Here is a 56,897-nt window from a genome sequence, read left to right as displayed (position 1 = left end):
CTGCATGGTCTCCAGCGCGTCCTCCACCTCGACGCTCTCCCCGAGGTTCACGAAGGAGCGCACCTTGGCGAACGGGATGGGCATCTCGTAGAGCTCAGGAGGGAGCACGATGACGTCCTTGAGGTGGAGGTAGCCCGCCAGCTCGCCGTCGGGCTCGCGCATCACGAACCGCGAGAAGCCGGTTCGACCCACCGCGTGTTCGAACTCCTCCGGCGTGGCGTCGGCGTCGAGGCTCACGACCTGGGCGAGCGGGATCGCGATGTCCCCCACGGTCCGGTTGGTGAACTCGAAGGCGCTCGTCAGCAGGCCCGCGTCGTCCTCGACGAGGCCCTCACGCCTGGACTCCTCCACGATGGATTGCACCTCGTCGATCGTGTAGGTCGAGGCGACCTCGTCCTTGGGCTCGAAGCCGAAGGCGCGCACGGCGTGATTGGCGATCCAGTTCAGCGCCCCCACGATGGGGCGCAGACCCCGCGCGATCCACACCATGGGCGTGGCGAGCAGCAGCACCGCCTTGTCCGCCAGGGACACCGAGAAGTTCTTCGGCACCATCTCGCCGAGCGTCACGTGCAGGAAGGTCACGATCAGCAGGGCGAACACGAAGCCAGCGGTGTCCGCGACGCCGTGCGGCACGTGCAGCGCCTCGAGCGGCGCGGCGAAGAGGTGATGCACGGCCGGCTCGGCGACCTGCAGGATCAGCAGCGAGCAGACGGTGATGCCGAGCTGGCACACCGCGAGCATGACGCTCACGTGCTCCATGGCGGTCAACGCGGTCTTGGCCCGCTTGGAGCCGGCATCCGCCTTGGGCTCGATCTGCGAGCGCCGGGCGGACATGATGGCGAACTCCGCCGCCACAAAGAAGGCGTTGCCGGCCAGAAGGACGACAAGCCACACGATGCCCCACCAATCGCTCATCGGGACACCTCCTGCTCGTCGTCCTCGGCCGGGGTGGCGGGCACAAATTGCAGGCGGTCCACGCGTCGTCCATCCATCATGTTGACGCGGAGGACTCCCCCGCCCACGGGCACCTCGTCGCCGATGCGCGGCACACGGCCCAGCTGGGCCATGACGTAGCCACCCACGGTTTCGTACGCCGCCTCGTCGGCCACCTTGAGGCCAGGAATGCGCTCCGAGACCTCGTCCGGGCGCAACAGGCCCGAGAGGATCCAGGTGCCGTCGGCGGCCTGGACCGCACCGGCCGGTCGGCGGTCATGCTCATCCTGGACATCGCCGACGATCTCCTCGACGAGGTCCTCGAGGGTCACCATGCCCGCGGTTCCCCCGTACTCGTCCAGGACCACGGCCATCTGCAGATTCGCTGCGCGCAGCTCGCCGATCAGGTCGTCGAGGTGCACGGTCTCCGGCACCTCGGCCAGCTCGCTCATGACGGTCGCGGCCACCAGCTCCGCGCGGCGGTCACGCGGAACCGAGATGGCCTTCTTGACGTGCACCACGCCGCGGACATCGTCCGGATCGTCCCCGATCACGGGGAAGCGCGAGTAGCCGGTGCGGCGCGCCGTCTGGATGACGAGCTCGAGCGGATCGTCGGCGTGCACCGTCTCCATGCGGATGCGCGGGGTCATGACGTCGGCCGCCGTGCGCTCGGCAAAGTGCAGCGTGCGCGAGAGGAAGCGGGCCGTGTCTTGATCCACCGTGCCCAGCTGGGCCGAGCGGTTCAGGAGGCTCGTGAGTTCTTCGGGCGTGCGGGCACCGGAGATTTCCTCCTTGGCCTCGAGGCCGAAGCGGTGAAGCACCCAGTTGGCGAAGCCGTTGAGCACGATCACGGCGGGCTTGAAGATCGCGGTGAAGACGAGCTGCGGGCGGGCCAGGGCCCGGCCGATCCGGTAGGGCTCGGCAATCGCCAGGTTCTTGGGGATCAGCTCGCCGATCACCATGGAGAACAGGGTCGCGATGACCATGGCCACGACGAGCGCGACGGCGTCCGTCGCGGCGCCGAGGCCGATCGCCTCGAGCGGAGCGTGCAGGAGCTTGCCGACGCTCGGCTCCATGACGAAGCCCGTCAGGAGCGTGGTCAGGGTGATGCCGAGCTGCACCGCCGACAGCTGGGTCGAGAGCGAGCGCAGGCACCGCAGGAGCGGCACGGCCTTGGTGTCGCCCTCATCGATGCGGCGCTGCACGCTGGGCACGTCGAGGGCCACGAGCGAGAACTCCACGGCCACGAAGAACGCCGTGCCGAGCACGAGCAACAGCCCGAGGAGCAGGTAAAGCCATTCCATCAGGCGCTCCACCCGCCCGTCGGGGCGCTGGCCACGACCCGCGGGGGCCCCGGTGGAGTCAGGGGATCAAGCCCTCCCCCCGGACTGTCGGGCTCCGATGCGGCGGAGGAGGTGGAGGCGGTTCTGGGGCTGCCGGCGCGGCGCACAGGGGCGACGGGCCGGCACGGAGAATGGCTGTCCATAGTCCGTCCAGCGTACGGGATCGAGCGCCTGCGCGCCGCGACGGGGGCCACGCGAGCGCACCGATTTTCCTGTGTCTTGGGCGCGACGCGGGCGCGCACCACACGCGCGCGAGGCGAGTCCGCGCGCAAGCCGTACCAAACGCCAAGAATTTCTACAAGACGTCGAACTTGGAAGGTGGTGGGAAACACGCCTGGGATTGGCCGCTTGCCCCTGAAACTGCGTACAGTGAGACGCAACTGTGACCGGAATACACGTGTGTCCCGGGCACATCCATGACGCATAGCCACCATGTGAAACGAGGCGTATTCACCGTGCCAGAACTGTCGAACGACCGGCTGAAAGAGGAGTTCGGGGGGAACGAGTGGCTGGTCGAGGAGCTGTACCAGCAGTACCTCGCCGACAAGAACTCCGTCGATCCGAAGTGGTGGGACATCTTTGAGTCCCTGAGCTCCGGTTCCGGTGTGGCCGCGCCGGCCGCCCCCGCGGCGCCCGCAGCCCCTGTCGCCCAGGCCCCCGCCGCTCCCGCCGAGCCGGCGCAGCCGGCCCAGCCGGTCGCCGCCGCGACCCGCCCGGTGAGCACGCCCGCCGCCCCCGCGGCCCCGGCCGCCGCGCCCGCCCCGGCCGCGGCGGCACCCGCCGCCCCCGCCCAGGCCGCCCGCGCGGCGTCGAGCGCCTCGGTGCGCCCAAACGACAAGCAGGCCCCCGTTCCGGCCGACCCGCAGAAGCAGGCCGCCCCGGCCGCCTCCGAGCAGGAGGAGCTGCAGGTGCTGCGCGGCCCCGCCAAGGCCATCGCCAAGAACATGGAGATGAGCCTCGAGGTCCCCACGGCCACCACCGTGCGCGCCGTCCCGGCCAAGCTGCTGATCGACAACCGCATCGTCATCAACAACCACCTGCGCCGCGCCCGCGGCGGCAAGATCTCCTTCACGCACCTCATCGGCTTCGCCGTGATCCGCGCGCTGAAGCTCATGCCGTCCATGAACGTCTCCTACGACGTCCGCGACAACAAGCCGGTGGCCGTGCACAACCCGCACGTGAACTTCGGCATCGCCATCGACATCCCCAAGCCGGACGGCACCCGTTCGCTCGTGGTGCCGAACCTGAAGGCCGCCGAGGCCATGGACTTCGCGACCTACTGGCACACCTACGAGGACCTGATCGGCCGCGGCCGCCAGAACAAGCTGACGGCCGACGACTACGCCGGCACCACGGTCTCCCTCACCAACCCGGGCGGCATCGGCACGGTCCACTCCGTGCCCCGCCTCTCCAAGGGCCAGGCAGCCATCATCGGCGTGGGCGCGCTCGACGTGCCCGCCGAGTACCGCGGCTCCTCCGACAAGGTCATCGCCTCGCTGGGCGTCGGCAAGATCATCACGCTGACCTCCACCTACGATCACCGCGTGATCCAGGGCGCCGGCTCCGGCGAGTTCCTGAAGACCATCGAGTCCCTCCTGCTCGGCGACGAGTTCTGGGACGAGATCTTCGAGGCCCTGCGCATCCCCTACGAGCCGATCCGCTGGGCCAAGGACAACCAGGTTGACGTCGACCTGCAGGTCAACAAGGTCGCCCGCATCCAGCAGCTCATCCACGCCTACCGCGAGCGCGGCCACCTCATGGCCGACACCAACCCGCTCGTCTACATGCAGCGTCGCCACCCCGACCTGGACGTGCAGACCTACGGCCTGACCCTCTGGGATCTGGACCGCGAGTGGGTCACGGGCGGCTTCGGCGGCAAGGATCGCCTGCCCCTGCGCGACATCCTCGGTGTCCTGCGCAACGCGTACTGCCGCACCACCGGCATCGAGTACATGCACATCCAGGATCCCGAGCAGCGCAAGTGGTTCCAGGACCACCTGGAGCACGGCTACGAGAAGCCCAGCCGCGAGGAGCAGCTGCGCATCCTCGGCAAGCTGAACCAGGCCGAAGCCTTCGAAACCTTCCTGCAGACCAAGTTCATCGGTCAGAAGCGCTTCTCCCTCGAGGGCGGCGAGTCGCTCCTGCCGCTGCTTGACGCGATCATCTCCGAGGCGGCCGACGCCGGCCTCGAGGAGGCCGCGATCGGCATGAGCCACCGCGGTCGCCTCAACGTGCTGACGAACATCGCCGGCAAGACCTACGCCCAGGTCTTCCGCGAGTTCGAGGGCACCCAGGACCCGGCCGGCGTGCAGGGCTCCGGCGACGTGAAGTACCACCTCGGTACCGAGGGCTCCTTCACCTCCGAGGCCGGCAACACCACCAAGGTGTACCTGGCCGCGAACCCCTCGCACCTCGAGGCCGTCGACCCGGTGCTGGAGGGCATCGCCCGCGCCAAGCAGGACGTGCTCGATCGCGGCACCGACGGCTTCTCCGTGCTGCCGATCCTGGTGCACGGCGACGCCGCATTTGCCGGCCAGGGCGTGGTCCCCGAGACGCTGAACCTCTCGCAGCTGCGCGGCTACAAGACCGGCGGCACGATTCACGTGGTCGTGAACAACCAGGTCGGCTTCACGACCCCGCCGTCCTCCGGCCGCTCCTCCGTGTACTCCACGGACATCTCGAAGTTCATCCAGGCCCCGGTCTTCCACGTCAACGGGGACGACCCGGAGGCCGTGGTCCAGGCAGCGTGGCTCGCGTTCGAGTACCGCCAGTCCTTCCACGCCGACGTCGTCATCGACCTCATTTGCTACCGCCGCCGCGGTCACAACGAGGGCGACGATCCGTCGATGACGCAGCCGCTCATGTACAACCTCATCGAGGCCAAGCGCTCCACCCGCAAGCTGTACACCGAGGCCCTCGTGGGCCGCGGCGACATCACGCAGGAGGAGGCCGACCAGGTCGTCGCCGACTACCAGGCCCGCCTGGAGTCCGTGTTCGTGGAGACCCACGCCGCGCAGACCTCGCCGATCCCGGCCGTCCCGGCCGCCGGCTCGGTCAACGATCTGGACAAGCCGCGTGCCCAGGCGGACGAGGACTCGGTCTCCGATCCCCGCGCCACCGACACGGCGATCTCGGCGGAGCTGCTGGCCTCCGTGGGCCGCGCCCACGCCGAGGTTCCCGAGGGCTTCACGGTCCACCCGAAGCTGAAGTCCCTGCTGGAGAAGCGCGCCAAGATGTCCACCCAGGGTGGCATCGACTGGGGCTTTGCCGAGCTCGCTGCCTTCGCCTCGCTCGCCCACGAGGGCGTGCCGGTGCGCATCACGGGCCAGGACGCCCGCCGCGGCACCTTTGTGCAGCGCCACGCGGTCTTCCACGACCGCGTCAACGGTGACGAGTGGACCCCGATCCGCCAGATCAGCGAGGACCAGGCCAAGTTCCTGATCTACGATTCCCCGCTGTCCGAGTACGCGGTCATGGGCTTCGAGTACGGTTACTCCGTGGAGCGCACGGATGCCCTCGTCCTGTGGGAGGCCCAGTTCGGCGACTTCGCCGACGGCGCGCAGACCATCGTCGACGAGTTCATCTCCTCGGGCGAGCAGAAGTGGGGCCAGCGTTCCTCGCTCGTCCTGTTGCTGCCGCACGGCTACGAGGGCCAGGGCCCGGATCACTCCTCCGCCCGCATCGAGCGTTACCTGCAGATGTGTGCAGAGGACAACATGCGCGTGCTGAACCCGACCACGGGCGCGAACTACTTCCACGCCCTGCGTCGCCAGGCCTACAGCCGCCCGCGCAAGCCCATGATCGTCTTCACGCCCAAGCAGCTGCTGCGCCTCAAGGCCGCCGCCCAGCCGGTCGAGGCGTTCACGCAGGCGCAGTTCCAGCCGGTCATCCCGGACGCCGTGGTGCCCTCGGGCGACTCGGTGAAGCGCGTGCTGCTGGTCTCGGGTCGCCTGTACTACGACCTGCTGGCCGAGCAGGAGAAGTTCGCCGACGGCTCCACCGCCATCGTCCGCGTTGAGCAGCTCTACCCGCTGCCCGCGCAGGAGATCGCGGCCGAGCTCGCCAAGTACCCGAACGCCGAGGTGCGTTGGGTGCAGGACGAGCCGGAGAACCAGGGTCCGTGGCCGTTCATGGCGCTGAACCTGCTGCCGCAGCTTGATCGCCAGGTGGCAGTGGTGTCGCGCCCGGCGTCCGCCGCGACCTCGACTGGCTCGCACAAGCGTCACGACGAAGAGCTGAAGACCCTGCTGAAGCAGGCCTTCGCCTAAATCCCTCACCGCGGGTTTTCAAGGGCGGGACACGGTGTCGTGTCCCGCCCTTGCCGTTCCCGGCGGCCCCGCTGAATTACAGTGGGCAAGCGCACCTCCCATCGAAAGGATCGAAGCCAAGTGGAGACCAGAACCCTGCGCCTCGTGGCGATCGGCGACGAGCTGCTCGCCGGCCATGGAGACCAGCGCGCCCTGGGTTGGTTCGGGCGCGTCCTGGCCAAGACGCCGGGCGAGTCGTTGCGCCTCGATCCGTACGTGCTGGCGAGCCCGGCCGAGACCACGGAGGAGCTGGCCGAGCGCTGGCTCGTCGAGGCCCAGCGCCGCTTCGATCCGGACGGGGACAACCGCCTGGTGGTGGCGCTCTCCGGCGCCGACGAGGCGGCCGGGCTCTCGACCGCCCGCTCGCGCCTGAACCTGGCAAACATCCTCGACGCCGCCACGCAGCTGAGCCTGTCGGCGTTTGTCGTGGGCCCGCCGCCCACGCTCGACGCGAACCGCAACGCGCGCCTGGGTCAGCTTTCGGCGGCCTTCGGCGACGTGACGACGCGCCGCAATCACTTCTACGTGGACACCTTCTCGCCGCTGGAGCATCACGAGCAGTGGCGCGCGGACCTCGCGGCGCACGACGGCATCCCGGCCCAGCAGGGCCACGGGCTCATGGCTTGGCTCGTGTTGCACCGCGGTTGGTACCCGTGGCTCGGGGTGGCCGCCCCCACCGCCTAAGGGCGGGACAAGAACTCCCCGTTCTTCCTCACCGCGGCCCCGGCCGGCGCGCCGTCGCGTGCGATCGGGCGCTCACGCGCGTGAGAGGATGGGTCAGGAGAGTCGCCGCATCGCGTCGGCGAGAGGAACGCCGCACAAGTGAGGAGTCAACCATGAGCAAGCGCGCACGCAAGCGTCGCAGCCGTAAGCACGGCGGTGCCAACCACGGCAAGCGTCCCAACGCCTGAGACACGGCTGGTAGATGCACCACGGCCGGCGTCCCCCTCGAGGGGGACGCCGGCCGTTGTCGTTGGCTGGGCGCCTGCCAGGCAGTGCACGACGGCGCGTGGGCGCCTCGGGCACGCCGGCTCAGTGGGCGGAGCTCGAGTGGCTTCCCTCGATGCGGATCTGATCGATCCTCACCATGATGCGCGTCTTCAAATCCTGCGGGGCGGGCTCGGAGCAGCTGCGGCGCACCACGGAGCGGATGATGCACTCGAGGTCATACTCGGCGCTGCACTCCGGGCACGTGCTCAGGTGGTCCTGCACGTTGCACAGATCCTCCCTGGACAGCGCACCGTCCAGGTACTCGTAGATGCGTTCGAGGCGCGCGGAGGCGCAGTCCCCGAGTTCGAAACAGTCCTCGCTCATTTCTCCTGCTCCTGTCCGCGGCCCTTGGTCGACACGCCGCGATCGGCGGCGTAGTCGGCCAGCAGCTCGCGCAACTGTTTGCGGCCGCGATGCAGTCGCGACATGACGGTGCCGATGGGGATGTCCAAGATCTCCGCGGCTTCCTTGTAGGCAAAACCCTCGACGTCCACGAAGTAGACCGCCAGGCGGAACTCCTCCGGGATGGACTGCAGGGCGCGTTTCACGTCCGAGTCCGGGAGGTGGTCGAGGGCCTGGGCCTCGGCGGAGCGCAGCGCGGGATCCCCGTGCTCCACGGCGCCGCCGAGCTGCCAATCCTCCACCTGCTCGGTGCTCGAGCGCTTCGGCTCGCGCTGACGCTTGCGGTAGAGGTTGATGTACGTGTTGGTCAGGATGCGGTACAGCCAGGCCTTGAGATTGGTTCCCGGCTTGTACTGGTGGAACGACGCGTACGCCTTGGCGTAGGCCTCCTGCACCAGATCCTCGGCGTCGGCCGCGTCCCGCGCCATGCGCAGGGCGGCCGAGTAGAGCTGATCCACATACTGCATGGCGTCGCGCTCGAAACGGGCGCGACGCTGCTCTTCGGTCTCCGTCGCGACGTCGACCGTGGCGTCGTCGGTGCTGTTGCTGCTCATCGCGCGCCAGTCTACGTGTCCCTCGGCACGGGGCAGGGCGGCGGGCTCGGCCAGCAGCATCGGCATAGTCTGTGACGCGTCCTTTCGGTGGGCCTGCTCCGGCGGCTGCCGCAGCCGCCGCCCTGGGGTGGGCGGCCTTCACGTATCGCCTCTTGAAACGCCGCGGGCCGGGGGCCTATTCCCCGCCGTGGGACAATGGAGGGAAGGAAGACCCCGGTAAGGGGTCCCGTAGACCTGGAGGACGCATGACGCTCATCCGCACCATTGCCCGACCGCTGCTGGCGGCCCCCTTCGTGCTGGGCGGCCTGTCCCGCCTGCGTGCGCCGGAGTCGAGCGCCGCGGCGCTGCGACCGCTGCTGGCCAAGGCCTCCCGCTCCGTTCCCGCCCTGCAGGGCCTGAGCGATCGACCGGAACTCGTGGCCCGCGCCATCGGCGGGGTGCAGGTCGGCGCCGGCGCCCTCCTCGCGCTCGGCCGCCTCCCGCGCATCTCCTCCGCGCTCATCGTCGCCTCCCAGGCGCTCACGCTCGCCAGCGATCGACCCTCCGCCGAGTCCTCGCGCGGCGACCGCATCGCGTCCCTGGCCACGCAGGCCGGGCTGACCGGCGGCGCTCTGCTCGCCGCGGTGGACACGAACGGCAAGCCGTCGCTGGTGTGGCGCGCCAAGGACGCCGGGGCGCGCGGGCAGAAGTTCCTCGCCAAGGAAACCCGCAAGGCAAAGAAGGCGCTGGCCTGAACCTCATGACGCAGCACTGGAGCGCCCCCCTCTCCCCCGGACGCCTCGACGCCACCGTCGAGCTGCCCGGATCGAAGTCCCTCACCAACCGGCACCTCTTGCTCGCCGCGCTGGCCGGGGAGCCCACTCAGCTCACGGCCCCGCTCGATTCGCGCGACACGCGCCTCATGGCGGCCGCGTTGCGCACCCTCGGCGCCGAGGTCGACACGGAGGGGACCACGAACTCCGGCGCCCCGCTCTGGCGCGTCATGCCGCTCCAGCCGGGCGGCACCGCCTCGGCGGAGCCCCTGGACATCGACTGCGGCCTGGCCGGGACCGTCATGCGCTTCGTGCCCGCCGTCGCTGCCCTGCTGCGCACCCCCGTCCGCTTCAACGGTGACGCGGCCGCCCGCCGTCGTCCCATGGGCCCCGTCGTCGAGGCCCTGCGCCAGCTCGGCGCCACGATCGAGGGCGGCGAGGACGGCTTCCTGCCCTTCACCGTGACGGGCAACGAGTCCGTCACGGGCGGCGAGATTTCGATCGACGCCTCGGGCAGCAGCCAGTTTGTCTCGGCCCTCCTGCTCTCCGCCGCGCGCCTGCCGCTCGGCCTCACGGTGCGCCACACGGGTGCCAGCCTGCCGAGCCCCCAGCACATCGAGATGACCCTCGAGGTGCTGCGCGCCGCCGGCGTGCCCGCCTCCACCGGTGCCGACGGCCGCTCCTGGAGCGTCGGCGCCGCCGTGCCGGCCCCCGGCGACGTCGTCGTGGAGCCGGACCTCTCGAACGCCGGCCCCTTCCTGGCCGCCGCGCTCGTGTGCGGCGGCACCGTGCGCGTGCCGCGTTGGCCCGCCCGGACCACGCAGATCGGCGCCCTGTGGCGCGAGCTGCTCCCCGCCATGGGCGCCACCGTTGAGCTCGGCGCCGACGCCGTCCTGTCCGTCACGGGCTACGGCACCCCGCGCGGCATCGACGCGGCCGACACGGGCGAACTGGCCCCCACCCTCGCTGCGCTCTGCGCCGTCTCCGAGGGGCCGAGCCGCCTGACGGGCATCGCCCACCTGCGCGGCCACGAGACCGACCGCCTCGCGGCGCTCGTCGCCGAGTTCACGCGCATCGGCGTGCCGGCGAGCGAGCTGGCCGACGGCGTGCAGATCAGACCCGTGCCGGGCTCCGCCCACGGCGCGGTCTGGGAGAGCTACGAGGACCACCGCATGGCCACGGCCGGCGCCATCGTGGGCCTCGCCGTGCCCGGCATCGAGGTCGAGAACGTCGAGACCACCGCCAAGACGCTCCCCGAGTTCACGCGGATGTGGGAGGCGATGCTCGCCACGGCGACGCCGCCCGCCCCCGGCGGGCACGCGCCGTCGAACGCTGCACCGAACGAGGAGGCACACGCGTGAGCGGGCGCCAGTGGGATGAGTCGGATGTCCGCATCCGCCCCAACAAGAAGGGCTCGCGCCCGCGCACCAAGGACCGCCCCAAGCACGAAGACGCGACCATCGGCCGCGTGATCGGCGTGGACCGCGGCCGCTACACCACCGTGGTGGACGAGGGGACCAAGACCGAGCGGACGGTCCTGGCCATGCGCGCCCGCGAGCTGCGCCGCCAGGCCGTGGTGCCGGGCGATCGCGTCGCCCTCGTCGGCGACATCTCCGGCGGACAGGACGCCCTCGCGCGCCTCGTGCGCATCGAGGAGCGCTCCACCCTGCTGCGCCGCAGCGCCGACGACACCGACCCCGTGGAGCGCGCCGTCGTGGCCAACGCCGACCAGGTCGTGGTCGTCGTCGCGGCCGCCGATCCCGAGCCGCGCCCCGGTTTCATCGACCGCACGCTCGTGGCCGCGCACGACGCCGGCATCACGCCCGTCCTCGTCATCACGAAGGCCGATCTGCGCGAGCCGACCGACCTGCTGGAGACCTACGTCCCGCTGGGCCTCGACGTCGTCGTCTCCCGCGCCGGGACCGGCGAGATCGACGAGAACGGCTCGTTGCCCGTGGACGAGGAGGCCCTCTCCACGCTGCACGGGCTCCTGGACGGCCACGTCTCCGCCCTGCTCGGCCACTCCGGCGTGGGCAAGTCCACGCTCGTCAACGCGCTCACGGGCGCCGGGCGTGCCACGGGCGGCGTCAACAAGGTGACGGGCCGCGGCCGCCACACCTCCTCCTCCGCCATCGCGCTCAAGGTCCCCGAGTCCCCCACCGGAACCTGGGTCGTCGACACCCCCGGCGTGCGCTCCTTCGGCCTCGCCCACGTCGACGAGCAGGGCGTCGTCGACGCCTTCGAGGACCTCGTGCCCGCCACGGCCGAGTGCGCGCGCGGCTGCACCCACGCCGTTGACGCGCCGGGCTGCGCCTTGGATGCCTGGGTTGAGGAGGGCAAGGCCGGGCCGCACGGCGCCGACCGCCTCGCCTCCCTGCGCAAGCTGCTCGCCTCGCGCGTCGAGGCGAGCGAGGACGTCAAGGAACTGGGAGAACACGGGGCCTGAGCGCCGCCGCCGGTAGGGTTGTGACCATGACGCGCCACAGCGATGACCTGCACCTGGCCCACCTCATGGCCGAGGCGGTGGACGAGCTCACGCTCTCCCGCTTCCACGCCGCCGATCTCGCGGTGGAGACCAAGCCGGACCTCACCCCCGTCACCGACGCCGACAAGCGCGCCGAGGAGTCCATCCTCGGCCACCTGGAGCGCGCCCGCCCGCGCGACGCCGTCTTCGGCGAGGAGTTCGGCACGAGCGGCTCGGGCGATCGCATGTGGATCATCGACCCCATCGACGGCACCAAGAACTTCGTGCGCGGCGTGCCCGTGTGGGCCACGCTCATCGCCCTCGTGGAGGACGGCGAGGTGGTCATCGGCACGGTCTCGGCGCCCGCCCTGGGCCGGCGCTGGTGGGCCATGAAGGACGGCGGCTCCTACACTGGCCGCTCCCTGGCGCAGGCCCGCCGCCTGCAGGTCTCGCAGGTCTCGCGGCTCGAGGACGCCTCGCTGTCCATCTCCTCCCTCACGGGCTGGAAGGACCGGGGCTGGCGCGAGGGCATGCTGGAGCTCCAGGACACCGTGTGGCGCACGCGCGGCTACGGCGACTTCTTCTCCTACACGCTCGCGGCCGAGGGCGCGGTGGACATCGCGTGCGAGCCCGAGCTGAACCTCTACGACATGGCAGCTCTGGTCCCGATCGTCACCGAGGCGGGCGGCCGCTTCACCTCCCTGCAGGGCGAGGAGGGCCCGTGGGGCGGCAACGCCCTCGTGACCAACTCGCTCCTGCACGAGCAGGTGCTCGACGTGCTCGGCACGCGCGACGCCGAGAAGTCCCCCACCCCGCTGCCCGGCGCGCGGGGCTGATCACCACGGCCGGCACCACCAAGACCGCCGCCTCCGCCGCGCGCTACGGCGCCGTGGCGGCTGGCGGCTTTCTTGGTGCGCTCGCGCGCTACCTCTCGACGGCGGGGCTGTCGGCCTCGGGGGCGGAACTGGCCACCGCGGCCATCAACGTGGCCGGTGCGCTGGCGCTTGGGCTGCTCACGGGCCTGTGGTCCCGCGGGCGCGGGCCAGGCAGCCGCCGTGACTGGGTGCGCGCCGGCCTCGGGCCCGGCGTCCTGGGCGGCTTCACGACCTTCTCGGCGATCGCCGTGGCCTTCGCCGACCCCTTCCGCCCCTGGGTGGCGCTGGCCCAGGCCCTGCTCGGTGTCTGCGCAGCGCTGCTGGGCCTGTGGCTCGGCGGGCGCGTCCCCTCGCGTGAGCGGGGCGCCGCATGAGCGCGCTGGGCATGGCCCTCGCCGTGGGGGCGGCGGGTGCCGTGGGCGCCCTCGCCCGCGTGCTGCTCGACGACGCGTGGTTGGCCTATCGGGCCGGGCGCGCCAGCCGCGCCGGGGACCCCGCCGGCTCCGGCCGCGTCGCCGGGCTGGCCGGGTGGCCGTGGCCGCTGCTCATCGTGAACGTGGTGGGATCGTTCGTGCTGGGGTGGGTCCACGGGGCGTTGCCCGCCGGGTCCGCGTGGGCCACGGTGATCGGAGCCGGCTGGTGCGGCGGGCTCACGACCTTCTCCACGTGGGCCGTCGTGGCGGCCGGGGCCCTGAAGGAACGGCGCTGGGCTCGCGCCGCGACCGTGCTCCTGGGGCACCTCGTGCTGGGTCTGTGCGCCGCGGCGCTGGGCCTGACCCTCGCCGGCGCCTGAGAGCGCCGATGCCGGGCCGGGGCGGGGCCTGAGCGCATCCTCGGGGCTGCGACTCGGCCGCGGTGCCCCCTTCGCGGTGTCTGGGTCTCAGGCGGGGCCGAAGAGGCCGAGGGCGCGCCCCGCGCCGAGCGGGCCCTCGAGCAGATCGAAGGTGCCCATCCCCGTCTCCAGGTTGACCCACACCACGGGTCCGGGCGACGGCGTCGCTTCCCCGGCTCCCAGGGTGCGAGCCTCCACCCGGGGCAGCCCGGGCACGCGGCGGCTCATGAGGTTCACCGCCGCGCACGGACGGTCGAGGTCGGTGATCTCCACCACGTCCTCTCCGGCAAAGCGCAGTTGTTCCCCGTCCCCGACCGTGTGCAGCCGCCCCTCGACGCTCAGGCGCACGCGACCGCCCACGGGCGTGAAGGTGCGCTCAAGGCCGGGCAGCACCGAGAACTCGGCCGGAAACTCGAGGGAGGCGACGCTCAGGCGCCAGGGCGCCACGCCGGCCAGCAACGGCGCCGACTCCTCGAAGCCGATCACCTCGGTCGTGGAACCGGCGCGGTTGGCCCAGAGCTGGGCGGGCAGGAGGCGGAAGGTCTTGAGGACACGCCGCCCCTCGGCTGGGTGTTCCACGGCTCAGCGCCCGCGGCGCAGGAGCACCAGGTTGGCGATGAGCACGAGCGCGCCGAGGCCGCCCAGGATCGCGCCGAGCGCCACCTGGTAGCGGAAGAGGAAGAGGGAGGCGCCCAGGAGGCCGAAGCCGACGACGATGGGCAGGATCGTCATGAGGGTGCTGCGCGAGGGGTTCATGGCTTCATTCCACCACAGGCACGCCGAGACGGTGGCGTTCGTCACGGGCGATCAGCCGGCAAACACGCGACCGGATGGACTGTCAGGGCGCCGAAGAACAATCAAGTTGTCACTCGAGATGAAAGCGGAACCATGCAGGATCACAAAAATGTTCAGGAAGCTCCGGACCCGCGAGCACCGCGTCGCCCGGCGCGCCTCCGGCTGCTGAGCGTCGCCCTCGCCGTTCTCGCGGCCGTCCTCCAAACGACGGTGGCCCACAACGCCGTTTCATGGAGCGCCGCCGTCGTCATGGCCCTGGCCGCCGCGGTGCAGCTGGGATTCCTGATGGTGGACACCCGGCGCGGACGCTGAATGCCGCCCGCCGGGGCGGCGACGGGGAAAGCACGAAGGGCCCCGGATCCTCGCGGATCCGGGGCCCTTCGGCTACGGGAAGTGGAGATGGGGGGAATTGAACCCCCGTCCGATGTGGTGTTGCCAGGTCTTCTCCGGGCGCAGTCCAAAAGGAAGTTTCTCAGCCCCAAGAGCCATCACTTGGACAAGTGGCTCGTACTTCCGGGCTCAGTCGCAGAAAAAGTCCCGAGCACCCCTGCGACGCAGGTACTCAGCAGTGGCTATCTAGCTGACGCTAGCATCCCCCGCGATAGCAGCGGAGGGCTAACGGACCGTCTGGCTGCAATCAGGCAGCGAGAGCGAAGTCAGTGCGCTTGGATTCGGCACTTATTGGTTTGCAGAGAGCGTTCACAAGATGACTCTGCATCCTTGGCCCGCTTCTCCTGTCGCGACTCACATCGTCGAAACCGATCATCCCCGTATTGAATTTCCAAGACCCCTCGAGAGGGGAATCCGCCCGCCCGGCGAACCGGATGGGTACAAAGAGTATAACCCCGCTCCCCCACACTTCATTCCCCTCGCTGGGGAAGCCCACGCGGACGGGCCGGCGTCCTACTCGGCGTCTGAGCCGCGATTGCGGGCCCGCATGGCGCGCTGCGCCTCGCGGTTGTCCTGCTTCTCGCGCAGCGTCTGGCGCTTGTCGTACTCGCGCTTGCCTCGCGCCACCGCGATCTGCAGCTTGGCGCGCCCGTCCTTGAAGTACAGGGACAGCGGCACGATCGTCAGGCCCGATTCCTCGGACTTGCGCTGGATCTTGTTGAGCTCGTCGCGGTGCAGCAGCAGCTTGCGGCGGCGGCGCGCGGCGTGGTTGGTCCAGGAGCCGTTGAGGTACTCCGGGATGTAGACGCCCTCGACATAGAGCTCGTCACGGTAGAACGTGCAGAAGCCGTCGATGAGCGAGGCCTTGCCCTCGCGCAGCGACTTCACCTCGGTGCCCGTGAGCACCATGCCCGCCTCGTATTCATCCAGCAGGGCGTAGTCGTGACGCGCCTTGCGGTTGCTCGCGACGACCTTGTTGCGGGAGTCGTCGTCCTTCTTCTTTCCCATGGCTTTCCTCCTCTCCATGCCGTGGTTTCCGCGCTCGGCGCGGAAGCATCCATCCTACTCACCTTCGCCGCGCCGCCGGGGCAGTGCCGCGCGGGCGCGCCAGACGAGGGCCCCACAGCGCGACGGCGGCGGCGCACCTTTTGGTGCGCCGCCGCCGTCGCGCTCTGGCTGGTGCTGTTCCCTTTAGTGCAGCAGGCGAGCCGGGTTCACCGTGGAGCCGTCCACGACCGTCTCGAAGTGCAGGTGGCAGCCGGTCGAGTTGCCCGTGGTGCCCACGTAGCCGATCACCTGGCCCTGCTTGACCTTCTGGCCCACGCGCACCGCCACCCGCGACATGTGGTTGTAGTTGGTCGTGAGCGCGTGCCCCTTGGTGATCTTATGGTCGATCGACACGATCTGGCCGTGCGTTCCCTTCCACCCTGCCCACTCGACCGTGCCGGCGGCGGCGGCCTTGATGGGCAGGCCGCAGCGCCCGCCGAAGCCCCAGTCGAGGCCGGCGTGCACGTAGCCTCCGGCCCCTCCGTAGTCGATGGTGCCGGCCGGCGTGGGGCGCCAGCCGTAGCCCGAGGTGATGTAGCCAGCCGGGTCCGCGGGAACGATGAGGCCCCACGAGGACTCATTGTACGAGCCCGACGGCGTGGCATCGTCCTTGGCGGCGCTGGCGTTCGTCTCGGCGGCGTCTGCCTCCGCGGCGAGCTTGGCGGCGTTTGCAGCCTTCTTCTTCGCCGCCGCCTGAGCAGCCTTGCGCTTGGCAGCGGCCTCCGCCGCCGCCTTCTTGGCGCGCGCCTCCGCCTCGCGCTTGAGGCGCTCCTGGCGCTCCTTGATCTGCGCGTTGACGTCCGCTTGGTCCTTCTTCTGCTGCTCCAGCTTGCCCTGTACGTCGGCGATCTGGTCCTTGAGCGTGCCCTGCGCGCTCGCGGTGTCCGCCAGGATCTTGTCGACCTCGTCCTTCGCGGCCTGGGCCGTGTCGCGGGCGCTCTTCTGCTGGGCCAGTGCCTGCTCGGCCTGGGACTTCAGATCGGCGATCTGTTCCTCCACGGCCTTGAGGCGCGCGGCGTCGTTGGCGTCCTGGGCCTGTTGCTCGCGCAGCGTCCCGATGGTCTTGTTCTGCGCCTGCATGACGCGGCTCGCGATCTCAAGCGAGCCGGCCACGACCTGCGGATCCTCGCCGGAGAAGAGCACGTCGAGATTGCCGCTCACGGACGAGGCACCGCCCGTGCGGTAGGCGTTGGCCGCGATCTGGCCGACCATGGCCTGCGCGTCCGTTCCCCGCTGGGCGCGCTTGGCGCGGGCCTCGGAGAGTTCGGTGCGCGAGGCCTGCGCCTCGGACAGCCGCGCCTGCAGGGCCTCGACCTTGGAGCGCGCCGTGGTGACGGCGGCCTCCGCGGCGGCGAGGCGCTGCTGCGCGGCGGGGAGCTTGTCCTGGTATTCCTTGAGCTTCTTGGCCGCGGCGGCGAGCGTCGAGTTCAGGTCCTCGAGATCCTCCTCGGATCCCTGGATCTGCTGCTCGATCTGGTCCTTCTTGTCATCGAGTTTGTCGGCGTGCACAGGCGTGATGCCCAGGCCCAAGCCGAAGACGCTCACGAGGGCGCCGGTCAGGACGGCACGGGCCAACGGGTGGCGGGTGGTCTCACTCACGGGTGCTTCCTTTCCCCCGGTACCGCGCGAACGGCACCGGGATTGCTACCTGGACTGGCTGGACAGGGTCAGACCTTCAGGTAGCGCCTCAAGGTTAGCAGGGACGAGCCCCACGCCAAGAGAACTCCCACTATCAGCAGCCCGGGGGCCACCCAGAGCATCTCGCTCGGATCGATAAAGGCCATGTTGAGGTTCTGCTGGGCCAGCCGATCCTGGACCACAAATTGGAGCACTGCCCAGAGCACACCGGAAGCCAGAATCGCGCCAATCGCCGAGGCAATCACGCCCTCAAGCACAAACGGCGTCTGGATGACGGCCTTCGAGGCGCCAACGAGGCGCATGATGCCCGTCTCCCTGCGGCGCGTGAACGCCGAGAGCCGGATGGTCGTGGCCACCAGCAGCACGGCGCAGACCAGCATCACCGCGGCGATGATGACCGCCACGAGCGAGGCCGTGTTGATGATGCCGAAGACCGTGTTGAGGTACTGGCGCTGGTCAACGACCGTGTCCACGCCCGGGAGCGAGGAGAAGCGTTCGTTGATCACGTCGTACTTCTCGGGGTCCACGAGCTTGACGCGGAAGGAGGCGGGCAGCTGCTCGGGCTTGACCGAGTCGGCCATCGAGCGATTGCCGAACTGCTCCTGGAAGTTCTTGTACGCGTCCTCCTGCGACTCGTACTGGAAGGACTCGACGTAGGGCTTGAGCTCGGCGGAGTTGAGCACCTCCTCGATGCCCTTGGTCTGCTCGGCGGTGGCCGCCGCGTACTTGCCGTCGCCTCCCACGGCGCAATTGGCCGTCTCGGGGTTGGGCGAGCAGAGGTAGATGGCGACCTGCACCTTGTCGTACCAGTAGCCCTTCATCTTGCCCACCTGCGACTGCAGCAGCGCGGCGGAGCCGACGAAGGTCAGCGAGACGAAGGTGACCAGGATGACCGAGACCACCATGGAGAGATTGCGGCGCAGCCCCGAGGCGATCTCGGAGAGCATGAACGAGAGCTTCACAGCTCATCCTCCTCGGAGTCGAACGGGGCGATGGCCTGGCCGGCGGAGGGCAGCACGAGACGGTCCCCCACCGCGTGGTACTCGCCGCCGCGCTCGTCGCGGATGACCTTGCCGTGGTCCAGCTCGATGACGCGCTTGCGCATGCGGTTCACGATCTCGTCGTCGTGCGTGGCCATGACCACGGTCGTGCCGTTCTGGTTGATCGTCTCGAGGATCTCCATGATCCCGCGGCTCGTCTCGGGGTCGAGGTTGCCCGTGGGCTCGTCGGCCAGGAGGATCGCCGGGCGGTTCACGACGGCGCGGGCGATCGCCACGCGCTGCTGCTCGCCGCCGGAGAGCTCGTGCGGAAGGCGGCCGGCCTTCTCGCGCAGCCCCACGGTCTCCAGGACCTGCGGGACGGTCTCCTTGATCATGGCGCGGGACTTGCCGATCACCTGCATGGCGAAGGCGACGTTTGCGAACACGGTCTTCTGCGGCAGCAGGCGGAAGTCCTGGAACACCACGCCGATGTTGCGGCGCAGGCGCGGCACCTTCCACGAGGCCAGCGCGTCGACGTTCGTGCCGGCGACGTGCACGGAGCCGCGCGTGGCGCGCTCCTCGCGCAGGACCAGCCGGATGAAGGTTGACTTGCCGGAGCCGGAGGCGCCCACGAGGAAGGCAAAGTCGCCGCGGTCCACCTCGAGGTCGACGCCGTTGAGCGCCGGCTTGTCCGGGGCGTCGTAGACCTTGGTGACATGGTCGAATCTGATCATGGGAGCCACACTCCCGCACCGGCCGCCGGCGCGCGACATGATGGTGCGGCGGGTCGGGGAAGAGAGGCGCCGGCCCTCGTCACTCTAGTGGCCGGCCGTAATCCGCCCGTGACCATTGGGGTGCGTGTCGGCTCCGCCTCGCTGTGAATTGCCCGACGTCGAGTGGGGCCCGGGCGTCTCCCCGCGCCCTGGGCGCGGGGAGACGCCCCAGGCAAGCGGGCGGCGTCGGGCCCTTGCTCTTAGAAGAGGGCGATCTTGGCGGCGGGCGGGAAGAGCGCGTCCAGCTCGCCGAGGTCCTCGGCGCTCAGCCGGGCGGCACCCGCCGTCGCATTCTCGCGGATCTGCTCCGGGCGGGTCGCGCCGGCGATGACCGAGGCCACGGGGGCCTGGGCCAGGAGCCAGGCGAAGGCCACGGAGATCTCGCTCAGGCCGCGGTCCCGGGCGAAGGCCCCGAAGGCCCGCAGCTGCTCGAAGTCGGCGTTCGCGAGGTACTCCTTGCGGGAGTGGGTGAGGCGCGAGCCCTCGGGCGCCACGCCCTCCGAGTACTTACCAGTGAGCAGGCCGTTGGCCAGCGGGAAGTACGGAAGCACGCCCAGCCCGTAGGCGCGGGAGGCGGGCAGCACCTCGAGCTCGGCCCGGCGGTCCAGCAGGTTGTAGTGGTTCTGGGCGCTGATGAAGCGCTCGACGCCCAGCTCGCGGGCCACAAACTCGGCCTCGGCGATCTGCCATCCGGCGCGATTCGAGTGCCCGAGGTAGCGGACCTTGCCCTGCTGCACGAGGGTGTCGAGGGCGGCGAGCGTCTCCTCGATGGGCGTGCCCGGGTCCGGCGTGTGGAACTGGTACAGATCGATGTGGTCGGTCTGCAGGCGCGTGAGCGAGGCCTCGACGGCCTGCATGATGTAGCGGCGGGAACCGCGCGCCCCGAAGTCGAGGCCGTTCGCGGTCCCGGCGTCCATGCCGAACTTGGTGGCGACGACGACCTCGTCGCGGCGGCCCCGCAGGGCGGCGCCGAGCCGCGTCTCCGAGAGGCCGGGCTCCGCGCCGTACATGTCGGCCGTGTCGAACAGGGTCACGCCGGCGTCGATGGCCGCGTGGACCACCGCGTCGGTGCCCTCCTGCGTCAGGGTGGCGGTGCCGGGGCGACCCAGGTTGTTGCAGCCGAGGCCGATCTCGGAGACCACGAGGCCGCTCTTGCCCAGGTGCACATAGTTCATCTCGCTCATGCCCCTCAGCCTAGCCAGGAGGGCGACCGAGCGTCGGTCTCAGCCCGCCGGGTCCCACAACACCGGCTGCTTGCCGATGTAGCCAAGCTTGATCTTGAGGCCGGCGAGGCTTCCCTCAAGCAGGCGAGAGCGCACCGCCGGGAGGTCCGAGGCCTGAATCGCCTCGACGCTCAAGGTGTCGTCGATCAGCCTCAGGCTGTTCACCGGTTCGCCGGGCGGGCAGAGCCGTTCCCAGGCCGCCACAGCGGGGGACGGAAGGGCCGCCCCGGCCTTGGCCGAGAGCACCGGCGCGGTGCCGTAGGCAAACAGCGCCACGCCGAGGGGCCCGCTGCCGGTGGCCCGCGGAATCGACAGGGAGCGCACCCGCTCGAAGAGCGCCGGCTGCTGGCAGAGCAGCGTGTCCTGCGCCCGCACCTCGACCCGTTCGTCCCCGGCGCCGGTCCCGATGCTGATCTCGCCGACCTGGCCCTCCCCGCTCAGGGCCAGGAGCCCGTCGATCCGGGCCGCGGCCACCTCGGCGGAATCGCCGACCTCGACCGCGTCGTCGCCGTGCTCGATGACGACCGTCGTCATCCTTCGCGGCCCTGGACCCGAGGGCACATACCCCTGGGCGCGGGCAGCCAACTCCAGCATGAGTTCCCGCGGGGCGTCCGGAGCCACGACGAGCGTTCCCTCCGCGCGGCCACCGCCCGGAAGATCGCGGCTCCCTCCGCCCCTGGCCTCCGCGAGGGCGGGTCGGCGGCGCTGGGGCATGCCGCGCATCCTACGCACGAACGGGGTGTGCCTGAAGGCTCAGGCCTCCTCCGCCTCCGGCAGCTCGTCCACGGGGAAGTCGCCCTCGGCGGGCAGCGGGTGCTTGATCTTGGCGGCGGACGGCTCGGCACCGGGGGCCACCGCGATGACGGCCTTGGTCAGGTCCGACTTCGCGACCTCGCGCAGGCAGGAGATCGTGGCCTTGAGCGCGCCCTTGGGCTCGGGCGTCAGGACGGCGATCGTCAGGCGGCCGGGGCCGAAGACGGAGCCCTCCACCGTGCCGAGGCCGCGCCAGGCCAGGTGGCCCGTCAGGCCGCCGACCACTGCGTCGCGCAGGCTGTGCTCACGGGGTGAGCCGCCGGCCGTCTTGGACGGGAAGCGCACGTACAGCCAGAACTGCTCGTCCTGGCCCAGCTCGCGGTAGCCGTCCTCCTGGCAGGCCTCCTCGAAGGCCTCGAGGAGCGCCTCGCCGGCCTCCGGGGTGACGTCGTCCTCGACGACGGGCGTCTCGGAGAGGTGGCCGACGGGGCCGCGGTTGATGACAAACTGCGCGACCTCCTCGTCGTACCAGGCCTCGCGGAAGGAGAGCTGGCCGTCCTCGTCGGTGCGGTAGCTGCGCAGGATGGGCATCGAAGGTGCCTTTCGGTGGGGAAAAAGTGTCAGCGAGCCGAGGCGGCGTCGAGCAGGGCGCGGCCCTGATCGAAGCGACTCAGCGCGGCGCCGTCGAAGGGCGCCTGGCGGGCGGCCACGCGGGCCAAGAGGTCCTGGGCCTCGGCCGCGATGGCCGAGGTCAGCTCGTCCGGGTAACCGAAGGCCACCCGGTGTTCCTCGAACTCGTCCTCGTCGTCGAGATAGATGCCGCGCCCGGCGCGCTCCACGACGTCGAGGTCCATGTCGATCGAGTGCAGCTCGTGGCCGCGCGGGCCGAGCGGCGCCCAGCCGATGGCCGTCGAGAGGTCGATGTAGAGCAACAGGCCGTTGCGGTCCTCGCCGGAGTGGAAGGTGGCGAGCCACTCCCCCGACGCGGGCGAGAGCGTCACGGCGTCCGAACGGGCAAAAAACGCCATGCCGGGGCGGGCGATGAAACTGCCAGCCGGCTGGTAGATCCACTCGCCGTGCTCGTCCGAGCCGAGGGCGAGCCCCGGGACCACCCAATGAGCCTGGCCGTCGTGCTTCCAGGCGCGCGTCACCACGGTCTCGCCCGCGGTGAAGCTCACGGGGCGCCGGGGCAGGCCCTGGGGGGCGCTCACGCGTCGGCGTCCTTCTCCGCCGAAGCGGCCGGGCCAGCCGGCGGGAAGAGCGGGACCACTGGCAGGGCGCCGTTCGCCGCCCGCTGGCCCACGGGCCTGGCGCGCGGGACCTTGGTGCCGAGCACCTGGGCCACGACGTCCTGCGTGATCTGCTGGGCACTCACACCCACGCGGTTCAGCACCTGCTCGCGCGTGCCGTGGTCGAGGAACTCGTCCGGCAGGCCGACCTCGTTCAGGCCCGTGTCCACGCCGGCCGCGCGCATCTCCTGGCGCAGGCGAGCGCCCACGCCGCCGGCGCGCACGCCGTCCTCCAGCGTGACCACGAGGCGGTGGCGGTCCGCCATGTCGATGACGGAGCGGGGAACCGGAAGCACCCAGCGGGGGTCAACCACGGTGGAGCTGATGCCCTGGTCCTTCAGCCGGGCCGCGACGTCGAGCGCGAGCTCGGCGAAGGCACCCACGGCGACGAGCAGCACGTCCGGCTCCTCCTCGCCCGAGTCGGCGAGGACGTCCACGCCGTCCACGGTGCGGGCGATCGCCGGGATGTCGGCGCCGGCCGTGCCCTTGGGGAAGCGCAGGACGCTCGGGGCGTCGGCGATCGCCACTGCCTCGCGCAGCAGCTCGCGCAGCCGCCCGGGATCGCGCGGGGCGGCGAGGTGCAGGCCGGGGATCGTCTGCACGAGCGCCATGTCCCACATGCCATGGTGGCTCGCGCCGTCCGGGCCAGTGACGCCGGCGCGGTCGAGCACAAAGGTGACGCCGGCCCGGTGCAGCGCCACGTCCATGAGCAGCTGGTCGTAGGCGCGGTTCAGGAAGGTGGCGTAGACCGCCACGACGGGGTGGAAGCCGCCGAACGCGAGGCCGGCGGCCGAGGCCACGGCGTGCTGCTCGGCGATGCCCACGTCGATGACGCGCTCCGGGTGGCGCTCCTTCATGGCCGAGAGACCCACCGGGATGAGCATGGCCCCCGTGATGCCCACGATGTCGGGGCGCTCGTCCGCGATGTCGGCGAGCTCGTGGCCGAACACCGACGTCCAGGACGGGCCGGAGGAGGCCTTGAGCGGCTTGCCCGTGGCGGGATCGATGACGCCGACGGCGTGGAACTGATCGTCCTCGTCCTCGACGGCCGGCGCGTAGCCGTGCCCCTTCTGCGTGATGACGTGGACGATCACGGGGCCGCCGAAGGCCTTGGCGGCGGAGAGCGCCTCCTCCACCTCGGCCTGATTATGCCCATCCACTGGACCGATGTACTTGATGCCGAGGTCGGCGAAGAGCCCTTGCGGCGCCCACCAGTCCTTGATGCCCGCCTTGGCGGCGTGCAGGGACTTGTAGGTGAATTGCGAGAAGGCGTTGCCGTCCTTCAGGCGCTGCTTGAGGAAGCGCATCGTGTCCTCGTACGGACGCGAGACGCGGACCTTGTCGATCTTGCGCCCCACCGTGCCGGAGATGCCCTGCATGGTGCGGGCCAGACCACCCACCGTGGGGGCGTACGAGCGGCCGTTGTCGTTGACGACGATCACGGCGTGGCGCTCGGGATCGGCGGCGATGTTGTTGAGGGCCTCCCACGCCATGCCGCCCGTCAGGGCGCCGTCGCCGATGACGCCGACCGTCCAGCGGTCCGTCTCCCCCGCCAGCGCCCTGGCGCGGGAAATCCCGTCCACCCACGCGAGCGAGCTCGAAGCGTGAGAGGACTCCACGACGTCGTGCTCCGACTCGGAGCGCGAGGGATAGCCGGACATCCCGCCCTCGTGGCGCAGGGTGTCGAAGTTCTGCCGGCCCGTCACGAGCTTGTGCACGTAGGACTGGTGGCCCGTGTCGAAGACGAGGGTGTCGTTCGGCGAATCGAACACGCGGTGCAGGGCAAGCGTCAGCTCGACGACACCGAGATTGGGGCCGAGGTGGCCGCCCGTCCTGGCCACGTGAGAGATGAGGAAATCGCGGATCTCCTGAGCCAAGGTCGCGAGCTCCTCGCGCCCAAGGGAGCGCAGGTCCCGCGGGGAGTGAATCCCCTCAAGCAGCGTCACGCCGTCGTGTCCTTCCGTTGGCTGTTTCCAAGCATCCATCTTAGCGCCGCACGCTGGGCCCCGAACGTGACTCCCCCGGCCCGAGGGCGTGAGCCGCCTCATCGTGCGAAGGCCAAGGGCCCCTCCCGCACAGGTGCGGGAGGGGCCCAGAGGCTAGCGGCGGCGTGTGGCGAAGCGATCAGGCGTTGGCCGTGATGCTGCGCAGCACGTACTGCAGGATGCCGCCGTTGCGGTAGTAGTCGGCCTCGCCGGGGGTGTCGATGCGGACGACCGCGTCGAACTCCGTGACCTTGCCGTCTTCGGCCACCGCGGTGACCTTGACCGTCTTGGGCGTGACGCCCTCGTTGAGCGCCGTGACGCCGTGGACCGAGAAGGTCTCGGTGCCGCTCAGGCCCAGCGTGTCGGCGGACTCGCCCTCGGGGAACTGCAGCGGCAGGACGCCCATACCGATGAGGTTGGAGCGGTGGATGCGCTCGTAGCTCTGGGTGATGACGGCCTTGACGCCCAGCAGCGCGGTGCCCTTGGCGGCCCAGTCGCGCGAGGAACCGGTGCCGTACTCCTTGCCGGCCAGGACGACCAGCGGGGTGCCGGCGGCCTGGTAGTTCTGCGCCGCGTCGTACACGTACGACTGCGGGGCATCGGGCTGGGTGAAGTCGCGGGTGAAGCCACCCTCGACGCCGTCCAGCAGCTGGTTCTTGATGCGGATGTTCGCGAAGGTGCCGCGGATCATGACCTCGTGGTTGCCACGGCGGGAGCCGTAGGAGTTGAAGTCCTTGCGATCCACGCCGTTGGCGATCAGGTACTGACCGGCCGGAGTCTCCGACTTGAACGAGCCGGCCGGGGAGATGTGGTCGGTCGTGACCGAATCGCCCAGCTTCAGCAGCACGCGCGCGCCCTCGATGTCCTGCACCGGGGCCGGCTCGGCCTGCATGCCCTCGAAGTACGGGGGCTTACGCACGTAGGTGGAATCCGACGCCCAGTCGAAGGTGTTGCCCTCGGGGGTGTCGATGCCCTGCCAGCGCGAGTCGCCGTCGAAGACGGAGGCGTAGTCGGCGGTGAACATCTCGCGGTCGATGGACGCGTCCATGACCTGCTGAACCTCGATCGGGTTCGGCCAGATGTCCTTCAGGAAGACGTCGTTGCCGTCGGCGTCCTGGCCCAGCGCGTCCTTCTCGAAATCGAAGTCCATGGTGCCGGCCAGGGCGTAGGCGATGACCAGCGGCGGGGAGGCCAGATAGTTCATCTTGACGTCGGGGTTGATGCGACCCTCGAAGTTACGGTTACCCGAGAGCACCGCGGCGGCGGAGAGGTCGTTGGCCTGGACTGCCTCGGAGATCTCGGACTCGAGCGGGCCCGAGTTGCCGATGCAGGTGGCGCAGCCGTAGCCGACCACGAAGAAGCCGAGCTTCTCGAGGAACGGGATGAGGCCGGACTTCTCGTAGTAGTTCGTGACGACCTTGGAGCCCGGAGCCACGGAGGTCTTGACCCACGGCTTCGAGGAGAGGCCCTTCTGCACGGCGTTGCGCGCCAGGATGGCGGCGGCCAGCATCACGGACGGGTTCGAGGTGTTGGTGCACGAGGTGATCGAGGCGATGGACACGAAGCCGTGATCCAGCTCGAACTCGCGACCGTCCGCCATCTTGACGTCCACGGCCTTGGACGGGCGGCCCACGCCGCGCGTGTCCTCGTCCGTCGAGTAGTTGTGGATGTCCTTGCGGAACTGGGTCTTGGCGTCCGTCAGCTCGATGCGGTCCTGGGGACGCTTCGGGCCGGCGATGGAGGGAACCACGGTGGACAGGTCCAGCTCGAGGTACTCCGAGTACGCGGCCTCCTTGGACGGGTCGTGCCAGAGGCCCTGCTCCTTGGTGTACGCCTCGACGAGAGCGATGTTCTCGTCGGAGCGGCCCGTGAGGCGCAGGTAGCCGAGGGTGACGTCGTCGATCGGGAACATGGCGGCCGTGGAGCCGAACTCCGGGGACATGTTGCCGATGGTGGCGCGGTTGGCCAGCGGCACAGCGCCGACGCCCTCGCCGTAGAACTCGACGAACTTGCCCACGACACCCTGCTCGCGCAGCATCTCGGTGATCGTCAGCACCACGTCGGTGGCGGTGGCGCCGGCCGGGATGGAGCCGGAGAGCTTGAAGCCCACGACCTTGGGGATGAGCATGGAGACCGGCTGGCCCAGCATCGCGGCCTCGGCCTCGATGCCGCCTACGCCCCAGCCCAGCACGCCCATGCCGTTGACCATCGTGGTGTGGGAGTCGGTGCCGACGCAGGAGTCCGGGTAGGCGCGCAGCTTGCCATCGACCTCGCGGGTCATGACGGTGCGGGCCAGGTACTCAATGTTGACCTGGTGCACGATGCCGGTTCCCGGGGGGACCACCTTGAAGTCATCAAAGGCGGTCTGGCCCCAGCGCAGGAACTGGTAGCGCTCACCGTTGCGCTGGTACTCGATCTCCATGTTGCGCTCGAGGGCCGCCTCGTTGCCGAAGGCGTCGATCTGCACGGAGTGGTCGATGACCAGCTCGGCCGGAGCGAGCGGGTTCACGCGGGAGGCGTCGCCGCCCATGTCCTTGACGGCCTCGCGCATCGTCGCCAGGTCAACCACACACGGCACGCCGGTGAAGTCCTGCATGATGACGCGGGCCGGGGTGAACTGGATCTCGACCGAGGGCTCGGCCTTGGGATCCCAGTTGGCCAACGCGCAGATGTGATCCGCGGTGATGTTGGCGCCGTCTTCGGTGCGCAGCAGGTTCTCCAGCAGCACCTTCAGGCTGTACGGCAGCTTGTCGGCGCCCTCAACGGCGCTCAAACGGAAAATTTCGTATTCGGTGCCCTGGACGTCGAGTACGCCCTTGGATCCGAAGCTGTCCACGTTGCTCATGGAACTCCTCTCGCCAGACTCCATCATGATGTCCACGCCGCAGGCGCTGCCAGTGAGGGAAGCCTCACAGGGCAACGCAAAGCGGACGCGGCGGAGCTAACGACACAATACCGCCGCGCGGGGCCGGTTACGCCCTGCGCAACACCGCCACGGTCTCGAGATGGTGCGTATGGGGGTACAGATCGAAGCCGCGCAGGCCCTCGAGGGTGTAACCACGGCCCGCAAAAAGGTCAACGTCACGTGCGAAGGAGGCGGGGTCACACGAGACATAGACGACCTTCTGGGCGCCCGTAGCGGCGATCGCGGCCACGCTGGCCTTGCCGGCGCCGGCGCGCGGGGGATCAAGCACGACGCCGTGCGGCCGGGTGCCGGCGTGCTCGCGCAGGGCGCGTTCCACGCGGCCCTGGAGCACCTGGGCCTGCGGCAGGGCGTGCAGATTCTTGCGCGCGTCGCGGTGGGTGCCCGGCGCGCCCTCGATGGAGAGCAGCGAGCCCGTGGGGCCCACGGCCTGTGCGAGGGGCGCCGAGAAGAGACCGGCCCCGGCGTAGAGATCGAGCCAGTCCTCGCCCTCCTGGACGCCGGAGGCGGTCAGGACGGCGTGGGTGAGGGTCTGCGGCGCCGTGCGGTGCACCTGCCAGAACCCCTCCCCCGTCACGCGGAAGGCGTGCTCGCCGACCTGCTCCTGCAGCCAGGTGCGCCCGCTCACGCGGCGCAGCTCGCCCGCGCCGTCGGCGGCCGCGCCGGCGGCCTGGGTCAGCAGGCCGACCGAGGCGCGCTCGCCCACGTGGCGGGAGACGCGATTGGCGGCGGCGCCCGCGCGACGCACCCCCGCTGCGTCGTGCGTGGCCGGCACGACGAGCACGAGCGGGGCGCCGCCGGCTGCGGGCGCGGCGATCTCCACGCGGCCCAGGCCGCTCAGGTCCACCTCGGAGAGGTGCAGATCGTTGATGGCATCCACGGCGAGCGGGAGCGCGGGGGTCTTGATGAGGGTGTGGCTGCGGGCCGCCCGCATGGCCAGCGAGCCGGCGCGATCCACGCCGAAGGCGGCGCGCGTGCGCCAGCCCAGGCCGTCCGCACGCTCGTCCTCGGCGGCCTCGACGCCGGTGAAGCCCACCTCGCTCGCCTCGGTCTTGGCGAGCCGGCGCAGCTGCTCGTCCAGCACGCGGCCCTTCAGCTCGCGCTGGTAGGGCAGCCTCAGGTGGCCAAACTCGGCGCCGCCCGGCACGGCGTCAGGGGTGCGAGCAGCGAGCGCGTCGGCGGCCGCCCAGGGGTGCTTGACGCGATGCTCCGAGGCCTCCAGGACCTCGGTGACATCGGCGCGCCAGAAGCGGTCCTTCTCCCCCGGCTCCGTCACGGCGACGCGCACGCGCTCGCCCGGGGCGCCGTGGCGCACAAAGACGACGCGGCCCTCGTGGCGGGCGACGGTGAAGCCGCCGTGGGCGACGTCGCCGAGGGTGAGCTCGAGCTCGGTGGGGGCCTGGGACATGTGCTGCTGTGCTCCTTGGAGGAAGGGAAAAGACGCCGGGACCGCTCAGGCGGCCGGGTGGCCGGGGTCGGCGGGGGCCGGGGTGGAGGCTGGGTGCTGCAGGCCGTGCCCCGTGGAGGCGAGCTGCCACGGGACGGAGGCGACCACGACGCCCGGCTCGAAGTGGAGGCGGGTGCGCAGGCGCAGGCCCGTCTGGTTGTGCACCAATTGCTCCCACCAGCGTCCCACAACGTACTCGGGAATGTAGACCACCACGAGATCGCGGGGGCGGTCGGCGCGGCTCTGCCTGATGTGTTCGAGCAGCGGGCCGGCGAGGTCGCGATAGGGCGAGGCGAGCACGGTGAGCGGAACCGGGAGGCCGAGCCGCTCCCATTGCGTCACGGTGCGCGCCGTCTTCTCCGGGTCGGAGTCCACCATGACCGCCTCGAGGACTTGCGGCCGCGTGGCGCGGGCGAAGGCCACGGCGCGCAGGAGCGGCTTACGCAGGGTGGAGACGAGCACGATGGCTTGCACGCGCGAGGGAAGCGCGGAGACGGAGGTGCTCTCGTCGATGGCCAGCTCGCGGTCCACCTCGTCGTAGTGCTGGCGGATCCCGAGCATGCCGAGCGTGAGGACCACGATGCCGGCCACGGCGAACCAGGCGCCGTGCGCGAACTTCGTGGCGAAGACCACGATCAGCACGAGGGCGGAGAGCGTGAAGCCCGCGAAGGACAGCGCGCGCTTGCGGTGCAGGGCGGCGCGCAGGGAGCGCCCGGCCGTGCCGCGCAGGAGGCGACCCCAGTGGCGGACCATGCCGGCCTGGCTCAGGGTGAACGAGACGAAGACGCCGACGACGTAGAGCTGGATCAGGGCGGCGAGGCCGGCACCCGTCGCGAGGACGAGGACGAGGGCCGCCGCGCCGAGCAGCAGGATGCCGTTGGAATAGCCGAGGCGGTCGCCGCGCGTGCGCAGCTGGCGCGGCAGGTAGCCGTCGCTCGCGAGGTAGAAGGCGAGCTTGGGGAAGGTCAGGAAGCTCATCATGCCGGCGCTGAGCAGCACGAGGATTGTGACGAGGCTCAGCACGATGACGGGCACCCCCGGGCCGAACACCGCCTGCGCCAGCTGCGCCAACAGGGGTGTCTGCGAGGCGGCCGTGAGATCCGCGGCCTCCGCGGCGGCGGCCAGCTGGGACTCCGGTTCGGCGGCGAGCCGCACGCCGGTGGCCGAGGCGAGGAAGAGCACACCGAGCGTGAGGATCGTGGCGATGACGCCGATCCAGGCCAGGACCCACCCGGCGTTCTTGGCGCGCGGCGCGGCGAGCGTGGAGACGCCGGAGATGGGCGCCTCGATGCCCGTGAGGGCGGCCGAGCCGGTGGAGAAGGCGCGCAGCACCAGGACGAAGCCGGCCAGGCCCTCGATGCCGTCCGGGTAAGCGGGGGCCGGGGCGAGCGGCGCGGTGGCGCTCGGCGCGAGGCCCAGCTGACCCGTCAGCGCGAGAAGGCCGCCCACGATGAGCAGCACGCCGACGGCGACGACGAACAGCACGGTCGGCAGCGAGCGGGCGAGCGAACCGCGGCCGAGGCCGCGCAGGTTCAGCACCACGAGCAGGGCCACGCCGACGCCTGCCACCCAGCCCTCGTGCCCCGCGAGCACCGGCACCGCGGCGCTCAGGTAGTGGGCGGCCGCCGAGACCGACACGGCCACGGTGAGGGTGAGATCCACGAGCAGGGCGGAGCCCACCACGACGCCGGCCCGCGGGCCGAGGTTCTCCGAGGCGATCTGGTAGTCGCCGCGGCCGGAGGGGTAGGCGCGGATCGAGAGGCGATAGGACAGGATCAGCACGGCCATGACGGCCATGACCGCCACGCCGACCCACGGGGCGAGGTGGATCGCCGCGAGCCCGGCCAGGGCCAGGGTAAGCAGGATCTCATCCGGCGCATACGCCACCGAGGAGAGCGCATTGCTGGCCAGGGTCGGCAGGGCCACGCGGCGGCGCAGGGGCGCGAAGCGCACGCGGCCGGTGATCTCGGGCCGGCCCACAAGGATGCGCTTGAGAGCGTCCAGGAACGTCAACACCACGCCAGGGTAGTCGCTTTGGCCCCGCGGCCCACGCCGCCGCGGGAGGCAAGGCGTGCGAGACTTAGGCCGTTCATCCCCAGCTCTTGAACCCAAAGGAGCCCCAGCACGTGGCGCACTTCGTGATCATGGGTTGCGGCCGCGTCGGTGCGACGCTGGCCCACACACTCGAGGACGACGGCCACACCGTGGCCGTCATCGACCGCGAGCCGACCGCCTTTCGGCGCCTGCGCCCCGGTTTCAGCGGCAGCACCGTGACGGGTGTCGGCTTCGACCGCGACACCCTCAAGGAGGCGCGCATCGCCGACGCCTACGCCTTCGCCGCCGTCTCCTCCGGCGACAACTCGAACATCCTCGCCACCCGCGTGGCCCGCGAGCAGTTCCATGTTCCCCACGTCGTGGCGCGCATCTACGATCCGGGACGCGCCGAGGTCTACCAGCGCCTGGGCATCCCCACGGTGGCCTCCGTGCGCTGGAGCGCCGATCAGGTGCTGCGCCGCATCCTGCCCGAGCACGCGCTCTCCGGAGACTTCCGCGAGGCCTCCGGCCGACTCGTGCTGCGCGAGCTGCCCGCCGCTCCCCTGTGGTTCGGCCGCCAGCTGAGCGAGCTCGAGGCCGCCCTCGGCGTGCGCATCGCCTACCTCACGCGCTTCGGCGAGGGCATCCTGCCCGCCGCCGATACCCGCTATCAGGAGGGCGACGAGCTGCACGCCATGCTCGCCGTCGACCGCCTGACCCAGATCGACCGGCTGCTCGCCACGGCCCCGGCCAAGGCCGCGGCCCTGCGCGCCGAGCAGGAGGAGGAGAAGTGAAGGTCGTGATCGCCGGCGGCGGCTCCGTTGGGCTCTCCATCGCCCGCGAGCTGCTGCGCCACCACCACGAGGTGCTCATCGTGGACGAGAACGAGCCGCCCGCGGACCGGGAGGGCTTCGAGGCCGCCGCCTGGTTCGTGGGCGATGCCTGCGAGCTCGTGACCCTGCAGCGCGCCGGGACGGACGAGGCCGATGTGGTCGTGTCGGCGACGGGCGACGACAAGGCCAACCTCGTCGTCTCCCTCCTGGCCAAGACCGAGTTCGGCGTGGGCCGCACGGTGGGCCGCGTGAACAACCCCAAGAACGACTGGATGTTCGACGACGCCTGGGGCGTCGACGTTGCGGTGTCCACGCCGCGCCTCATGACCGCGCTCGTCGAGGAGGCGGTCGAGGTCGGCGACGTCGTGCGCCTGCTGACGCTGCGCACGGGCGAGACCACGATGGTGGCCTACACCGTGCCCTTCGATGGCCCGGCCGTCGGCCGCTTTGTTGGCTCCTACGCCTGGCCGGAGGGCGTGGTCCCCGTGGCGGTGCTGCGCGACGATCTGCCCTTCGCCCCCTCCCCCGACGACGTCTTCGAGGGCGACGACGAGGTCTTCTTCCTCAGCACGCTCGAGGCCGAGCCGGCCCTGCGCGAGCTCATGCGCGGCGCCTGAGCGCCGTTCAACGCACGAGGCGCCTCACACCCCGATCCGGGTGGGAGGCGCCTTGTGCGTTCAAGGGGAGGCCGAGCGGCGCTCAGCCCTGGCCGGCGGCCGGTGGGCCGCCGGCGGAAGCCGACCCCCCGCCGTCGGGCACCTCCCGGTCGTCCTGCCCCGCGGGGCGCGCCGGGCGCGTGATGACCCAGGCCAGGACCAAGGCGCCGATGTAGAGCGGCACGCCCATGACGAGGCGCGCGGTGCCGAGCAGCGTGACGTCGTTGGCGAAGTACAGCGGCAGCTGGACCGCGAGGCGCAGCAGGAAGAGCCCCACGAGGATCCAGGTTGCCGCCGTGTAGACCCGCAGTCGGCCGCGGTTCTCCCGCCACCCGATGCCCTCGCCATGCAGGAAGCCGAAGAGCAGGCCGCCGATGGGCCAGCGCACGGCGATGGAGACCAGCAGGCCCGCCGCGTAGGCGGCGTTGATGTAGAAGCCGGGCACGTAGTAGTCCCTGGCCTCGCCTCCCACGCGGGCGAAGACCGCACACACGAGGATGCCCACGAGCCCGGAGACCGCCGACATGACCTGCTGGCGGCGCACGAGGCGCACGGCGAGCAGCACCACGCCCACGGCGATCGCCGCGATGAGCGCGGGGTTCAGGGACTGCGTGCCGATGAACACGCCGAGGAACACGAGCCCTGGGGCCAGCGCCTCGACGAGGCCGCGCACGCCGCCCACGGAGGCGAGCACGTCAACGCGCCCGTCCTCGGAGACCTTGAGGCTCGAGCGGGCGGCCATGGAGGCCGCCACGTCGCGCATGCTCGGCGTGCCGGGCGCCGCGGTGTCCGCGGCCGGCTCCGGCCCGCCCGGGTTCGCGGGCTCGGCGGGCTCCTGGCTCATGCGTTGTCCTCTTCCGCCTCAAGAATCTCGTAGCTCGGGTCGTACATGACCCGCTTGCCGCCCTCCGTGAGCAGCATCCCGCGGCAGCGCAGCCAGCCGCCCGCGCCGATGCCCGGCACCCGGCGCTGGCCCAGCCACACGAGCTTGACGCGCTCCACTGGACGCTTGCGCCCGCCCGGCGGCGCGAGGTCGGGCGCCAGCACGGCGGAGAAGACCGGGGCCTGCCGCGAGGAGGGATAGGTGACCGCCGCGACGTAGCCGCGCAGCTGCACCCTCCCCCGCTCGGGCAGTTCGTCCCAGCCGGCCTCCTCGCCGGGCCCGGCGTCCTCAGCCAATCTGGGTGATCTCCGGGCCGCGCTCTGGGCGCTCCTCCGAGGAGGGGTCGGCCGGGGCAGCGTCGGGCTCGTCCGCCGCGATCACCGGCTCCGGATCGGCCTGCGGCATGCGCAGCGGCAGCAGCTCCGTGGGGGCCATGGGGGTCTGGCCGCGGTCGACGATCACGCCGCCGACGAGGTCCTCCAGGACCTGGGCCGCCTCCTCGTTGATCGCCGCCGGGCCGCCGAACACGGCGCGCAGGAACCAGCGCGGGCCGTCGACGCCCACGAAGCGGGCGATCATGGTGCCGGCCTCGCCGTCGGGGCCGGCCATCGGCACGCGGGCCAGGAGCTCGGGACCGAAGCGGCCCTCGCGGCGATCCGTGCGGCCGCCCTGGGCCGTCACCGACTGGTCGATCTGCGAGGAGATCCCGTCCCACAGGCCCTCGGACTTGGGGGCCGCGAAGGCCTGCAGCTGCACGCGCGAGCCCTCCAGCTCCACTGCCACCGAGACGACCTGCTGGGAGTTCTCCTCGACCTCGAGGTTGAGGTTCATGCCCTGCACGATCGGCAGGCGCAACGAGCCGAGGTCTATCATGCCCTCGAGGTCATCGTTGGCTTCCGAGGCGTCCAGCGGGCCGCGGCTGCGGTCGGTCTTGACCGCCTTGGCGTGGCTCGCGGACGGAGCGGCCGGCACCTCGTCCGTGGCCTCGGCCTCCGGGGCCTCGACGACCTCGAGCTCCTCGGCGGGTTCTGCGTTCTTCTTCTTGCGCCCGAACATCCTCATCCTTCCTTGACCGCGGTGGCGGTGTGCGTCGTGGCGGACGGCGCCGCGGCAAAGCCGCCGGTGGAGCCGAAACCGCGGTCGCCGCGCTCGCTTTCGCCGAGGTCGTCGACCTCGGTGAACCGGGCGCGCTCGACCTTCTGGATCAGCAGCTGAGCGATGCGGTCGCCGCGCTTGAGCTGCACCTCCGTGGTGCGATCCAGGTTGATCAGATTGATCAGCAACTCGCCGCGGTAGCCGGCGTCCACGGTGCCGGGGGCGTTGACGATGCTGATGCCGTGCTTGGCGGCGAGGCCGGAGCGCGGATGCACGAGCCCCACGTAGCCCTCGGGGATGGCCACGGCCAGGCCCGTGGGGACCAAACGACGCTCGCCGGGGGCCAGCGTCACGTCCTCGCGGGCGTAGAGATCGGCCCCCGCGTCGCCCGGCAGGGCGTAGGCGGGGACGGGCAGCTCCGGATCGAGGCGGCGCACGCGCACCTCGAGCGTGGATGGGCTGTTCATGCTTCCTCGTGTTCCTCGGTCTGCTGGCGGCGAGGCGGCGCCCCCCCGTGCAGACCCGCTGGATCGACAGAGCGCACCGCGCCACCCGAGCACGGGCGGCGGCCGCGCCCCACTCTATCGGCTCGCGGCTACCATGGAAGGCATGTCTTCTCCTTCCGGCGACCAGGGCGCGAGCCCGGCGACCCCCGCGCCGTACATCGAAAAACTGCGTGCCCCTTGGTGGCTGTGGCTCGTCTCCTACGCCCTGTGCGTGGCCGTGGGACTGGCCCTGTCCCCCACCAACCAGGTGCTGTTCTCGATCATCGCGGCCGTGGCGGCGATCATCGTCACCGTGTTGCTGGTGGCCTCGGCCCCCAGCATCATCATCACGCCCGAGACGCTGCAGGTGGGCCGCGCGCGCATCGAGCGCCGCTTTCTCGGCGAGGCCACGGGCTACGTGGGCGACGGCGCGCGCTATGAGCGCGGGCGCGGCCTCAACGGCCTGGCCTTCATGAGCTTCCGCGGCTGGGTCGATCCCGTCGTCAAGGTCGCCATCGAGGACCCCAACGACTCCACGCCGTACTGGCTCTTCTCCACGCGGCACCCCGAGCGTGTCGCGGCGGCCCTGGGCGGGGCCATGTCCACGCAGGACGTCCCTTCGCTCTGAGCCGAGCCGTCGGCACGCACAGGCCGCGAACGCCAACGGGGCGCCCACCGGATCTCTCCTGTGGGCGCCCCGTTCGTGTGGGGAGGGCTGGATCAGCCCTCGCAGTCCTTGCAGAAGAGCAGGCCGCCGCGCTCCGCGGCCACCTGCGAGCGGTGACGCACCAGGAAGCACGAGGCACAGGTGAATTCGTCCGACTGCGCCGGGAGCACCATCACCTGGAGCTCCTCGTTGGAGAGGTCGGCGCCGGGCAGCTCGTAGCTATCGGCCGCCTCCGCCTCGTCCTCGTCCACCACGGCGGACTGGGAGTCGTTGCGGCGTCCCTTCAGTTCCTCGAGCGAGTCCTCGCGGACTTCGTCTTCATTCTTGCGGGGCGCGTCGTAATCGGTGGCCACTTTTCCCTCTAATCCTGCGGAACGTTCGTTGCATCACGCCCGTATGTGAGGCCCACGGGGGAGGCGGGCGTCCGGTGCGTCGCACATACCTAACACCACGCGAGCCGCAATCACAAACCCTGTTCGCGCTGAGGTGAACGCCGGAGGCCGTATCCTGCGCCCGCACGCCGATGCCTTTCTCGTCACGTGCGCGCCACACCGCACAAATGCGAGCCCACGGGCTCAGGCAATGGGAGGCTGAAGGGCACGAGGAGCGTCCGCGAGCGGTCACGGGAGGATCAGGCATGAAACACCTCGAATTGGTGCGTGTGCACGAGACCGGCGAGGAGCTGGTGCTTCGCGCTCCGAGCGGCGAACAGTTCCTGCTCGCGATCGAGGAGATCCTCGACGCCGCCACGGGCGGCACGCCGGCCGCCCAGCCGGGCGGGGCGGCTGCCGCGCAGCGTCCAGACGTGAGCGCCCAGGAGCCCGACGACGCCGCCGCGACTCCCGCCGCGCCGTCGCCCTCCGCTCCCCCCGCCTCCCAGCCGGCCGCCTCGGCGGCCCAGCCCGGCCCCGCGCCCGAGCCGACGCCCGCCGCCGAGGAGGCGCCCGCCGTCGAGCTCAAGCCGCTCTCCCCGCGCGAGATCCAGGCGCGCATCCGCGCCGGCGCCACGGCCCAGGAGGTCGCAGCGACCTCCTCCACGCCGCTGGCAAACATCCTGCGCTACGAGGGCCCCGTGCTCGCCGAGCGCGACTACATCGCCCGCCAGGCCGGCGACGTCGAGGTCTCCGCGCCGCTGGGCAACGAGGGCTACCGCGCCGCCTTCGGCGACGAACCGGCCACCCTGGCCCAGATGGTCCGCACCCGCCTGCGCGCCTTCGGCGCCGATCCCGAGACCCTCGTGTGGGACGCGTGGAAGGTGGACGCCGGCACGTGGAGCGTCGTGGCCAGCTTCGTGCTCCCCGAGGGCTCCGCCGCCGTGGGCGAGGAACCGCCGGCCGTGTGGACCTTCCACCCGGCGCGCAAGCACCTCGAGAACGCGAATCGCTGGGGCCAGGTGCTCTCCGAGTGGGAGCCGTGGGACGTGCTCCCCGGCCAGCGCCGCCTCGTGCCCGTGGGCCCCGCCGGTCCCGTGGCCCTCGAGCAGGAGCCGGAGGACCCGGAGGCCGTGCTCACGCGCGCCGAGGACGAGGCCCTGCTCGACGTCCTCTCGCGCCGCCGCGGCACCCGCGTCGGCGAGGACGCCGACGGCGACGACGCCCTGGCGCACCTGATCGCCCGCTCGCACGCCGATCGCGACGAGCCGGGCGAGCGCCCCGGCGCCGTGCCGCGCCCGTGGACCGTGCCCGAGCCGCTCGAGGAGCCGGTCCCCGACAACGTGCTTCCCGGCCCCGGCCGCACCGACGGGCTCGTGGAGCCCGAGGGCTCGGAGCTGGCCTGGCCGCCGCTGCGCCGCGTGCCCGATCCGGTCCCCGCGACGCGTGGGCTGGACGCCGAGGACGAGGACGATTCCCCGCGCCCGCACAAGAAGCGCCGCTCGCAGGTCCCCAGCTGGGACGAGATCGTGTTCGGCCGCTCCGCCAAGGGCGGGGACGACGAGGACGACGACGAGCGCTGAGCCACCACGAGCGAGGGCCGGTCACCGACACGGTGACCGGCCCTCGCTCGTTGCATGACGGGGTCTCGTTGGCGGCTGGCGCGGCGCGCTGCGGCCCGCGGGCGCGCGCGTCAGCCGGCCAGGCGCAGGAGCGGGACCTTGCGCTCCACGGGCGTGAGCGAGCCGTGCTGGCCCACCATCGCCATGGCGTTGGGACTCGCTCGGCGTGTGTCGTAGAGCGCCAGCTCGTCCCGCGTCAGGATCAGCAGATCGCCGATGCGTCCCGCCACCCCCTCGCGCACGGTGGGCCCGAACAGCCCCGCACCGATGGCCTCCTCGCGCGTGAGCACCCAGACCCGCTCGCCGAAGCGCTCGCGCCAGGCCCGCGCCGTCTCCTCGCGCGTGGCATCGCTCGCCCCCTGCTCGAAGTGCAGCTGCACGCCGCGCGGCTCGCCCGAGGTGAACTCCACCCCGCCCAAGAGCTCGGGGAACGCCGAGTAGTCGAGGCGGCCGGAGGGCGGGACGTCCACCATGCCGTGATCGGCCGTGAGCAGCACGAGCGTGTTCGGCGACACCCCGGCCACGAGCCGGCGCATCGAGGAGTCGAGCTCCTCGAGGGCGTGCAGCCACGCGTCGGAGTCGACGCCGTGGGCGTGCCCTGCCTTGTCCAGATCGTCCCAGTACAGGTAGACGAGGGCGTCCTTGTTGGCCCGCAGCGTCTCCAGGGTCGCGCGGACGCGCGCGCCCGGGCCCGTGGCCTCCACGAACTCGCCGCCGCGCAGGCCGGCGCGCGTCAGGGCGCTCGAGCGGAACTTGGGGCGCGACACCGTGAAGACGCCGCGGCGCGGGGCCAGCGTCTCCAGCACGGTCGACAGGGGTTGCCAGGCCTCCGGGTCGAGATCGCCGGGCCAGCCGCCGAGCTGATTGACGACGCGGCGCCGCTGCGGATCGAAGGAGTCGTAGCCAACGATCCCGTGTTCGCCGGGCGTCAGGCCCGTCGCGAGCGAGGTGAGCGCCGCCGCGGTGGTGGTCGGAAACACGGTGTCCAGCTGGGTGGAACCGGGGGCCTGCTGCGCCGCGCGCAGCGTGGGGGCGTAGGACGCGAAGCGCTTGAGCAGGCGCGCACCGAGGCCGTCCACGAGCACCACCACGGCGCGGTTCGCCGCGGGCAGGCGCAGGGTGTTCTCGAAGCCCTCCTCGCCCAGCGCCGCCGCCACGGAGGGCAGGACATCGCTCAGGGCGCCGCCGCCGTAGGCCGGGGCCTGCGGGACGGACGCCGGCTCAGCGATGATTGCCTCGGACGAGCCGGGAGACGCCACGCGGGGCGGCCGGGGCGGCCGAACCGGAGTGCTCAGGGCGCTCGCCCTGCGCCGAGGCCCAGGCGGCGTCGCGCGTGGCGCGGCGCAGCTCGCGGGCGAAGGAACGGGCGTCGTTGAGGTGCTCGGTGCCGTCGGCATCGGCCGAGACGCGCAGGACCAGGTCCTCGCGGACCATCTGCCCCTGGTAGCCGTGGTCGGCGTCGCACTGCGGATCGGCGCAGCCGGCGGGGCCCAGGTCAAGGCGCGAGCCGCCGGACCAGGCGATGCCCACCGTGAGCTCGCGCGGGCCCTGGCCGGGCCGGTGCTCGTGCGGGCGCGGGTACACGGCCGAGACCACCACGGAGTCCAGGCGCGGCAAGGCGACGGTCTCCACCGACACATTCGCGACGGGCTCGCTGTGGTCCTCGGGTTGGTGATCGTCCACGTGCACGATGACGAGCGACTCGCGCGTGAGCACGAGGATGATCGCGTGGCGGTGCACCTCGGCGCGCTCCACATGCGTCTCCAGGTGCAGCAAGTGGCGCTGCACCGGCGCGCCGTCGAGCTCGTCGTCGAGCAGATCGGCGATCAGGTGCGGGTAGAACCCAGCACGCGTGAGCTGGTCGGCCAGCTCGGGATCGGGGCCAAGGGGACGCGTGGACATGCCCACCATCCTAGCGGGCCTCCCCCGGCGAGCCGCGGGCCGGGCGCGGGGCGGGAGCGCCCGGCCCCTCCCCCGGCCTCAGCGCTGGGGGATGGACATGGCCCGGCGGGCGCTGTCGGTGCGCTCGGCCGGATTGCCCACGCGGATCTGCGCGTGCAGGACGTGCACCCCGCGCGGGGCCACGAGCACCGGATTGAACTCGAGCAGTGCCACCTGCGGCAGCTCGTCCTTGAGCGTCCCCACGCGATGCAGGAGCTCCTCGAGGGCCCCGGTGTCCAGGGCGGGAAGGCCCTGGTAGCCCAGGAGCTTGGTGGCCGAGCGCGGGGCCCGCACGAGGTCGTGCAGCACGCCGGGCGTGAGGGGCGGCGCGGCGTGGGCCCAATCGCCCAGGAGGTTGACGGCGTCTCCGGCCAGGCCGTAGGAGACGAGCGGGCCCATGAGCGGGTCCTCGAGGCAGCGCACCACGACGCCCTGGCCCGTGGGCGCCATGGCCTGCACTTCGAGCTGCACCTCGCCGTAGGGGCGCAGCATCTCGCGCATGGAGCGCACATCGGAGCGCAGCGACGCCTCGTCCACGATGTTCAGGCGCACGCCTCCGAGGTCGAGCCGGTGGCGCAGGGCCGCGTCGCGCGCCTTGAGCACCACGGGGTAGCCCACCTGGGCCGCGGCCGCGACCGCCTCCTCCTCCGTGGAGAACGCGATGGAGCGCTGGACGGTGATGCCGTAGCAGTCAAGGAGCTGCGCGCACTGCTCCTGGCTCAGGCTCAGGAGGCCGTCGCCCTGCAGGCCCTCGACCCAGCCCTCCACGAGTTCGCGCGCCCGCTCGCGATCGATGCCGGCCGGCTCCTCGACCTCCCCCGGGTCCCGCTCGCGCCACGCGGCGTAGGTGCGCGCCCTGGAGAGCGCCTTGAGGCCGACGGCCAGGTTCGGATAGCAGGGCAGCTCCCCCGCCACCCCGGCCACGGGCGCCTCGTCCCCCAGCGCCCCGGCGAAGCACGCGATGACGGGCTTGCCGGCCGCGTTCCCTGCCCCGGCGATGGCCGCGGCGAGCGCCGCGGGGTCCACCCCCACCGCTGGGAGCAGCGCCACGAGCAGGGCGTCGACGTCGGGCCGGGCGAGGGCCTGCGCGCAGGCCGAGCGCACGGCCCTCACCGCGACCGACTGCCCTGAACCGAGCTCGATCTCGCTCTCCTGGGTGCTCACGACCAGCTCGAGGCCGGCCGCGTGGTCGGCGGCCACGGCGCCGAGGGCGGCGGAGTTGCTGAGGACGGCGAGCCGCGGGCCGGCCGGGAGGGGCTGGGTGGCGAGCAGCTGCGCCACGTCCATGAGCTCCTCCTGGGTTCCCACCCGGATGACGCCGGATTGGCTCAGGAGCGCGTTCACGGCGCCCTGCGGCGCCTGCGTGGTGCGGGCCTGGTGGCCGGGCGGCACGCGCAGGCCCATGACGTCGGACTTCGCGACGATCACCGGCTTGCTGCGGGCCAGGCGCCGGGCGATCCGGGAGAACTTGCGCGGGTTGCCGAAGCTCTCCAGGTAGAGCGCCACCACCTCGGTGTGCTCGTCGTCCTCGAAGAACTGCATGACGTCGTTGCCGGAGACGTCGGCGCGGTTGCCGGCGTTGAGTCCGGCGGAGAGGCCGAGGCCGCGGCGCTTGGCCACGGCGTAGAGCATCATGCCGAGCGCGGCCGATTGGCTGAAGAGCCCCACGTTGCCTGGACGCGGGGGCCTCTCCGATGGCGAGGCGTTGAGCCGCACGGCCGGATCGGTGTTGAAGAGGCCGAGCGAGGCGGGGCCGATGACGCGCATGCCGTTGGCGCGGGCGAGCCGCACGAGCTCGCGCTGCCCGGCCAGATCGGCCTCGGCGCGGAAGCCGGCCGTGATGACCACGAGGCCCTTGACCCCGTGTTTGGCGCAATCGGCGGCGACGCCGAGCACCTCCTCCTTGGGCACCGCCACGATCGCGAGGTCCACGGGGTTCGGAATCTCGCTGACCTTGCCGTAGGCCGGTCCGCCGCCCAGCTCCAGGACCTGGGGATTCACGGCGTACACGGGGCCCGTGAAGCCGCCCTCGCGGACGTTCTCGAGCAGGGCGTGGCCGAGCTTGCCCCACGTGCGCGAGGCGCCGATCACAGCCACGGAGCGCGGGCGCAGCAGCTCGGCGAGGCTGCGCGCCTCGGCGCGGTGCTCGCGCGCTTCCATGACAGCGAGCGAGCGCTCGGTCGGATCGATGTCGAAGGAGACCATGACGACGCCGTCCTCGAAGCTGCGCGTGACGTCGTAGCCGGCCTCGGAGAAGACCGTGAGCATCTGCCGGTTCTCCGGCAGCACCTCGGCCGTGAAGCGCTCGATCCCCAGTTCGCGGCCGGCGGCCGTGAGGTGCTCCAGCAGGATGGAGCCGAGCCCCTTGCCCTGTTCGGCGTCGCGCACGTTGAAGGCCACCTCGGCCTGCGTGGGATCGGGCAGGCGGTCGAAGCGCCCGATCGCGATGATCTCGCTTCCGCGTTCCACGACGAGCGCCACGCGATCCACGTGGTCCACCTCGGTGAAGCGCTTGAGCTCGGCCGGCGTCAGCGAGGACTTGTAGGTGAAGTAGCGCAGGTAGATGGAGCGCTCGGATTGGGCGGCGTGCAGGCGCTCGAGGGCCGGGACATCGCTGGGGCGGATGGGGCGCACGTGGGCGGTCGATCCGTCGCGGAGCACCACATCGGCTTCCCAGCGGGTCGGATATGCGCCAAAGCGTCGGGGCGAAGCCATATCCTGAAGAGTAATGTCCCGCGGCGCCCTCGTGCGCGTGCGGCGAGAATCCGTTCGTAGGAAGAGGCTGCGCACCCTATGGCCCGCCGCAACGCGCCCGAGCCCGAAGAGGCTTTCGAGGAGAACATCGTCGACATCGACGTCTCCTCCGAGATGGAGAGCTCCTTCCTGGAGTACGCGTACTCCGTCATCTACTCGCGCGCCCTCCCGGACGCCCGCGACGGGCTCAAGCCCGTGCAGCGCCGCATCCTGTACACCATGCGCAACATGGGCCTCACGCCGGCCAAGGGCCACGTGAAGTCGGCCCGCGTGACGGGCGAGGTCATGGGCAAGCTGCACCCGCACGGAGACGTGGCCATCTACGACGCCATGGTGCGCATGGCGCAATCCTGGTCGCTGCGCCTGCCGCTCATCGACGGCCACGGCAACTTCGGCTCGCTCGACGACGGCCCGGCCGCGCCGCGTTACACCGAGGCGCGCATGGCGGCCGCCGCCATGGACCTCACGAACGACCTCGACGAGGACGTCGTCGACTTCGTCCCCAACTACGACAACCAGCTCACGCAGCCCGAGGTCCTCCCCGCCGCGTTCCCGAACCTGCTGGTCAACGGCACCACGGGCATCGCCGTGGGCATGGCCACGAACATGGCCCCGCACAATCTCCGCGAGGTCATCGCTGCGGCTCGCCATCTGCTGGCGAACCCCGAGGCCAGCCTCGAGGACGTGATGGCCTTCGTCCCCGGCCCGGATCTGCCCAGCGGCGGCATCATCACGGGACTGGACGGCATCCACGACGCCTACCGCACGGGCCGCGGCGTCTTCCGCACCCGCGCCAAGGTGGAGCTCGAGGCCCTCACGGCCCGCAAGCAGGCCCTCGTGGTCACGGAGCTGCCGTACACGGTGGGCCCCGAGAAGGTCATCGAGAAGATCAAGGACGCGGCGGACGCGAAGAAGCTCACGGGCATCTCCGACGTCGTTGACCTGACGGACCGCAATCACGGCCTGCGCCTCGTTATCGAGCTCAAGAACGGCTTCAACCCCAACGCGGTCCTCCAGGCGCTGTACAAGCACACGCCCATGGAGGATTCCTTCGGCATCAACAACGTGGCGCTCGTGGACGGGCAGCCGCGCACGCTGGGCCTGCTGGAACTGCTGAAGGTCTACGTGGATCACCGCCTGAGCGTGGTGCGCCGCCGGACGGCCTTCCGCCTGGCCAAGAAGCAGGAACGCCTGCACCTCGTCGAGGGCCTGCTCGTCGCGATCATGGACATCGACGAGGTGATCCAGATCGTGCGCTCCTCGGACGACACCGCCTCGGCCCGCGCGCGGCTGCGCACCGTCTTCGACCTCTCGGTGCCCCAGGCCGATCACATCCTCGAGCTGCGCCTGCGCCAGCTCACCCGCTTCTCCCAGATCGAGCTCGAGGCAGAGCGAGACGAGCTGCTCACGGCCATCGCCGAGCTGGAGGAGATCCTGGGCTCCGACGCCAAGCTGCGCGCCCTCGTCTCCGACGAGCTCGCCGCCGTGGCGGAGCAGCACGGCACCGATCGACGCACCGTGCTCCTGAGCAAGGACAAGGGCACGCCGCTCAAGGGCACCGTCATGCCGGAGGCCGAGAGCGCCTCCAAGAAGGCGCCGCTGGCCATGGAGGTCAAGGACGCCCCGTGCCTCGTGGCGCTCACGGCCACCGGCCGGCTGGTCCGCACGAGCGACACCTCCGAGATCCTCGGGGAGCGCCGCGGCCGCCACGACGCCCTGGCCTCCGTGGTCCACACGAGCGCCCGCGCCCACATCGGCCTCATCACGAGCACGGGGCGCATGCTGCGCACCTCGGTGGTCGAGATCCCCGTGGTGCCTGCGGGCCCCTCGGGCGTCCCCCTCGCCGATGCCGTCAAGGTCAACGAGTTCGTGCAGCTCGGCCGCGGGGAGAGCGTCGTCGCCGCCGTCCCGCTGGACGCCGTCGTGGCGCTCGGCACGGCGCAGGGCGTCGTCAAGCGCCTGAGCCCCGACTACCCCGTCACCACCGATGAGTGGGAGGCGATCGCGCTCAAGCCCAGGGACCGGGTCCTGGCCGCCGCTCCCGCCCCCGACGAGCGCGAACTCGTCTTCATCACCCGCCAGGCGCAGCTGCTGCACTTCCCCGCCTCCGCGGTGCGCCCGCAGGGCCGCACGGCCGGCGGCATGGCCGGCGTGCGCCTCGCCGCTGGCGACGAGGCGATCTCCTTCTCGGTCGTGGATCCGCGCGATCCGGCGGCCGTGGTCATCACCATCTCCGATGGTGCCGAGTCCCTGCCGGGCGCCGAGGGCGGATCCGTCAAGGTCACGCCGCTCTCCGAGTACCCGGGCAAGGGCCGCGGCACGGGCGGCGTGCGCGCGCACCGCTTCCTGAAGGGCGAGGACCACCTGCGCCTCGCCTACGCTGGCCACGGTCCGGCCCGCGCCTCCACCTCGGGCGGCGTGGCCCGTGCACTGCCCACCGAGTTCGGGCGCCGCGACGGCTCGGGTGTGCCGCTGACCCAGTCCCTCGACGTGATCGGCCCGGCGCTCGCGCTCCCGGCCGCCCCCGCGTCGTCTGCCACCGCCCCGGCGGCCCCGGCCGCCCAGCCCGCCGCCCCGGTGGGTTCCCTCCCGGAGCACGCCTCCTACGCCGCCGGCGCCACGGCGCCGCGCCTCGCAGCGGCACCCGGCGAGGACAGCGATCCCTTCGCCGACGGAGGCGTCGTGAGCGTGGACCCGGGCACCCATACGCGGGTCCAAGACTCGCTCTTCGGGGAGTGAGCGGGGCCGCCGTGAGGAGGCGTCGGGGTCAGGATGACGGCACGACGCCGGGCACCGGCCCGGGTGGACGGGTGCCGCTCACGCTCGCGGCGGCGGCGCCCGTCGTGTGGGCGCTGGCCGCCTGGGTGATCCCGCTGACCGTGCTCGGCGTGGTCGGCACGCTCTCCACGCGGGAGCTCGGCCTCCAGGTGGCCGCCCCGGTGGCGCTCGGGTGCGCCGTCCCGGCCGCCGTGGGCGCCGTGCTCGGGCTCTTCGCCAAGGGACGGGCCCTCTTCTGCGGGCTCGGCTTGCTGCTCGGCCTCGCCTACCTGCTCGGCGGACTTCTGTACCTGATCCTGCGCTGACGCGGTCGCGGGAAGGGCCGGCACCGGACTCTCCGGTGCCGGCCCTTCCCGTCGATGCGGCTCAGCCCAGCTGGGCCAGGCGCGTCGTGGCCGGCGTGCCGTCCGAGCTCAGGGTCGTGTGCACGGCCGCGAGCGAGGCGAGCTCCTCGTCGTGGGTGACGAGCACGAGCGCCGTCGCCCCGGCGCCGCCCAAGACATCGCCCACGAGCTCGCCGGATTCGTCGGCGCCCAGGTGCGCCGTGGGCTCGTCGAGGACGACCACGCCGGCCCCGCTCAGGAGCGTGCGGGCCACGGCGAGGCGCTGGCGCTGGCCGCCGGACAGGGCCTCTCCCCCTGCCTCGGTGCGCGTCTCAAGCCCCTCGGGCAGGCGCGCGAACCAGGGGCCGAGGCCCACTCGATCGAGCGCGTGGATCATGTCGGCGTCGACGGGGGCGTCGCCGCGGTCCCGCGCCAGGGCGAGGTTGCCGCGCAGCGTGCTGTCAAAGACGTAGCCCTCTTGGGGGCACCAGGCCACGGCGTCGCGCGCCGCCGGGTCCGCCGGCTCCGCACTGCCGGCCGGGAGCACGATGTCGCGCCAGCCCTCGGCCGTGCGGGCGCTGACGCTCCCGGCGCGCGGCGCGAGGAAACCGAGCACCGTGGCGATGAGCGTCGACTTGCCGCTGCCGCTCGGGCCGGTGATGGCCCAGGCCCGGCCGGCGACGGCCTCGCCGCTCACACCGCTGAAGACTGCGGGGGCGGCCTCGGCGTAGGCGGCCTCGAGCCCGTCGACGCGCAGGCCGTCCACGGCGGGGCGCTGTGCAACCGGCGTGGAGTCCTGGGCGCGGGAGGCGCCGAGCAGCCACGGGGCCAGCCGGCCCAGCATGCCCGTCACCACGGGGGCATTGCGCAGGGCATCGGCGAGCTGGCCCAGCGGCTCATCCAGGGCCAGCAGGAGTAGCACACTCAGCGCGAGCAGCTCGGGGGCGGTGCCGCCGGCGGCCGTGAGGACCACGGCGATGGCGCCCACCCCGGCCAGCAGGGAGGCGGCGGCGCGGCCGGCGCCCGCGCCGAAGGCGTCCCGGCGCAGCTGGGTGGAGCCGGCCGCATCCGCCGCGGCAAAACGCTCCAGCTCGGCGGCCGCGAGACCATTGGCGCTCACATCGGGGGCCGCCGCCATGATCCGGCCCGTGCGTTCGGCCTGGGCCGCGCGGTGCTCGGCCGCATGCGCGGCCGCCGAGCGTTCAAGCGCCAGGACCAGCAGGGGCAGGGCGAGCTGGCCAAGGAGCACGACGACGAGCGTGGCCGGCAGGGCGGCCGGGGCCAGGAGCGCGACGGCGATGATCGAGCCGATCCCGGCGAGGACGGCGGCCGGAACGGGGACCAGCACGCGCGGCAGGGCGTCGCGCAGCTCGTCCACCTGGGCCACGAGCGTGCCGAGCGCGCCGCCGGGGCGGGTGAGTTTGCTCCAGCCGCGGGCGTCGGAGCCCAGGGCGTCCCAGAGCCGCACACGCAGCTTGCTCGTGTACCGCAGGATGACGTCGTGCGTGGCGAGCCGCTCGCGGTAGCGCAGCACGGCGCGGGCCAGGCCGAAGGCGCGCACACCGACGATCGCGGTCAGCAGATACATGATGTGGGGCTGCGTCGAGGCACGCACGATGAGCCAGCCGGAGAGGGCCGAGAGCGCCGCGGCGGCCAGCACGGAGAGCGCGCCGAGCAGCACGGCGAGCCACAGCCGCCAGGAGCGCAGCGGGAGCAGGCCCCACGCGCCGCGCGGCAGGGACCGGAGGCGGCCGGGAGTCTCGTCCTCGGAGTCCGGGGCCGGCGGGGCCGGCGACTCCGAGGAGCCGGACCCCACCGCGCGCGCACCCTCATGCAGCGCGGCGGGGTCCGATCCCGTGCCCAGGGACGGGAGAAGGGGGGCCTCCCCCAGCGGCTCGACGGCGGCTCGCACGGGCGCCTGGGAGCCGAAGCGGACCCGCACGTCCGCCTGGGAGGCCAGCGCGGGATCGTGCGTGGCCAACACCACGCACGCGCCCCGCGCCGCGATCCGGCCGATCAGCGCCCTCACGCGCTGAGCCGACCGGGGGTCAAGATGGGCCGTCGGTTCGTCGGCGAGCAGCACGACGCTCGCCCCGTCCGAGGCCAGGAGCACGCGGGCGCGGGCCAGGCCGCGGGCCACCGCAACGCGGCGCCGCTCGCCCGGGCTCAGGCGCTGCAGCGGCACGTCCCACAGCCGCTCCGGCAGCAGCTCGGCCAGCTCGAGGAAGGGCTCGGCGCCGCCGGCCACCGCGAGCTCCCCGCGGGCCGTGGCCTGCGCGAACTGCGGGGCCTGGGCGATGGAGGCGCGGCGCGCCGGGTCGAGCCCGAGCAGCTCCCCGGAGACGGTGTCGTGCGCGTCCGCTTGGCCCTCCGGGGCCGGGCGCAGGAGCCCGGCGAGGGTCTCCAACACGCTCGACTTGCCGCTGCCGCTGGGCCCGGTCAGGGCCGTGATCCGGCCGGCGGGGGCCTCGAAGCTCACGGGCCCGACGCCCTCGCGGCCGTCGCCGCGCAGCACGACGAGCCCCCTCACCTCCACCCCGTCGACGACGGCGTGCGCGCCGCGGGCGGCGAGCTCGGTGCGATCGGTGGCGTCCAGCTCGGCGCGCACGCGGCGCAGGGCCGCGACGCCGTCCTCCGAGGCGTGGTGGGCGGCACCGAGCTCGCGCAGGGGAAGGAAGCAATCGGGGGCCAGCATGAGGGCCACCAAGCCGGCCTCGAGGCCGAGCGAGCCGCCCACGAGGCGCACGCCGATGAAGACCGCGACGACCGCCACCGAGAGGGTGGCGATGAGTTCGAGGGCGAACGAGGAGAGGAAGGCCGTGCGCAGGGTGGCCATCGTCGACTCACGGTGGCGCTCGGAGACCTCGTAGAGCGCCTTGCGCTGCTGCTCGGCGCGGCGCAGGCCCACGAGCACGGGCAGGCCGCGGGCGAGCTCGGAGAGGTGATGGCTCAGGCGGTCGAGGCCGTGCTGGGCCTCCTGCACGCGCTCGGCCGTGTGCAGCCCGATGAGGATCATGAAGATCGGCACGAGCGGGATCGTCAGCACCAGGATGAGGGCGGAGACCCAGTCGGCGAGGAGGATCCGCGCGCCCACGGCGAGCGGGATGATGGCGCTCGCGACAAGCGCCGGGAGGTAGTCGCGGAAGTACGGGTCGAGCCCATCGAGGCCGCGGCTGGCCAGCACGGAGGCCTCCGCCGCGCCGCGGGCCTGCCCCGAGGCGAGGCGCTTGGCCACGAGCCGAGCCCGCAGCTCCTCCTTGACGCCCAGGGCGGCGCGCTGGGCCACCACGCGGGTGCCCCAGTGCGCGCCGGCCCGGGCCAGGGCGCCCGGGATCCCCCACCACAGCAGCGCCGCCACGTCCACGCCGTGGCCGGAGGCCGCCTGCGTGAGCGCCGCCGCGAGGGCGGACATGAGGGCGATCAGACCCGCGGCCTTGGTGGCGGCCAGGGCGCCGAGCGCCAGCAGCCAGCCGCGGGTGGTGGTTCCTTCGGGGATCTCCGGGCGCATGCTCACACCACCGGGGTGACGGCGTGCGCGGCGGGGATCGAGGCGGGGCTGATCCGCTTCTTGAACACCCAGTACGTCCAGCCCTGGTAGGCCAGCACGAGCGGCACCCCGAAGGCGGCCACGATGGACATGACGCCGAGCGTGTAGTCCGAGGAGGACGCGTTCTCGACCGTCAGGTTGAAGGCCGGATCAAGCGTGCTGGGCAGCACGACCGGGTAGGCGGCCCCGAAGATCGAGGCGACGCCGGCCAGGAGGAAGAGCCCCAGCCAGAGGAAGGCCCATCCCTCGCGCGCGGCCCTGGCCGCGGCCCACGCGGCAAGCACCGCCACGACGGCCACGCCCAGCGTGACCCACGGCCACGCCGTCGTGCCCTTGAACACGACCACGATGGCCCAGGCGGCCAGCGGCAGGACGGCCCACGGGAGGCCGCGGCGCAGCCAGACGTTGGCGCGCGAACGCACCAGGCCGTCCGTCTTGAGGCCCGTGAAGGCGAGTGCCTGGGCCAGGGCGAAGAGCACCACGCCGAGGCCGCCGAGCACGGCGTACCCGTTGAGCCACACGAAGGCGCCGCCCACGCGGTCGCCGTTGGCGTTCAGCGGCAGGCCGGTCGTGGAGAGCGCGAGCATGGCGCCCACGCCGAAGGCGGCAAAGAAGCTACCGAGCGCGAGCGCCCAGTCCCACGCGTTGCGCGTGCGGTCGGTGCGGGCCTTGCCGCGGTACTCGATCGCCACGGCGCGGAAGATGAGCGCGATGAGCACGAGCACGAGCGGCACGTAGAGCGCCGAGAAGAGCGAGGCGTACCAGAGCGGGAACGCGGCGAAGGTCGCGCCGCCTGCCGTCAGCAGCCACACCTCGTTGCCGTCCCAGACGGGGCCGATGGTGTTCAGGAGCTGGCGGCGCTCCTTCTCATTGCGGGCGAAGAGCTTCATCATCATGCCGACGCCGAGGTCGAAGCCTTCAAGGAAGAGGTAGCCCGTCCACAACACGGCGATGAGGACAAACCACAAGGTGGGGAGGAAGTCCATGACTAAGGGTCCTTAGATCGATCTCGTGGGCGGGTCAGTAGGCGAACGCGAGCACGTCGCGGTCGTCGTCCTTGGGCGTTGAATCCTTGTCCTCGCCCCCGTCGTGGCCGGCGGCAAGTTCCGGCATGGCCGCCGGGACCCCGCCGCGGACGTAGCGGACGAGATAGAGCACCTCGACCACGGCCAGGACGGCGTACACGGCCGTCAGCGCGACGAGCGAGAAGAGCATCTCCCCGCCGCTGACGCCGGGGCTCACGGCGGCCGCCGTGAACATCCACACGCCGTCCACGCCGGTCGAGTCCGGATTGGGCGCCACCACGAAGGGCTGGCGGCCCATCTCCGTGAAGATCCAGCCGGCCATGTTGGCGCCGAAGGGGGCGAGGATCGACGTGACAGCGAGGCGCGAGAGCCACTTCGAGTTCGGGACCGTGCCGCGGCGCGTGACCCAGAGGCCGATGAGCGCCGCGAGGGCGCCCAGGCCGCCGAAGGTGATCATGAGGCGGAAGCCCCAGTAGGTCACGCCCATGACGGGCTGGTAGTCGATCTCCTGGCCGGCGCGGTCGCCGTACATCGGATCGTCCGGCAGGTGGCTGCCGTACTTCTCCTGGTACTGCGGGATCAGCGTGTTCAGGCCGTCCACGTCGGTCGTGAAGTTGTCGTGGGCCAGGAAGGAGAGCAGGCCCGGGATCTCCCAGATCGTGTTGACGTCCTCGCACGTCGTCTTGTCGCCGCCGAAGTTGCCGAACGAGAAGACGGAGAAGGCCGTGCCGTCGTGGCAGGCAGCCTCGGCCGAGGCCATCTTGAGCGGCTGCTGGTGGATCATGAGCTGGGCCTGCGCGTGGCCCGAGAAGGCGACGCCGAGGAAGGCCACGAGCGCGATCCAACCGCCGAAGCGCAGGGACTTCCACCAGACCAGGTAGTCGGTCTTGTCGCGGCCGGCGCCCTTGGCCGGATCCTCGCCCACGATGACCTTGCGGTCGGCGCCGACGGTGTCGATGCCGTCGCGGCGGCGGCGGTAGAGGTGGAACCAGGCGATGCCGAAGAGGAAGCCACCGGCCACGGCGAGGGCGCCGAAGATCGTGTGGATGAAGGTGATGACGGCGGTGTTGTTGGTCAGGACGGCCCAGACGTCCGTCATGACGGGGCGGCCGTCGATCAGCTCAACGCCCACGGGGTGCTGCATCCACGAGTTCGCCACGAGGATGAAGTAGGCCGAGAGCACGGAGGCCAGGGTGGCGAGCCAGATGGTGGCGAGGTGCAGGCCCTGGGGCAGTCGCTTCCAGCCGAAGATCCACAGGCCGAGGAAGGTCGATTCAACGAAGAAGGCAAGGAGCGCCTCCATCGCGAGCGGGGCCCCGAAGACGTCTCCCACGAAGCGGGAGTACTCGCTCCAGGCCATGCCGAACTGGAACTCCTGGACGATGCCGGTGGCCACGCCCATGATGAAGTTGATGAGGAAGAGCTTGCCCCAGAACTTGGTGGCGCGCAGGTAGACATCCTTGCCCGTGCGCTTCCATGCCGTCTGCAGCGTCGCCACGACGAGGCCGAGGCCAATCGTCAGCGGCACCATGAGGAAGTGGTAGACGGTCGTGATGCCGAACTGCCACCGGCCGATCTCAAGTGGGTCCATGATCGTGTCTCGATCCTTGTCCGCGAGGGTGTGGGTGCGGGCGGGCCGGCAGCTGCGTCGGGCCGTCCGAGGACTCTTCTACGTTACGTAGAAGATGCCCATTTCTACAACTTGTAGAAGTGTGCGTTCTACGACACGTAGAAACGTGCCGAGTTGACAACTACACTGTTCCTCAGGAAGACCCCGCGCGGAAGTATCTCTCGCGGATCGCATGGAAGGACCTTCGCAGAACATGGCAGCACTGGGTGAGCTCGAGCGCTCGGTCATGGATCTCCTCTGGGATCACCAGGAAGCCCTCACCGCCAACGCGGTTCGGGACCTCCTGGCCCTCGACGAGGACTCCAAGGGCCTGGCCGTCACCACCGTCCTGACGGTCCTAGCCCGTCTGGAAAAGAAGGGCCTGGTCAACCGCGAACGCGGCGCCCGTCCCCACCTGTACCACCCCACCGCCTCCCGCGAGGAGCACACGGTGGGCCTCATCGAGGACGCCCTCGGCACCGCCGAGGACCGCGAAGCGGTGCTCGTGCGCTTCGCCGGCGCCATCTCGGCCGGCGACGCCGCCGCGCTGCTCCGCGTGCTGGCCGCACGGGAGGATCGCGACACCGCCCTCCCCGCCGGCGCCTGACCCCAGGCCCCGGCCCCCGCCGTGCTCCTGGCGTCCTACCTCCTGGCCGCCCTGGCCGTGCTCCTGGCCTGGCCCGTTCCGGTGCTGCTCGCGCGCGCCTCCTGGCCCTCGCGCGCCCCGGCGCCTGCCATGTTGCTGTGGCAGGGCATCGGCCTCGCCGGCGGCCTCTCGATGATCGGCGCGTTCCTCTGCTGGGGCCTCGCCCCGCTGGATAAGGGGCTCATCCCCGCCGCCGGCGTGTTGATCCACGCCATCCTCGGCCGCTCCGAGCTGCCGGGCCTGGACGTGGTCCATCTCTTTGCGCTCAGCCTCGCCGCCCTCCTCGGCGGCCACCTGCTTCTGACGCTGGGCCGCAGCGCCTGGCGCCTGGCCCGCGACCGCCAGCGTCACCGCGAGATGCTCGCCTTCCTCTCCAAGCCGGAGGCCGGGCCGGGCACGGCGGTCATCGACCACGACACCCCGCTCGCCTACTGCCTCCCGGGCGCCGGCAACCTCACCGTCCTCTCCTCCGGGCTCCTGCGCTCCCTCGACGAGCGCGAGCTGCGCGCCGTCCTGGCGCACGAGGCGGCCCACCTCGATCAGCGCCACGACCTCCTGCTCCTGGCCTTCACGTCGTGGCACGCGGCCCTCCCCTGGCTCCCCACCACCCGGCTGGCCCTCCAGGCCGTGGCAGAGCTCGTCGAAGAGCTGGCCGACGACGCGGCCCTGCGCGTCTCCTCGCGCGAGGACCTGCTCGGCGCCCTCGCCGTCGTGGCCCTCGCCGGTCAGGCCGAGGCCCCCGGCGCCCTGCCCGGAGGCACCGGCCACGCCGCCTCCCAGGCCTCCGTCCCCGCGCCCGACGCGCCCTCCGAGGCCCTCGCCGCCGCGGCCGACCGGTGGACCGTGCCGGGCAGCCCGCACGAGGCGCTCTCCTCCCGCCGCCTCGGCCGCCTCCTGGCGCCGGACGCCCCGCTCGGCCCGTGGCCGCGGCGAGCGGCCGGGACCAGCGCCGTGGCGCTCGTCGTCCTCCCCACGCTCTTCCTGGCCGCCGCCGGCTGGGACGTGTTCTAGCGCCGTCGGGCAATCGCCCACGGCGCCGCGCCGCACCCACTGAGAAAACACCGCGGCCCGGTCGCTTCCCCCACACCCCGTGCGGGGCCGGGGCGAAGCGGCCGGGCCGTTGGCCTGCCGAGCGAAACCGCTCAGGCGTCGATCATGTCGGCGTCGAGGCGGTGCGCCGAGGAGATGAGGAAGTCCTTGCGCGGTGCCACATCGGAGCCCATGAGCAGCTCGAACACGCGGTCGGCGGACCCCGCCTCCTCGAGGCGAACGCGGCGCAGCGTGCGGTGGCGCGGGTCCATGGTGGTCTCCGCGAGCTGCTCGGCGTCCATCTCGCCGAGGCCCTTGTAGCGCTGGATGGGCTCCTTGTAGTTGAGCCCCTCCTTGTCAAGCGCCGCGAGCACACGGTGCAGCTCCGCCTCGGAGTAGGTGTAGATCATCTCGTTGGCCTTGCCGCGACGGATCACCTCCACGCGGTGCAGGGGCGGCACGGCGGCGTAGACGCGCCCGTCCTCGATCATGGGACGCATGTAGCGGAAGAAAAGCGTCAGCAGAAGCGTGCGGATGTGCGCGCCGTCCACGTCGGCGTCGGTCATGAGGATGACCTTCTGATAGCGCGCCGAGGCGAGGTCGAAGGTGCGGCCGGAACCGGCGCCCACCACCTGGATGATCGCCGCGCACTCGGCGTTGGAGAGCATGTCGGCGACGGAGGCCTTCTGCACGTTGAGGATCTTGCCGCGGATGGGCAGCAGGGCCTGGAACTCGCTGGAGCGCGCGAGCTTGGCCGTGCCGAGCGCTGAGTCGCCCTCGACGATGAAGAGCTCGGAGCGGGAGACGTCCTTGGTGCGGCAATCGGCCAGCTTGGCTGGCAGGGTGGAGGACTCCAGGGCCGTCTTCCGGCGCTGCGTCTCCTTGTGCTTGCGCGCCGAGATGCGGGTCTTCATCTCGTTCACGACCTTCTCCATGAGGGTCGTGGCCTGGGCCTTCTCGTTGCGGCCCGTGGCTGCGAGGCGCTCGGCGATCTGGGAGGCGACGACCTTGGAGACAATCTGGCGCACGGCCGGCGTGCCGAGCACCTCCTTGGTCTGGCCCTCAAATTGCGGCTCGGCCAGGCGCACGGTCAGGACGGCGGTCATGCCGGCCAGGACGTCGTCCTTCTCCGGCTTCTCCTCACCCGCCTTCAGCTTGCGCGCGTTGGCCTTGATGGCCTCGCGCACGCTCTTGAGCAGGCCGGCCTCGAAGCCGGCCTGGTGGGTGCCACCCTTGGGGGTCGCGATGATGTTGACGAAGCTGCGCAGCGTGGTGTCGTAGCCCGTGCCCCAGCGCAGGGCGACGTCCACCTCGCACGTGCGCTCCACCTCGGTGACCCGCGAATGGCCCTTCTCGTCCAGCACGGGGACGGTCTCGTGGAAGGTACCAGTGCCGTGGATGCGCCACACCTCGGTGACCTTGGCGTCCGGGGCCAGGAACTCCACGAACTCCGAGATGCCGCCGTCGTACTGCAGCACCTCCTCGCTCTCGGGGAGGCGGTTGCCCTCGGCGTCCGTCAGGCGGCGGGCGTCCCGCAGCGTGATGCGCAGGCCCGGGACGAGAAAGGCGGTCTGGCGCGCGCGGCGCACGAGCGCCTCGACGTCGAACGTGGCGTCCGGCGTGAAGATCTGGCGGTCGGCCCAGTAGCGCACGCGGGTGGCGGTGACGCCGCGTTTGGCCTTGCCGACCACGGGCAGCGCGCCGGCCTCCTCGGCGGGCGTGAACGGGGCGTCCGGGCTGGGCCGGCCGGAATCGGCGAAGGTGCCCGGCTCGCCGTGGCGGAACTGCATGCGGTAGGTCTTGCCCCCGCGGTCCACCTCCACGTCGAGACGCGCGGAGAGGGCGTTCACGACCGAGGCGCCCACGCCGTGCAGGCCGCCGGAGGCCGTGTAGGAGCCGCCGCCAAACTTGCCGCCCGCATGCAGCTTGGTGAAGACGACCTCGACGCCGGAGAGGCCGGTCTTGGGCTCGATGTCCACGGGGATGCCACGGCCGTCGTCCTGGACCTCCACCGAACCATCCGCATGCAGGATGGTCGTGATGTTGGAGCCGAAGCCGGCCAGGGCCTCATCCACCGAGTTGTCGATGATCTCCCAGAGGCAGTGCATGAGGCCGCGGGAGTCGGTGGAACCGATGTACATGCCGGGGCGCTTGCGCACGGCCTCCAGTCCCTCGAGGACGGAGAGATGCCTCGCCGAGTACTCCGACTTGCTGGCCACGTGGTGTGCCCCTTCCCGCGCTCGCGCGCGTTGCTCTGCTTGCTTGTCTCAACGGTAGTCGCCCGGGCCGACACCATGCGCCAGGCGCGGCCCGGGCGTGAGCCGCGCCACGCCGGGAGCGCTCCACCTACGCCTGAAGCGGAATCGTGATCTGGCGCGGCATACGGTCGCGCTCTCACATGGTTGTATGGGCAAGTACCAAAGACAGGAGGAGGCCGTTATGAACGCCACCGCTACTCGTGAACTGAGCACGCTTGATCGCTGCGATCGCTGCGGCGCCCAGGCCTACGTTCGAGCCACCCTCGCCAGCACCGGCGGAAGCCTGCTCTTCTGTGCCCACCACGCTCGCGAGGTGGAAGACAAGCTGCGCCCGCTGAGCTCCGCTTGGCTCGATGAGTCCGCCGCGCTCTCGGAGCGCCCGAGCTTCGACGACGAGGACTAAGGTCCCCCGGCGTCCGAGCACGCCGGCCGAGCAGGGGCCCGGATCCGCTTCACGCGGGTCCGGGCCCCTGCTCGTTTCCCGGACCACTGCCCGACGGCGCGTTCACACGCAGGCGGGCCCCGTCGCCTCCCGAGCTGGCTCGGGGGGCGGCGGGGCCCGCCTGGGTGCCGGAAGGCCCGGCGGGGACGATCAGTCCAGGTAGTCGCGCAGGACCTGCGAGCGCGAGGGGTGACGCAGCTTGGACATCGTCTTGGACTCGATCTGACGGATGCGCTCGCGCGTCACGCCGTAGACCTTGCCGATCTCGTCCAGGGTCTTCGGCTGACCATCGGTCAGGCCGAAGCGCATCGCCACGACGCCGGCCTCGCGCTCAGAGAGCGTGTCGAGGACGGAGTGCAGCTGCTCCTGCAGGAGCGTGAAGGACACAGCGTCCGAGGGCACGATGGCCTCGGAGTCCTCGATGAGGTCGCCGAACTCCGAGTCGCCGTCCTCGCCGAGGGGCGTGTGCAGGGAGATCGGCTCGCGGCCGTACTTCTGGACCTCGACGACCTTCTCGGGCGTCATGTCCAGCTCCTTGGCCAGCTCCTCCGGGGTGGGCTCGCGGCCCAGGTCCTGGAGCATCTGACGCTGCACGCGGGCCAGCTTGTTGATGACCTCGACCATGTGCACGGGGATGCGGATGGTGCGGGCCTGGTCGGCCATGGCGCGGGTGATGGCCTGGCGGATCCACCACGTGGCGTACGTGGAGAACTTGAAGCCCTTGGTGTAGTCGAACTTCTCCACGGCGCGGATGAGGCCGAGGTTGCCTTCCTGGATCAGGTCGAGGAAGAGCATGCCGCGGCCGGTGTAACGCTTGGCCAGCGAGACCACGAGGCGCAGGTTGGCCTCGAGGAGGTGATTCTTGGCGATCTTTCCGTCGTGGATGATCTGCTCGTAGTCCCAGCGCAGGCGATCGGCGAGCACCTCGCCGGCAGCCGAGGCCTCCTGGATCTTGTGATCGGCGAACAGGCCGGCCTCGATACGCAGGGCGAGGTCCACCTCCTGCTCGGCGTTCAGCAGGGCGACCTTGCCGATCTGCTTGAGGTAGTCCTTGACCGGGTCGGCGGTGGCGCCGGCCACCATGACCTGCTGCTGGGGAGCGTCGTCCTCATCGTGGGCCGTCAGGACGAAGCCCTTGGAGGCCTCTTCCTCGGCGGGCTCCTCCGTCGCGGCGGGGGTCGCCTCGGCGGGCTGCTCGTCCTTC

Annotated in this window: 50 protein-coding genes and 1 other RNA gene (2 of these 51 cut by a window edge); 19 read left to right on the top strand and 32 right to left on the bottom strand. The window is 71.5% G+C overall.

The features are described from left to right. A protein-coding gene (locus DWB68_RS04460; RefSeq protein WP_119423944.1) for a hemolysin family protein crosses the window boundary here: on the bottom strand, positions 1–915 show its 5' portion. It extends 162 nt beyond the left edge of the window; 915 of the gene's 1,077 nt are visible here — the first part of the coding sequence; it begins with the start codon at positions 913–915; the stop codon falls past the left edge of the window. Further along, positions 912–2,237, bottom strand: a complete 1,326-nt coding sequence (locus tag DWB68_RS04455) for a hemolysin family protein (RefSeq protein WP_119423943.1) — start codon at positions 2,235–2,237, stop codon at positions 912–914. Before DWB68_RS04455 ends, DWB68_RS04460 begins: the two co-directional genes overlap by 4 nt. A gap of 494 nt (positions 2,238–2,731) precedes the next feature. On the opposite strand from DWB68_RS04455, the gene DWB68_RS04450 reads away from it, so the two are divergent. The 3 genes from DWB68_RS04450 to DWB68_RS17230 all read left to right on the top strand — a co-directional run bounded on the left by DWB68_RS04450 (position 2,732) and on the right by DWB68_RS17230 (position 7,494). Further along, positions 2,732–6,544: a multifunctional oxoglutarate decarboxylase/oxoglutarate dehydrogenase thiamine pyrophosphate-binding subunit/dihydrolipoyllysine-residue succinyltransferase subunit gene (locus DWB68_RS04450; RefSeq protein ID WP_119423942.1), complete on the top strand. Its 3,813-nt coding sequence runs from the start codon at positions 2,732–2,734 to the stop codon at positions 6,542–6,544. 120 nt (positions 6,545–6,664) lie between these two features. Then, positions 6,665–7,267: a GDSL-type esterase/lipase family protein gene (locus DWB68_RS04445; protein WP_119423941.1), complete on the top strand. Its 603-nt coding sequence runs from the start codon at positions 6,665–6,667 to the stop codon at positions 7,265–7,267. A gap of 152 nt (positions 7,268–7,419) precedes the next feature. Continuing rightward, the gene (locus DWB68_RS17230; protein ID WP_121484249.1) at positions 7,420–7,494 is read left to right on the top strand and encodes a 50S ribosomal protein bL37; all 75 of its coding nucleotides are present in this window, start codon (positions 7,420–7,422) and stop codon (positions 7,492–7,494) included. Positions 7,495–7,615: 121 nt separating this feature from the next. Here the strand turns inward: DWB68_RS17230 and rsrA are convergent, their stop codons facing one another. Then, complete coding sequence (gene rsrA / locus DWB68_RS04435; protein ID WP_119423939.1) at positions 7,616–7,897, bottom strand: mycothiol system anti-sigma-R factor; 282 nt, start codon at positions 7,895–7,897, stop codon at positions 7,616–7,618. Beyond that, positions 7,894–8,529 carry a sigma-70 family RNA polymerase sigma factor gene (locus DWB68_RS04430; RefSeq protein WP_199700375.1) on the bottom strand — a complete coding sequence of 212 codons (636 nt, stop codon included), beginning with the start codon at positions 8,527–8,529 and terminating at the stop codon, positions 7,894–7,896. The genes rsrA and DWB68_RS04430 overlap by 4 nt, the downstream gene beginning before the upstream one ends. Before the next feature lie 245 nt (positions 8,530–8,774). Here DWB68_RS04430 and DWB68_RS04425 point away from each other — a divergent pair, with 245 nt between their 5' ends. From DWB68_RS04425 to DWB68_RS04400, 6 genes are read left to right on the top strand one after another with little or no spacing between them, the layout of a single operon-like run. Next, complete coding sequence (locus tag DWB68_RS04425) at positions 8,775–9,263, top strand: DoxX family protein (RefSeq protein ID WP_119423937.1); 489 nt, start codon at positions 8,775–8,777, stop codon at positions 9,261–9,263. Between the two features lie 5 nt (positions 9,264–9,268). Then, the gene (gene aroA / locus DWB68_RS04420) at positions 9,269–10,642 is read left to right on the top strand and encodes a 3-phosphoshikimate 1-carboxyvinyltransferase (protein ID WP_119423936.1); all 1,374 of its coding nucleotides are present in this window, start codon (positions 9,269–9,271) and stop codon (positions 10,640–10,642) included. Continuing rightward, positions 10,639–11,727, top strand: a complete 1,089-nt coding sequence (rsgA, locus tag DWB68_RS04415; RefSeq protein WP_119423935.1) for a ribosome small subunit-dependent GTPase A — start codon at positions 10,639–10,641, stop codon at positions 11,725–11,727. Before aroA ends, rsgA begins: the two co-directional genes overlap by 4 nt. Before the next feature lie 26 nt (positions 11,728–11,753). Next, a complete protein-coding gene (hisN, locus tag DWB68_RS04410) occupies positions 11,754–12,581 on the top strand; it encodes a histidinol-phosphatase (protein WP_119423934.1) in 828 nt (275 codons plus the stop codon). 53 nt (positions 12,582–12,634) lie between these two features. Next, positions 12,635–12,994, top strand: coding sequence for a CrcB family protein (locus tag DWB68_RS04405; RefSeq protein ID WP_158588204.1), 360 nt, complete (start codon positions 12,635–12,637; stop codon positions 12,992–12,994). Continuing rightward, positions 12,991–13,413 carry a fluoride efflux transporter FluC gene (locus DWB68_RS04400; RefSeq protein WP_119423932.1) on the top strand — a complete coding sequence of 141 codons (423 nt, stop codon included), beginning with the start codon at positions 12,991–12,993 and terminating at the stop codon, positions 13,411–13,413. Before DWB68_RS04405 ends, DWB68_RS04400 begins: the two co-directional genes overlap by 4 nt. A gap of 87 nt (positions 13,414–13,500) precedes the next feature. Here the strand turns inward: DWB68_RS04400 and DWB68_RS04395 are convergent, their stop codons facing one another. After that, positions 13,501–14,031: a HutD family protein gene (locus DWB68_RS04395; protein ID WP_119423931.1), complete on the bottom strand. Its 531-nt coding sequence runs from the start codon at positions 14,029–14,031 to the stop codon at positions 13,501–13,503. A 3-nt stretch (positions 14,032–14,034) separates the two neighbouring features. Further along, positions 14,035–14,253 (bottom strand): hypothetical protein, encoded by a 219-nt coding sequence (locus tag DWB68_RS15925; protein WP_147391573.1) that lies wholly within the window; start codon positions 14,251–14,253, stop codon positions 14,035–14,037. Between the two features lie 87 nt (positions 14,254–14,340). On the opposite strand from DWB68_RS15925, the gene DWB68_RS04390 reads away from it, so the two are divergent. Further along, entirely contained in the window at positions 14,341–14,559 is a 219-nt protein-coding gene (locus DWB68_RS04390) for a hypothetical protein (protein WP_119423930.1), read from the top strand. 79 nt (positions 14,560–14,638) lie between these two features. On the opposite strand, the gene ssrA is transcribed toward DWB68_RS04390, so the two are convergent. From ssrA to DWB68_RS04325, 13 genes are all read right to left on the bottom strand, one after another. Beyond that, positions 14,639–15,017, bottom strand: a transfer-messenger RNA (tmRNA) gene (gene ssrA / locus DWB68_RS04385). A 133-nt stretch (positions 15,018–15,150) separates the two neighbouring features. Further along, the gene (smpB, locus tag DWB68_RS04380; protein WP_119423929.1) at positions 15,151–15,645 is read right to left on the bottom strand and encodes an SsrA-binding protein SmpB; all 495 of its coding nucleotides are present in this window, start codon (positions 15,643–15,645) and stop codon (positions 15,151–15,153) included. A gap of 183 nt (positions 15,646–15,828) precedes the next feature. Beyond that, a complete protein-coding gene (locus tag DWB68_RS04375) occupies positions 15,829–17,283 on the bottom strand; it encodes a M23 family metallopeptidase (RefSeq protein WP_119423928.1) in 1,455 nt (484 codons plus the stop codon). Positions 17,284–17,351: 68 nt separating this feature from the next. Continuing rightward, a complete protein-coding gene (gene ftsX / locus DWB68_RS04370; RefSeq protein ID WP_119423927.1) occupies positions 17,352–18,284 on the bottom strand; it encodes a permease-like cell division protein FtsX in 933 nt (310 codons plus the stop codon). After that, positions 18,281–19,036 (bottom strand): cell division ATP-binding protein FtsE, encoded by a 756-nt coding sequence (ftsE, locus tag DWB68_RS04365; protein ID WP_119423926.1) that lies wholly within the window; start codon positions 19,034–19,036, stop codon positions 18,281–18,283. Before ftsE ends, ftsX begins: the two co-directional genes overlap by 4 nt. Before the next feature lie 239 nt (positions 19,037–19,275). Next, complete coding sequence (locus DWB68_RS04360; RefSeq protein WP_407645651.1) at positions 19,276–20,250, bottom strand: aldo/keto reductase; 975 nt, start codon at positions 20,248–20,250, stop codon at positions 19,276–19,278. Between the two features lie 48 nt (positions 20,251–20,298). Continuing rightward, positions 20,299–21,012, bottom strand: coding sequence for a hypothetical protein (locus DWB68_RS04355; protein ID WP_147391572.1), 714 nt, complete (start codon positions 21,010–21,012; stop codon positions 20,299–20,301). 39 nt (positions 21,013–21,051) lie between these two features. Beyond that, entirely contained in the window at positions 21,052–21,642 is a 591-nt protein-coding gene (locus DWB68_RS04350) for a hypothetical protein (RefSeq protein WP_119423923.1), read from the bottom strand. Between the two features lie 29 nt (positions 21,643–21,671). Continuing rightward, positions 21,672–22,262, bottom strand: coding sequence for a DUF402 domain-containing protein (locus DWB68_RS04345; protein WP_233548612.1), 591 nt, complete (start codon positions 22,260–22,262; stop codon positions 21,672–21,674). Continuing rightward, positions 22,259–24,286, bottom strand: a complete 2,028-nt coding sequence (gene dxs / locus DWB68_RS04340) for a 1-deoxy-D-xylulose-5-phosphate synthase (protein ID WP_119423922.1) — start codon at positions 24,284–24,286, stop codon at positions 22,259–22,261. Before dxs ends, DWB68_RS04345 begins: the two co-directional genes overlap by 4 nt. Before the next feature lie 178 nt (positions 24,287–24,464). Then, positions 24,465–27,170, bottom strand: coding sequence for an aconitate hydratase AcnA (gene acnA, locus DWB68_RS04335; protein ID WP_119423921.1), 2,706 nt, complete (start codon positions 27,168–27,170; stop codon positions 24,465–24,467). A 127-nt stretch (positions 27,171–27,297) separates the two neighbouring features. Then, a complete protein-coding gene (locus DWB68_RS04330; protein WP_119423920.1) occupies positions 27,298–28,656 on the bottom strand; it encodes a class I SAM-dependent RNA methyltransferase in 1,359 nt (452 codons plus the stop codon). A gap of 45 nt (positions 28,657–28,701) precedes the next feature. Beyond that, positions 28,702–30,714, bottom strand: coding sequence for an APC family permease (locus DWB68_RS04325; protein ID WP_325048540.1), 2,013 nt, complete (start codon positions 30,712–30,714; stop codon positions 28,702–28,704). Positions 30,715–30,821: 107 nt separating this feature from the next. On the opposite strand from DWB68_RS04325, the gene DWB68_RS04320 reads away from it, so the two are divergent. Together DWB68_RS04320 and DWB68_RS04315 are read left to right on the top strand one after the other, a co-directional pair. After that, complete coding sequence (locus DWB68_RS04320) at positions 30,822–31,523, top strand: potassium channel family protein (RefSeq protein ID WP_119423918.1); 702 nt, start codon at positions 30,822–30,824, stop codon at positions 31,521–31,523. Beyond that, entirely contained in the window at positions 31,520–32,179 is a 660-nt protein-coding gene (locus DWB68_RS04315) for a potassium channel family protein (RefSeq protein WP_119423917.1), read from the top strand. Before DWB68_RS04320 ends, DWB68_RS04315 begins: the two co-directional genes overlap by 4 nt. A gap of 82 nt (positions 32,180–32,261) precedes the next feature. Here the strand turns inward: DWB68_RS04315 and DWB68_RS04310 are convergent, their stop codons facing one another. Genes DWB68_RS04310 through dut form a run of 4 tightly spaced genes read right to left on the bottom strand, consistent with a single transcriptional unit; the run spans position 32,262 to position 34,663 of the window. Next, positions 32,262–33,062 (bottom strand): DUF3159 domain-containing protein, encoded by an 801-nt coding sequence (locus tag DWB68_RS04310; RefSeq protein ID WP_119423916.1) that lies wholly within the window; start codon positions 33,060–33,062, stop codon positions 32,262–32,264. Then, complete coding sequence (locus DWB68_RS04305) at positions 33,059–33,397, bottom strand: hypothetical protein (RefSeq protein ID WP_119423915.1); 339 nt, start codon at positions 33,395–33,397, stop codon at positions 33,059–33,061. The genes DWB68_RS04310 and DWB68_RS04305 overlap by 4 nt, the downstream gene beginning before the upstream one ends. After that, complete coding sequence (locus DWB68_RS04300; protein WP_233548611.1) at positions 33,390–34,157, bottom strand: DUF3710 domain-containing protein; 768 nt, start codon at positions 34,155–34,157, stop codon at positions 33,390–33,392. The genes DWB68_RS04305 and DWB68_RS04300 overlap by 8 nt, the downstream gene beginning before the upstream one ends. A gap of 2 nt (positions 34,158–34,159) precedes the next feature. Beyond that, entirely contained in the window at positions 34,160–34,663 is a 504-nt protein-coding gene (gene dut, locus DWB68_RS04295) for a dUTP diphosphatase (protein WP_119423913.1), read from the bottom strand. Positions 34,664–34,805: 142 nt separating this feature from the next. On the opposite strand from dut, the gene DWB68_RS04290 reads away from it, so the two are divergent. After that, positions 34,806–35,309, top strand: a complete 504-nt coding sequence (locus tag DWB68_RS04290) for a DUF3093 domain-containing protein (protein WP_158588203.1) — start codon at positions 34,806–34,808, stop codon at positions 35,307–35,309. 92 nt (positions 35,310–35,401) lie between these two features. On the opposite strand, the gene DWB68_RS04285 is transcribed toward DWB68_RS04290, so the two are convergent. Next, the gene (locus DWB68_RS04285) at positions 35,402–35,701 is read right to left on the bottom strand and encodes a DUF4193 domain-containing protein (protein WP_119423911.1); all 300 of its coding nucleotides are present in this window, start codon (positions 35,699–35,701) and stop codon (positions 35,402–35,404) included. A 284-nt stretch (positions 35,702–35,985) separates the two neighbouring features. On the opposite strand from DWB68_RS04285, the gene sepH reads away from it, so the two are divergent. Then, a complete protein-coding gene (gene sepH / locus DWB68_RS04280) occupies positions 35,986–37,302 on the top strand; it encodes a septation protein SepH (protein ID WP_158588202.1) in 1,317 nt (438 codons plus the stop codon). Between the two features lie 110 nt (positions 37,303–37,412). Here the strand turns inward: sepH and DWB68_RS04275 are convergent, their stop codons facing one another. The 3 genes from DWB68_RS04275 to DWB68_RS04270 form a co-directional block, all read right to left on the bottom strand. Beyond that, the gene (locus DWB68_RS04275) at positions 37,413–38,600 is read right to left on the bottom strand and encodes an alkaline phosphatase family protein (RefSeq protein ID WP_233548610.1); all 1,188 of its coding nucleotides are present in this window, start codon (positions 38,598–38,600) and stop codon (positions 37,413–37,415) included. Beyond that, complete coding sequence (locus DWB68_RS16570; protein WP_233548609.1) at positions 38,563–39,243, bottom strand: DUF5998 family protein; 681 nt, start codon at positions 39,241–39,243, stop codon at positions 38,563–38,565. The genes DWB68_RS04275 and DWB68_RS16570 overlap by 38 nt, the downstream gene beginning before the upstream one ends. 78 nt (positions 39,244–39,321) lie before the next feature. After that, complete coding sequence (locus DWB68_RS04270) at positions 39,322–41,997, bottom strand: bifunctional acetate--CoA ligase family protein/GNAT family N-acetyltransferase (RefSeq protein WP_119423909.1); 2,676 nt, start codon at positions 41,995–41,997, stop codon at positions 39,322–39,324. Positions 41,998–42,075: 78 nt separating this feature from the next. Here DWB68_RS04270 and DWB68_RS04265 point away from each other — a divergent pair, with 78 nt between their 5' ends. After that, the gene (locus tag DWB68_RS04265) at positions 42,076–44,775 is read left to right on the top strand and encodes a DNA gyrase/topoisomerase IV subunit A (protein ID WP_119423908.1); all 2,700 of its coding nucleotides are present in this window, start codon (positions 42,076–42,078) and stop codon (positions 44,773–44,775) included. 71 nt (positions 44,776–44,846) lie between these two features. Beyond that, positions 44,847–45,119: a hypothetical protein gene (locus DWB68_RS04260; protein WP_119423907.1), complete on the top strand. Its 273-nt coding sequence runs from the start codon at positions 44,847–44,849 to the stop codon at positions 45,117–45,119. A gap of 61 nt (positions 45,120–45,180) precedes the next feature. Here the strand turns inward: DWB68_RS04260 and cydC are convergent, their stop codons facing one another. From cydC to DWB68_RS04245, 3 genes are read right to left on the bottom strand one after another with little or no spacing between them, the layout of a single operon-like run. Then, positions 45,181–48,645 (bottom strand): thiol reductant ABC exporter subunit CydC, encoded by a 3,465-nt coding sequence (gene cydC / locus DWB68_RS04255; RefSeq protein ID WP_119423906.1) that lies wholly within the window; start codon positions 48,643–48,645, stop codon positions 45,181–45,183. 2 nt (positions 48,646–48,647) lie between these two features. Further along, complete coding sequence (gene cydB, locus DWB68_RS04250) at positions 48,648–49,670, bottom strand: cytochrome d ubiquinol oxidase subunit II (RefSeq protein ID WP_119423905.1); 1,023 nt, start codon at positions 49,668–49,670, stop codon at positions 48,648–48,650. A 34-nt stretch (positions 49,671–49,704) separates the two neighbouring features. Next, positions 49,705–51,300 (bottom strand): cytochrome ubiquinol oxidase subunit I, encoded by a 1,596-nt coding sequence (locus DWB68_RS04245; protein ID WP_119423904.1) that lies wholly within the window; start codon positions 51,298–51,300, stop codon positions 49,705–49,707. A gap of 232 nt (positions 51,301–51,532) precedes the next feature. Between DWB68_RS04245 and DWB68_RS04240 the strand changes: the two genes are divergently transcribed. Then, positions 51,533–51,925 (top strand): BlaI/MecI/CopY family transcriptional regulator, encoded by a 393-nt coding sequence (locus tag DWB68_RS04240; RefSeq protein WP_119423903.1) that lies wholly within the window; start codon positions 51,533–51,535, stop codon positions 51,923–51,925. A 21-nt stretch (positions 51,926–51,946) separates the two neighbouring features. Then, positions 51,947–52,975 carry a M56 family metallopeptidase gene (locus tag DWB68_RS04235; protein ID WP_119423902.1) on the top strand — a complete coding sequence of 343 codons (1,029 nt, stop codon included), beginning with the start codon at positions 51,947–51,949 and terminating at the stop codon, positions 52,973–52,975. Between the two features lie 131 nt (positions 52,976–53,106). Here the strand turns inward: DWB68_RS04235 and DWB68_RS04230 are convergent, their stop codons facing one another. Beyond that, positions 53,107–55,212 (bottom strand): DNA gyrase/topoisomerase IV subunit B, encoded by a 2,106-nt coding sequence (locus DWB68_RS04230; RefSeq protein ID WP_119423901.1) that lies wholly within the window; start codon positions 55,210–55,212, stop codon positions 53,107–53,109. A gap of 220 nt (positions 55,213–55,432) precedes the next feature. Here DWB68_RS04230 and DWB68_RS04225 point away from each other — a divergent pair, with 220 nt between their 5' ends. Further along, positions 55,433–55,654 carry a DUF7455 domain-containing protein gene (locus DWB68_RS04225; RefSeq protein WP_199700374.1) on the top strand — a complete coding sequence of 74 codons (222 nt, stop codon included), beginning with the start codon at positions 55,433–55,435 and terminating at the stop codon, positions 55,652–55,654. A gap of 189 nt (positions 55,655–55,843) precedes the next feature. Here the strand turns inward: DWB68_RS04225 and DWB68_RS04220 are convergent, their stop codons facing one another. Next, on the bottom strand, positions 55,844–56,897 hold the 3' portion of the coding sequence (locus tag DWB68_RS04220; protein ID WP_119423899.1) for an RNA polymerase sigma factor. Its footprint extends 110 nt past the window's final position; only the last 1,054 of its 1,164 coding nucleotides appear in the window; the start codon falls outside the window, past its right edge; the stop codon is at positions 55,844–55,846.

Origin of the sequence: Galactobacter valiniphilus (assembly GCF_003575975.1) — a bacterium.
GTDB classification, from domain to species: Bacteria; Actinomycetota; Actinomycetes; order Actinomycetales; family Micrococcaceae; genus Galactobacter; species Galactobacter valiniphilus.
The sequence above is the reverse complement of the archived record's forward strand: the minus strand, read 5'-3'. Positions and strand labels throughout refer to the sequence as shown.

What these genes read in the sequence shown, in the direction of transcription:
- DWB68_RS04455 (WP_119423943.1), bottom strand. Translation starts at nt 2,237, where the DNA reads ATGGAATGGCTTTACCTGCTCCTCGGGCTGTTGCTCGTGCTCGGCACG.
- rsrA (WP_119423939.1), bottom strand. Translation starts at nt 7,897, where the DNA reads ATGAGCGAGGACTGTTTCGAACTCGGGGACTGCGCCTCCGCGCGCCTC.
- DWB68_RS04430 (WP_199700375.1), bottom strand. Translation starts at nt 8,529, where the DNA reads ATGAGCAGCAACAGCACCGACGACGCCACGGTCGACGTCGCGACGGAG.
- DWB68_RS04425 (WP_119423937.1), top strand. Translation starts at nt 8,775, where the DNA reads ATGACGCTCATCCGCACCATTGCCCGACCGCTGCTGGCGGCCCCCTTC.
- aroA (WP_119423936.1), top strand. Translation starts at nt 9,269, where the DNA reads ATGACGCAGCACTGGAGCGCCCCCCTCTCCCCCGGACGCCTCGACGCC.
- hisN (WP_119423934.1), top strand. Translation starts at nt 11,754, where the DNA reads ATGACGCGCCACAGCGATGACCTGCACCTGGCCCACCTCATGGCCGAG.
- DWB68_RS04400 (WP_119423932.1), top strand. Translation starts at nt 12,991, where the DNA reads ATGAGCGCGCTGGGCATGGCCCTCGCCGTGGGGGCGGCGGGTGCCGTG.
- DWB68_RS04390 (WP_119423930.1), top strand. Translation starts at nt 14,341, where the DNA reads ATGCAGGATCACAAAAATGTTCAGGAAGCTCCGGACCCGCGAGCACCG.
- smpB (WP_119423929.1), bottom strand. Translation starts at nt 15,645, where the DNA reads ATGGGAAAGAAGAAGGACGACGACTCCCGCAACAAGGTCGTCGCGAGC.
- ftsE (WP_119423926.1), bottom strand. Translation starts at nt 19,036, where the DNA reads ATGATCAGATTCGACCATGTCACCAAGGTCTACGACGCCCCGGACAAG.
- DWB68_RS04360 (WP_407645651.1), bottom strand. Translation starts at nt 20,250, where the DNA reads ATGAACTATGTGCACCTGGGCAAGAGCGGCCTCGTGGTCTCCGAGATC.
- DWB68_RS04355 (WP_147391572.1), bottom strand. Translation starts at nt 21,012, where the DNA reads ATGCCCCAGCGCCGCCGACCCGCCCTCGCGGAGGCCAGGGGCGGAGGG.
- DWB68_RS04350 (WP_119423923.1), bottom strand. Translation starts at nt 21,642, where the DNA reads ATGCCCATCCTGCGCAGCTACCGCACCGACGAGGACGGCCAGCTCTCC.
- acnA (WP_119423921.1), bottom strand. Translation starts at nt 27,170, where the DNA reads ATGAGCAACGTGGACAGCTTCGGATCCAAGGGCGTACTCGACGTCCAG.
- DWB68_RS04330 (WP_119423920.1), bottom strand. Translation starts at nt 28,656, where the DNA reads ATGTCCCAGGCCCCCACCGAGCTCGAGCTCACCCTCGGCGACGTCGCC.
- DWB68_RS04310 (WP_119423916.1), bottom strand. Translation starts at nt 33,062, where the DNA reads ATGAGCCAGGAGCCCGCCGAGCCCGCGAACCCGGGCGGGCCGGAGCCG.
- DWB68_RS04300 (WP_233548611.1), bottom strand. Translation starts at nt 34,157, where the DNA reads ATGTTCGGGCGCAAGAAGAAGAACGCAGAACCCGCCGAGGAGCTCGAG.
- dut (WP_119423913.1), bottom strand. Translation starts at nt 34,663, where the DNA reads ATGAACAGCCCATCCACGCTCGAGGTGCGCGTGCGCCGCCTCGATCCG.
- DWB68_RS04290 (WP_158588203.1), top strand. Translation starts at nt 34,806, where the DNA reads ATGTCTTCTCCTTCCGGCGACCAGGGCGCGAGCCCGGCGACCCCCGCG.
- sepH (WP_158588202.1), top strand. Translation starts at nt 35,986, where the DNA reads ATGAAACACCTCGAATTGGTGCGTGTGCACGAGACCGGCGAGGAGCTG.
- DWB68_RS16570 (WP_233548609.1), bottom strand. Translation starts at nt 39,243, where the DNA reads ATGTCCACGCGTCCCCTTGGCCCCGATCCCGAGCTGGCCGACCAGCTC.
- DWB68_RS04270 (WP_119423909.1), bottom strand. Translation starts at nt 41,997, where the DNA reads ATGGCTTCGCCCCGACGCTTTGGCGCATATCCGACCCGCTGGGAAGCC.
- DWB68_RS04265 (WP_119423908.1), top strand. Translation starts at nt 42,076, where the DNA reads ATGGCCCGCCGCAACGCGCCCGAGCCCGAAGAGGCTTTCGAGGAGAAC.
- cydC (WP_119423906.1), bottom strand. Translation starts at nt 48,645, where the DNA reads ATGCGCCCGGAGATCCCCGAAGGAACCACCACCCGCGGCTGGCTGCTG.
- cydB (WP_119423905.1), bottom strand. Translation starts at nt 49,670, where the DNA reads ATGGACTTCCTCCCCACCTTGTGGTTTGTCCTCATCGCCGTGTTGTGG.
- DWB68_RS04245 (WP_119423904.1), bottom strand. Translation starts at nt 51,300, where the DNA reads ATGGACCCACTTGAGATCGGCCGGTGGCAGTTCGGCATCACGACCGTC.
- DWB68_RS04240 (WP_119423903.1), top strand. Translation starts at nt 51,533, where the DNA reads ATGGCAGCACTGGGTGAGCTCGAGCGCTCGGTCATGGATCTCCTCTGG.
- DWB68_RS04225 (WP_199700374.1), top strand. Translation starts at nt 55,433, where the DNA reads ATGAACGCCACCGCTACTCGTGAACTGAGCACGCTTGATCGCTGCGAT.